Annotated in this window: 58 protein-coding genes and 2 pseudogenes (1 of these 60 cut by a window edge); 25 read left to right on the top strand and 35 right to left on the bottom strand. The window is 62.5% G+C overall.

Annotation, left to right across the window (positions count from 1 at the left end; translation table 11 throughout):
• The 12 genes from fliH to AC07RZ_RS21560 all read left to right on the top strand — a co-directional run.
• Window positions 1-464, top strand: partial view of a flagellar assembly protein FliH gene (gene fliH, locus AC07RZ_RS21615; protein WP_494669527.1) — the 3' portion only. The gene continues 271 nt to the left of window position 1, outside the view; 464 of the gene's 735 nt are visible here — the last part of the coding sequence; its start codon lies beyond the left edge, outside the window; it ends in the stop codon at window positions 462-464.
• Window positions 461-1909 carry a flagellar protein export ATPase FliI gene (gene fliI / locus AC07RZ_RS21610; RefSeq protein ID WP_494669526.1) on the top strand — a complete coding sequence of 483 codons (1449 nt, stop codon included), beginning with the start codon at window positions 461-463 and terminating at the stop codon, window positions 1907-1909. The genes fliH and fliI overlap by 4 nt, the downstream gene beginning before the upstream one ends.
• Before the next feature lie 125 nt (window positions 1910-2034).
• The gene (gene fliJ / locus AC07RZ_RS21605; RefSeq protein WP_144742263.1) at window positions 2035-2490 is read left to right on the top strand and encodes a flagellar export protein FliJ; all 456 of its coding nucleotides are present in this window, start codon (window positions 2035-2037) and stop codon (window positions 2488-2490) included.
• A 17-nt stretch (window positions 2491-2507) separates the two neighbouring features.
• Window positions 2508-3869: a flagellar hook-length control protein FliK gene (locus AC07RZ_RS21600; protein ID WP_494669525.1), complete on the top strand. Its 1362-nt coding sequence runs from the start codon at window positions 2508-2510 to the stop codon at window positions 3867-3869.
• Window positions 3870-3997: 128 nt separating this feature from the next.
• Entirely contained in the window at window positions 3998-4471 is a 474-nt protein-coding gene (gene fliL, locus AC07RZ_RS21595; RefSeq protein ID WP_144742265.1) for a flagellar basal body-associated protein FliL, read from the top strand.
• A gap of 15 nt (window positions 4472-4486) precedes the next feature.
• Window positions 4487-5488 (top strand): flagellar motor switch protein FliM, encoded by a 1002-nt coding sequence (gene fliM, locus AC07RZ_RS21590; protein WP_494669524.1) that lies wholly within the window; start codon window positions 4487-4489, stop codon window positions 5486-5488.
• Complete coding sequence (gene fliN, locus AC07RZ_RS21585; protein WP_092398864.1) at window positions 5481-5900, top strand: flagellar motor switch protein FliN; 420 nt, start codon at window positions 5481-5483, stop codon at window positions 5898-5900. Before fliM ends, fliN begins: the two co-directional genes overlap by 8 nt.
• On the top strand, window positions 5897-6367 hold the full coding sequence (fliO, locus tag AC07RZ_RS21580; RefSeq protein ID WP_494669523.1) for a flagellar biosynthetic protein FliO: 471 nt from the start codon (window positions 5897-5899) through the stop codon (window positions 6365-6367). Before fliN ends, fliO begins: the two co-directional genes overlap by 4 nt.
• A gap of 54 nt (window positions 6368-6421) precedes the next feature.
• Window positions 6422-7183, top strand: a complete 762-nt coding sequence (fliP, locus tag AC07RZ_RS21575) for a flagellar type III secretion system pore protein FliP (RefSeq protein ID WP_494669522.1) — start codon at window positions 6422-6424, stop codon at window positions 7181-7183.
• 13 nt (window positions 7184-7196) lie between these two features.
• Complete coding sequence (gene fliQ, locus AC07RZ_RS21570; protein WP_041743011.1) at window positions 7197-7466, top strand: flagellar biosynthesis protein FliQ; 270 nt, start codon at window positions 7197-7199, stop codon at window positions 7464-7466.
• Window positions 7466-8260 (top strand): flagellar biosynthetic protein FliR, encoded by a 795-nt coding sequence (fliR, locus tag AC07RZ_RS21565; RefSeq protein WP_494669521.1) that lies wholly within the window; start codon window positions 7466-7468, stop codon window positions 8258-8260. Before fliQ ends, fliR begins: the two co-directional genes overlap by 1 nt.
• A 104-nt stretch (window positions 8261-8364) precedes the next feature.
• Window positions 8365-8874 carry a hypothetical protein gene (locus AC07RZ_RS21560; RefSeq protein WP_494669520.1) on the top strand — a complete coding sequence of 170 codons (510 nt, stop codon included), beginning with the start codon at window positions 8365-8367 and terminating at the stop codon, window positions 8872-8874.
• A 31-nt stretch (window positions 8875-8905) separates the two neighbouring features.
• Here the strand turns inward: AC07RZ_RS21560 and flgL are convergent, their stop codons facing one another.
• The 13 genes from flgL to AC07RZ_RS21495 all read right to left on the bottom strand — a co-directional run bounded on the left by flgL (window position 8906) and on the right by AC07RZ_RS21495 (window position 20120).
• A complete protein-coding gene (flgL, locus tag AC07RZ_RS21555) occupies window positions 8906-10117 on the bottom strand; it encodes a flagellar hook-associated protein FlgL (protein ID WP_342831082.1) in 1212 nt (403 codons plus the stop codon).
• 42 nt (window positions 10118-10159) lie between these two features.
• A complete protein-coding gene (gene flgK / locus AC07RZ_RS21550; RefSeq protein WP_494669519.1) occupies window positions 10160-12133 on the bottom strand; it encodes a flagellar hook-associated protein FlgK in 1974 nt (657 codons plus the stop codon).
• Between the two features lie 111 nt (window positions 12134-12244).
• A complete protein-coding gene (flgJ, locus tag AC07RZ_RS21545; protein ID WP_494669548.1) occupies window positions 12245-13186 on the bottom strand; it encodes a flagellar assembly peptidoglycan hydrolase FlgJ in 942 nt (313 codons plus the stop codon).
• A 7-nt stretch (window positions 13187-13193) separates the two neighbouring features.
• Window positions 13194-14333 (bottom strand): flagellar basal body P-ring protein FlgI, encoded by a 1140-nt coding sequence (locus AC07RZ_RS21540; protein ID WP_494669518.1) that lies wholly within the window; start codon window positions 14331-14333, stop codon window positions 13194-13196.
• Between the two features lie 2 nt (window positions 14334-14335).
• Window positions 14336-15004, bottom strand: a complete 669-nt coding sequence (locus AC07RZ_RS21535) for a flagellar basal body L-ring protein FlgH (protein ID WP_494669517.1) — start codon at window positions 15002-15004, stop codon at window positions 14336-14338.
• Window positions 15005-15015: 11 nt separating this feature from the next.
• On the bottom strand, window positions 15016-15798 hold the full coding sequence (gene flgG, locus AC07RZ_RS21530) for a flagellar basal-body rod protein FlgG (protein WP_014004932.1): 783 nt from the start codon (window positions 15796-15798) through the stop codon (window positions 15016-15018).
• 34 nt (window positions 15799-15832) lie between these two features.
• Complete coding sequence (locus tag AC07RZ_RS21525) at window positions 15833-16579, bottom strand: flagellar basal body rod protein FlgF (RefSeq protein ID WP_092398880.1); 747 nt, start codon at window positions 16577-16579, stop codon at window positions 15833-15835.
• 52 nt (window positions 16580-16631) lie between these two features.
• Window positions 16632-17834 (bottom strand): flagellar hook protein FlgE, encoded by a 1203-nt coding sequence (flgE, locus tag AC07RZ_RS21520; RefSeq protein WP_092398882.1) that lies wholly within the window; start codon window positions 17832-17834, stop codon window positions 16632-16634.
• Between the two features lie 78 nt (window positions 17835-17912).
• Window positions 17913-18572 carry a flagellar hook assembly protein FlgD gene (locus AC07RZ_RS21515; protein ID WP_092398884.1) on the bottom strand — a complete coding sequence of 220 codons (660 nt, stop codon included), beginning with the start codon at window positions 18570-18572 and terminating at the stop codon, window positions 17913-17915.
• A gap of 78 nt (window positions 18573-18650) precedes the next feature.
• The gene (gene flgC / locus AC07RZ_RS21510) at window positions 18651-19076 is read right to left on the bottom strand and encodes a flagellar basal body rod protein FlgC (protein WP_494669516.1); all 426 of its coding nucleotides are present in this window, start codon (window positions 19074-19076) and stop codon (window positions 18651-18653) included.
• Window positions 19077-19107: 31 nt separating this feature from the next.
• Window positions 19108-19515, bottom strand: coding sequence for a flagellar basal body rod protein FlgB (gene flgB, locus AC07RZ_RS21505; protein ID WP_092398888.1), 408 nt, complete (start codon window positions 19513-19515; stop codon window positions 19108-19110).
• A 117-nt stretch (window positions 19516-19632) separates the two neighbouring features.
• Window positions 19633-19899, bottom strand: a complete 267-nt coding sequence (locus AC07RZ_RS21500) for a helix-turn-helix domain-containing protein (RefSeq protein ID WP_061539106.1) — start codon at window positions 19897-19899, stop codon at window positions 19633-19635.
• A complete protein-coding gene (locus tag AC07RZ_RS21495; RefSeq protein WP_494669515.1) occupies window positions 19887-20120 on the bottom strand; it encodes a hypothetical protein in 234 nt (77 codons plus the stop codon). The genes AC07RZ_RS21500 and AC07RZ_RS21495 overlap by 13 nt, the downstream gene beginning before the upstream one ends.
• Between AC07RZ_RS21495 and flgA the strand changes: the two genes are divergently transcribed.
• From flgA to AC07RZ_RS21480, 3 genes are all read left to right on the top strand, one after another.
• Entirely contained in the window at window positions 20115-20849 is a 735-nt protein-coding gene (gene flgA, locus AC07RZ_RS21490; RefSeq protein ID WP_144742277.1) for a flagellar basal body P-ring formation chaperone FlgA, read from the top strand. The genes AC07RZ_RS21495 and flgA overlap by 6 nt on opposite strands.
• A gap of 97 nt (window positions 20850-20946) precedes the next feature.
• Window positions 20947-21291: a flagellar biosynthesis anti-sigma factor FlgM gene (gene flgM, locus AC07RZ_RS21485; protein WP_254785117.1), complete on the top strand. Its 345-nt coding sequence runs from the start codon at window positions 20947-20949 to the stop codon at window positions 21289-21291.
• Window positions 21288-21746, top strand: a complete 459-nt coding sequence (locus AC07RZ_RS21480; protein WP_494669514.1) for a flagella synthesis protein FlgN — start codon at window positions 21288-21290, stop codon at window positions 21744-21746. The genes flgM and AC07RZ_RS21480 overlap by 4 nt, the downstream gene beginning before the upstream one ends.
• 24 nt (window positions 21747-21770) lie before the next feature.
• Here AC07RZ_RS21480 and AC07RZ_RS21475 read toward each other — a convergent pair whose 3' ends face one another.
• The 12 genes from AC07RZ_RS21475 to AC07RZ_RS21420 form a co-directional block, all read right to left on the bottom strand.
• Window positions 21771-22331 carry a flagellar protein FlhE gene (locus tag AC07RZ_RS21475; RefSeq protein WP_494669513.1) on the bottom strand — a complete coding sequence of 187 codons (561 nt, stop codon included), beginning with the start codon at window positions 22329-22331 and terminating at the stop codon, window positions 21771-21773.
• Between the two features lies 1 nt (window position 22332).
• Window positions 22333-23076 carry an RNA polymerase sigma factor FliA gene (locus AC07RZ_RS21470; RefSeq protein WP_494669512.1) on the bottom strand — a complete coding sequence of 248 codons (744 nt, stop codon included), beginning with the start codon at window positions 23074-23076 and terminating at the stop codon, window positions 22333-22335.
• Between the two features lie 24 nt (window positions 23077-23100).
• Window positions 23101-23904, bottom strand: coding sequence for a MinD/ParA family ATP-binding protein (locus AC07RZ_RS21465; RefSeq protein ID WP_494669511.1), 804 nt, complete (start codon window positions 23902-23904; stop codon window positions 23101-23103).
• A 10-nt stretch (window positions 23905-23914) separates the two neighbouring features.
• Window positions 23915-26335: a flagellar biosynthesis GTPase FlhF gene (gene flhF / locus AC07RZ_RS21460; RefSeq protein WP_494669547.1), complete on the bottom strand. Its 2421-nt coding sequence runs from the start codon at window positions 26333-26335 to the stop codon at window positions 23915-23917.
• Between the two features lie 2 nt (window positions 26336-26337).
• The gene (flhA, locus tag AC07RZ_RS21455; protein WP_494669510.1) at window positions 26338-28443 is read right to left on the bottom strand and encodes a flagellar biosynthesis protein FlhA; all 2106 of its coding nucleotides are present in this window, start codon (window positions 28441-28443) and stop codon (window positions 26338-26340) included.
• Complete coding sequence (flhB, locus tag AC07RZ_RS21450; RefSeq protein ID WP_494669509.1) at window positions 28440-29582, bottom strand: flagellar biosynthesis protein FlhB; 1143 nt, start codon at window positions 29580-29582, stop codon at window positions 28440-28442. The genes flhA and flhB overlap by 4 nt, the downstream gene beginning before the upstream one ends.
• A gap of 190 nt (window positions 29583-29772) precedes the next feature.
• A complete protein-coding gene (gene cheZ / locus AC07RZ_RS21445; protein WP_144742283.1) occupies window positions 29773-30414 on the bottom strand; it encodes a protein phosphatase CheZ in 642 nt (213 codons plus the stop codon).
• Between the two features lies 1 nt (window position 30415).
• The gene (cheY, locus tag AC07RZ_RS21440; protein WP_092398906.1) at window positions 30416-30814 is read right to left on the bottom strand and encodes a chemotaxis response regulator CheY; all 399 of its coding nucleotides are present in this window, start codon (window positions 30812-30814) and stop codon (window positions 30416-30418) included.
• Window positions 30815-30928: 114 nt separating this feature from the next.
• On the bottom strand, window positions 30929-32008 hold the full coding sequence (locus AC07RZ_RS21435; protein ID WP_494669508.1) for a protein-glutamate methylesterase/protein-glutamine glutaminase: 1080 nt from the start codon (window positions 32006-32008) through the stop codon (window positions 30929-30931).
• On the bottom strand, window positions 32005-32661 hold the full coding sequence (gene cheD / locus AC07RZ_RS21430) for a chemoreceptor glutamine deamidase CheD (protein ID WP_494669507.1): 657 nt from the start codon (window positions 32659-32661) through the stop codon (window positions 32005-32007). Before cheD ends, AC07RZ_RS21435 begins: the two co-directional genes overlap by 4 nt.
• Window positions 32658-33527 (bottom strand): CheR family methyltransferase, encoded by an 870-nt coding sequence (locus tag AC07RZ_RS21425; RefSeq protein WP_092398912.1) that lies wholly within the window; start codon window positions 33525-33527, stop codon window positions 32658-32660. Before AC07RZ_RS21425 ends, cheD begins: the two co-directional genes overlap by 4 nt.
• 142 nt (window positions 33528-33669) lie before the next feature.
• Window positions 33670-35292, bottom strand: coding sequence for a methyl-accepting chemotaxis protein (locus AC07RZ_RS21420; protein WP_494669506.1), 1623 nt, complete (start codon window positions 35290-35292; stop codon window positions 33670-33672).
• Window positions 35293-35536: 244 nt separating this feature from the next.
• On the opposite strand from AC07RZ_RS21420, the gene AC07RZ_RS21415 reads away from it, so the two are divergent.
• Window positions 35537-37495, top strand: a complete 1959-nt coding sequence (locus tag AC07RZ_RS21415; protein ID WP_494669505.1) for a methyl-accepting chemotaxis protein — start codon at window positions 35537-35539, stop codon at window positions 37493-37495.
• 58 nt (window positions 37496-37553) lie between these two features.
• Here AC07RZ_RS21415 and AC07RZ_RS21410 read toward each other — a convergent pair whose 3' ends face one another.
• Window positions 37554-37979 (bottom strand): organic hydroperoxide resistance protein, encoded by a 426-nt coding sequence (locus AC07RZ_RS21410; protein WP_144742289.1) that lies wholly within the window; start codon window positions 37977-37979, stop codon window positions 37554-37556.
• 184 nt (window positions 37980-38163) lie between these two features.
• Window positions 38164-38649: a MarR family winged helix-turn-helix transcriptional regulator gene (locus AC07RZ_RS21405; RefSeq protein ID WP_494669504.1), complete on the bottom strand. Its 486-nt coding sequence runs from the start codon at window positions 38647-38649 to the stop codon at window positions 38164-38166.
• 295 nt (window positions 38650-38944) lie between these two features.
• Between AC07RZ_RS21405 and AC07RZ_RS21400 the strand changes: the two genes are divergently transcribed.
• Window positions 38945-41305, top strand: a complete 2361-nt coding sequence (locus AC07RZ_RS21400; RefSeq protein WP_494669503.1) for a DNA polymerase II — start codon at window positions 38945-38947, stop codon at window positions 41303-41305.
• 57 nt (window positions 41306-41362) lie between these two features.
• Here AC07RZ_RS21400 and AC07RZ_RS21395 read toward each other — a convergent pair whose 3' ends face one another.
• The 3 genes from AC07RZ_RS21395 to AC07RZ_RS21385 form a co-directional block, all read right to left on the bottom strand.
• On the bottom strand, window positions 41363-41764 hold the full coding sequence (locus AC07RZ_RS21395; RefSeq protein WP_494669502.1) for a cupin domain-containing protein: 402 nt from the start codon (window positions 41762-41764) through the stop codon (window positions 41363-41365).
• Between the two features lie 378 nt (window positions 41765-42142).
• Window positions 42143-43354: an L-dopachrome tautomerase-related protein gene (locus AC07RZ_RS21390; protein ID WP_494669501.1), complete on the bottom strand. Its 1212-nt coding sequence runs from the start codon at window positions 43352-43354 to the stop codon at window positions 42143-42145.
• Between the two features lie 84 nt (window positions 43355-43438).
• On the bottom strand, window positions 43439-44143 hold the full coding sequence (locus tag AC07RZ_RS21385; RefSeq protein ID WP_494669500.1) for a type 1 glutamine amidotransferase domain-containing protein: 705 nt from the start codon (window positions 44141-44143) through the stop codon (window positions 43439-43441).
• Between the two features lie 134 nt (window positions 44144-44277).
• Here AC07RZ_RS21385 and AC07RZ_RS21380 point away from each other — a divergent pair, with 134 nt between their 5' ends.
• From AC07RZ_RS21380 to AC07RZ_RS21360, 5 genes are all read left to right on the top strand, one after another.
• On the top strand, window positions 44278-45186 hold the full coding sequence (locus tag AC07RZ_RS21380) for a LysR family transcriptional regulator (RefSeq protein ID WP_494669499.1): 909 nt from the start codon (window positions 44278-44280) through the stop codon (window positions 45184-45186).
• 201 nt (window positions 45187-45387) lie between these two features.
• A complete protein-coding gene (locus AC07RZ_RS21375; RefSeq protein WP_494669498.1) occupies window positions 45388-45801 on the top strand; it encodes a GFA family protein in 414 nt (137 codons plus the stop codon).
• Window positions 45802-46258: 457 nt separating this feature from the next.
• Window positions 46259-46861, top strand: a complete 603-nt coding sequence (locus AC07RZ_RS21370) for a DUF1326 domain-containing protein (protein ID WP_144742294.1) — start codon at window positions 46259-46261, stop codon at window positions 46859-46861.
• Complete coding sequence (locus tag AC07RZ_RS21365; protein WP_494669497.1) at window positions 46858-47673, top strand: DUF2182 domain-containing protein; 816 nt, start codon at window positions 46858-46860, stop codon at window positions 47671-47673. The genes AC07RZ_RS21370 and AC07RZ_RS21365 overlap by 4 nt, the downstream gene beginning before the upstream one ends.
• Window positions 47666-48541 (top strand): DMT family transporter, encoded by an 876-nt coding sequence (locus AC07RZ_RS21360; RefSeq protein WP_494669496.1) that lies wholly within the window; start codon window positions 47666-47668, stop codon window positions 48539-48541. Before AC07RZ_RS21365 ends, AC07RZ_RS21360 begins: the two co-directional genes overlap by 8 nt.
• A gap of 28 nt (window positions 48542-48569) precedes the next feature.
• Here the strand turns inward: AC07RZ_RS21360 and AC07RZ_RS21355 are convergent, their stop codons facing one another.
• Window positions 48570-49466 (bottom strand): AraC family transcriptional regulator, encoded by an 897-nt coding sequence (locus tag AC07RZ_RS21355; RefSeq protein WP_494669495.1) that lies wholly within the window; start codon window positions 49464-49466, stop codon window positions 48570-48572.
• Between the two features lie 100 nt (window positions 49467-49566).
• On the opposite strand from AC07RZ_RS21355, the gene AC07RZ_RS21350 reads away from it, so the two are divergent.
• Window positions 49567-50310 carry an SDR family oxidoreductase gene (locus AC07RZ_RS21350; protein ID WP_494669494.1) on the top strand — a complete coding sequence of 248 codons (744 nt, stop codon included), beginning with the start codon at window positions 49567-49569 and terminating at the stop codon, window positions 50308-50310.
• Between the two features lie 24 nt (window positions 50311-50334).
• Window positions 50335-50700 (top strand): annotated as a pseudogene (locus tag AC07RZ_RS21345) (Rossmann-fold NAD(P)-binding domain-containing protein); the annotation flags it as partial.
• Window positions 50701-50779: 79 nt separating this feature from the next.
• Here AC07RZ_RS21345 and AC07RZ_RS21340 read toward each other — a convergent pair.
• From AC07RZ_RS21340 to AC07RZ_RS21325, 4 genes and pseudogenes are all read right to left on the bottom strand, one after another.
• Complete coding sequence (locus AC07RZ_RS21340) at window positions 50780-51226, bottom strand: SRPBCC family protein (protein WP_144742299.1); 447 nt, start codon at window positions 51224-51226, stop codon at window positions 50780-50782.
• 437 nt (window positions 51227-51663) lie between these two features.
• Window positions 51664-52296, bottom strand: a complete 633-nt coding sequence (locus AC07RZ_RS21335) for a class I SAM-dependent methyltransferase (RefSeq protein ID WP_494669493.1) — start codon at window positions 52294-52296, stop codon at window positions 51664-51666.
• Window positions 52297-52356: 60 nt separating this feature from the next.
• A pseudogene (locus AC07RZ_RS21330) lies at window positions 52357-52491 on the bottom strand (NADP oxidoreductase coenzyme); the annotation flags it as partial.
• Window positions 52492-52507: 16 nt separating this feature from the next.
• Window positions 52508-53260, bottom strand: a complete 753-nt coding sequence (locus AC07RZ_RS21325) for an SDR family NAD(P)-dependent oxidoreductase (protein ID WP_494669492.1) — start codon at window positions 53258-53260, stop codon at window positions 52508-52510.
• Between the two features lie 157 nt (window positions 53261-53417).
• Here AC07RZ_RS21325 and AC07RZ_RS21320 point away from each other — a divergent pair, with 157 nt between their 5' ends.
• The gene (locus AC07RZ_RS21320; protein ID WP_494669491.1) at window positions 53418-53996 is read left to right on the top strand and encodes a TetR/AcrR family transcriptional regulator; all 579 of its coding nucleotides are present in this window, start codon (window positions 53418-53420) and stop codon (window positions 53994-53996) included.
• Window positions 53997-54076: the final 80 nt, after the last annotated feature.

Here is a 54076-nt window from a genome sequence, read left to right as displayed (position 1 = left end):
CAGAAGGCTGGCAGGAAGGTTATCAAGCCGGCCTGGAGATCGCGCAAAACGAAGCCGGCAGCCTGCGCGCGCTAAGCCTGGCCTTGCCTGACGCCCTGCGCCTGGCGGAAAAAGAACTGGCCGACGATCTGCTGACGCTGGCGCTGGACATTGCGCGCCAGGTGGTGCGCCAGGCCCTAGCCGCGGAACCGCAGCTGATCCTCGCCGCGGTGCGCGAACTGCTGCAGACCGAGCCGGCGCTGAGCGGCACGCCGCGCCTGCTGCTGCATGCCGACGACATGGCGCTGGTGCAGCAGTACCTGGCGGAAGACCTGCAAGCTGCCGGCTGGCTGCTGCGCAGCGATCCCGCCATCACTCGCGGCGGCTGCCGGGTGCAAGCCAGCAGCGGCGAACTGGACGCCACCATGGAAACCCGCTGGCAGCGCGTCGCGGCGGCGCTTGGCCGCAGCCGGGCTATGCCATGAGCGACAGCCTCAGCCAGGCCGGCGCCGAGCCAGCCGCAGACAACCGCCACCTGCAAGCCTGGCGCAACACGCTCGGCAACGCCAGCACCAGCGTCGGCCGCAGCATCCCGATCCGCACCTACGGCCGCCTGACCCGGGCCGTGGGCCTGGTGCTGGAAGCGGTCGGCTTGCGCTTGCCGGTAGGCAGCGACTGCCTGATAGAACTGCCGCCCGGCTATGCGCAACGCACCACCGAGGCTGAAGTAGTCGGCTTCGCCGGCGACCGCCTGTTCCTGATGCCGCAAACCGAAGTCGCAGGATTGCTGCCGGGGGCGCGGGTCTATCCGCTGGAAGCCGTTGCAGCCGCGAATAACAACGGCAATCCGCCGGCCGAACCCGGCAGCAAGCGGCTGCCGGCCGGAGCGGGCATGCTGGGACGGGTAGTGGACGCCGCCGGCCGGCCGCTGGACGGACTCGGCCCCCTGGATTTCAGCCGCGAAGTGCCGCTCTCGGCCGCGCCCATCAATCCGCTGGCGCGCGCGCCTATCGACAGCGTGCTGGACGTCGGCGTGCGCGCCATCAACGCCCTGCTCACGGTGGGCCGCGGCCAGCGCATGGGCCTGTTTGCCGGGTCCGGCGTCGGCAAAAGCGTGCTGCTCGGCATGATGGCGCGCTATACCAGCGCAGAAGTGATCATCGTCGGCCTGATCGGCGAACGCGGCCGCGAAGTCAAGGATTTCATCGAAAACACCCTGGGCGAGGAAGGCCTGGCGCGCGCGATCGTGGTCGCCGCCCCGGCCGATACCTCGCCGCTGCTGCGCCTCCAGGGCGCGGCCTACGCCACTTCGCTGGCCGAATATTTCCGCGACCAGGGCAAGGATGTCTTGCTGATCATGGATTCGCTCACGCGCTACGCCATGGCGCAGCGTGAAATTGCGCTGGCGGTGGGCGAACCGCCCGCCACCAAAGGTTATCCGCCATCGGTGTTCGCCAAGCTGCCGGCGCTGGTGGAGCGCGCCGGCAACGGCGCCCGCGACGCCAGCGGCAAGGGCGGCGCGATTACCGCCTTCTATACCGTGCTGACCGAGGGCGACGACCAGCAGGACCCGATTGCCGACGCCGCGCGCGCGATCCTCGACGGCCATGTGGTGCTGTCGCGCAGCCTGGCCGAATCCGGCCATTACCCGGCGATCGACATCGAAGCGTCGATCAGCCGCGCCATGACTTCGCTGATCGAACCGGCCCAGTTCGATGCGGTGCGGCGCTTCAAGCAGATGCTGTCGCGCTACCAGCGCAACCGCGACCTGATCAGCGTCGGCGCTTATGCCGCGGGGCATGACTTGCAGCTGGACAAGGCGATTGCGCTGTACCCGGAAATCGAAGCTTTCCTGCAGCAGGGAATGGCGGAACGCGCCGGTTATAGGGAGGCGGTGACGCAGCTGGAGCAATTGTTCCAGGCCGATTAGGCAAGGCCGCAGGTTTCAACTCTAATTTTTTCTTGAATGCCGCCGTTAACACAACGATAAAGCGACAAAGATAAAGCGACAAAGATAAGCCCACAAAGATAAGCCGCAAATCCTGAGAGAACATCATGTCAAACACATTGCCGCTCGCCATGTTGATTGAACTGGCCCAGAACAAGACCGACGAAGCCAGCCGCCGCCTGGGACAATTGCAGCGCGCCCAGGTCGGCGCCGCGGAAAAGCTGGAGATGCTGATCCGCTATCGGCAGGAATACTGCGACCAGCTGCAGAGCCAGATGCAGGACGGCGTGCCGTCTTCCCGCTGGCGCAATTTCCAGCATTTCATCGGCACGCTGGACGGCGCCATCGAGCAGCAGCGCGCAGTCGCCAGCCAGGCCGATTCGCGGCTGGCGCGCGGACGCAGCGACTGGCAGCAGAACAAGCGCCGCCTGAGTTCCTTCGACACCTTGGCTGAACGCGCCAGGCAACAGCAGGTGCAACTGCTCAACAAACGCGAACAGCGCGGCAGCGACGAACATGCCGCCCGCCAGTTCCAGCTGCGCATGCGCGCCGCCGCAGAATAATCAATCAAGGAACCGCCATGTCTTTACCTGTTTCATCCAGCACAGCAGCCCTGCAGGCCGCGCCGCCAAACGGCAGCGCCGCCAGCAATGCCAATCCGCAGCAGGACGGCGCCGATAATTTTGGCAAGGTCCTGGATCGCTCCCTGGCCAGCGCCGGCCAGCCCGTTAAAAAGATAGCCGACAAGGCAAGCGCCGGCGCCAGGCCAGCCGAGCACACAGCGCCCCGGCGCCAGGCCGGCACAGATAAGGAACAAGATCCAGGCGCAGTGCCGGCCTTGGCGTTCCTGGCGTTGCCGCCAGCCGGGGCGAAAGCGATCGAGGCCCATCCCGAATCCGGCAGCGGCAGCCAGCCAAAGTCAGCGGCGGAGGACCAGCTCAACGCGGCGATTGCCGCTGCCGGCGGAAAACCAGCCACATCCGCAGCCGTCGCTGCCCCAGTCGCAGAAAGCCCTGGCAAGAACACTATTCCGACGGCAGCGGCTCCGCCCGCCGTGGCACAGCTGGCAACGCCAACCAGCCCGGTTGAGGCCGCGCCAACCAAGCCAAGCGCCTCGGCGCGCAAGGAAACCGCCAGCGGCGAATACGCGCCATTGGCGCATAATCCGCAGCCGCCGGCCGCTCAGGCCAGTGCAGCCGATGCCGCCGGACAGCAGGCAACGCAAGACGACGCTCATCCGGACCAGCACGGCAAACTGGAAAAACCAGAGCGGAAGGACAGCTTGGACGCGGCCAAGATCGCCTCGGGACCGGCGCCGGCCAACGCCAATACAAGCAGCGCCGAGATCGCCGCTGCCAAGGCCGCCGCCGGCAGCAGCGGCCAACCCGGGCTCGCCGTCACGGCGCAGGCGAATCCGGCGCTAGCGCATGCCCCTTCTGCGGTAACTGCAGCCGACACCGCACCGCCGCCTGCCGTCAAGCTGGCGCTGTCGCCGACAGTCGGCAGCGACGGCTGGGGCGCGGCGCTTGGCAAGCAAGTCGTCTGGATGGGCAACACCCGCAACCAAAGCGCCGAACTGCATCTCAACCCGCCCGACCTGGGGCCCCTGAAAGTCACCTTGACCATCAATGACAACCAGGCGCAAGCCACGTTTGTCTCTGCCCATCAGTCGGTGCGCACGGCGCTGGAAGCGGCCTTGCCGCAGTTGCGCAGCAGCCTGGCGGAAAGCGGCATCAGCCTGGGAAACACCTCGGTCAGTTCCGACGCCCAGCAGCCGCAGCAACAGCAGCAAGGAACGTTTGCCCAGCACCAGGGCAGCCAGCGCGGATCGGGCAGCCCGTTCCAGGCTGGCGCAGCGGCGGGCGAACTGGCCGCCAAGGTTGAACGCAGCACTGCCGCCGCCGGCAGGAACGGCAACGGCAAGGTAGATATTTTTGCTTAACAGAAAAAAAACAGACTTTCCCGGCGCGACAAACGCAGGATCTGAAGCGCTTTCTCCCTTTATATCAGCAGATGGTTCGAAGCCTTTTTGGCAAAGAATGGACGCTGGAATCTGATGCAGGAAAAACCATGGCAACCATCACCAACGAAGCAGTGGCAACACCCAAAAAAAGCAAGCTTGGACTGATATTGATCGTGCTCACCGCCGCCCTGGCCGCGGCAGGCGCTGCTTATTACTTCACCAGCATGCAGGCCGGCAGCAAAAGCGTCGCCGCGCCGGTCCCGGAAACGCCGATCTTTGTCGCGCTCGATCCGTTTACCGTCAACCTGCAAGCGGACGACCGCGACCGTTTCCTGCATATCGGCCTGACCCTGAAAGTGGCGGACGCCAAATCCCAGGCGCAGATTGTCGAATACCTGCCGGAAACGCGCAGCCGGATCCTCAGCCTGCTGTCGAACCGCGATCCGAATTCCCTGGTCACCGCCGACGACAAGAACAAGCTTGCCGCTGAAATCCTCAAGGCATTGAACAAACCCCTGGCCAGCAGCCAGCCGCCGCAGCACATCATCAATGTGCTGTTCACCGCCTTCGTGGTGCAGTAAAACCGAGACCCAGCTATGGCTTATGAACAGCTACTGTCTCAGGACGAAGTAGATGCACTGCTGCAAGGCGTCACCGGCGAGACCGATGCCGCCGCGGCGCCGGCGCCGAATCCGGAAGGCGTGCAAGCCTACAACCTCGGCACCCAGGAACGTATCGTGCGCGGCCGCATGCATACGCTGGAAATCATCAACGAGCGCTTCGCGCGCCAGTTGCGCAGCTCCCTGTTCAATTTCATGCGCCGCAGCGCCGACATTTCGGTAGGCGCGGTCCATGTCCAGAAGTACAGCGAATTCATCCGCCACCTGCCGGTGCCGGCCAATATCAACCTGCTGCACATGAAGCCCTTGCGCGGCACGGCGCTGTTCGTGTTCGATCCGAACCTGGTGTTCCTGGTGGTGGACAACCTGTTCGGCGGCGACGGCCGTTTCCATATGCGGGTCGAGGGCCGCGATTTCACCCAGACCGAACAGCGCATCATCACCCGCCTGCTGAACCTGGCGCTGGATAGCTACGGCAGCGCCTGGAATCCGATCTATCCGCTCGAATTCGAGTACGTGCGGGCGGAGATGCATACCAAGTTCGCCAATATCGCGACGCCGAACGAAGTGGTGGTGAACACCACTTTCCACATCGAGTTCGGCCCCATCGGCGGCGCCCTGCATATCTGCATCCCGTATTCGATGATAGAGCCGATACGCGACCTGCTGTCCAATCCGGTGCAGGACGAAGTCGAAGTCGACAAGCGCTGGGTCAAGCAGCTGTCGCAGCAGGTGCAAAGCGCCGACGTCCAGCTGAAAGTGGATTTCATGCATATCCCGTCGACCATCGGCCAGCTGCTGAAACTGAAAGCCGGCGATGTCCTGCCGATAGAAATGCCCGAAACCATCGTTGCCAAGGTGGACGGCGTGCCGGTGATGGAATGCGGTTACGGCACTTCCAACGGCCGCTACGCGCTGCGAGTTGAAAAAATGATCAATCACCGCGATGGTGATTTAAAAGGGAATGATAATGAGTGACGAAAACAAGCCGGATCCAAACGCCGAAGCCGCCGACGACTGGGCCAGCGCGCTCGCGGCGCAGACTGCGGCATCGCAGCCTGCGCCGGAACCGGCGCCTGCCGCCAAGGTGTTCCAGCCTCTCAGCGGCGACGCCGCCGAGGTCGCCAAGACCGATATCGACATGATCCTGGATATCCCGGTGCAGATGACCGCTGAACTGGGGCGCACCAGGATCACCATCAAGAACCTGCTGCAGCTGGCGCAAGGCTCGGTGGTCGAGCTGGACGGACTGGCCGGCGAGCCGATGGACGTGCTGATCAACGGCTACCTGATCGCCCAGGGCGAGGTGGTGGTCGTCAATGACAAGTTCGGCATCCGCCTGACCGACATCATCACGCCGTCGGAACGTATACACAAGCTGAACCGATGAAATTGCTGCCCTTGGCGCGGCGCGCGCTGCTGCTGTCGGCATGCCTGGCCTTGCCCGCTTCGGCCATGATCGCCGCGCCCGCCGCCACAGCAATGCCGGCGACGCCGTCATGGGGCGCGAGCGGTTTGCTGCAGGCGGCTTCCGGCCTGGCCGTGGTGCTTGCGCTGATTTTCTTTTGCGCCTGGGCGGCGCGCCGGCTGGGACTGCAAAAGCACAATAGCGGCCGCCTGGTAAAAGTCATCGCCAGCACCGCCATCGGCCAGCGCGAACGGGTGGTGGTGGTCGAAATCGGCGGCACCTGGCTGACGCTTGGCGTGACTCCCGGACAGATCCAGTCGCTGCACAGCATGCCGGCGCAGGAACTGCCGGAAGAACCCAAGCTGCCGATCAGGCAAAGCGCCATCGCTGCCGGCAATGCAGCCAATGCATTTGCGCAAAAGCTGCGAGAGTCGCTGGGCCGCAAATAGGCATACCGCACCCGGCTGTCCCCCTTATTGACTCCTCAAGAACCGATCGGCAGAATGCGTCCTCTCTCCTTCCTCGCGCAACACCGCAAACTGCTGACAGCGCTATTGCTGGCCGTGCTGCCTGCCGTCGCCGCCGCCCAGGCGCTGCCCGGCATCACCAGCACCACCGGCCCCGGCGGCAGCCAGACCTGGTCGCTCAGCGTCCAGACCATGCTGCTGCTGACTTCGCTGTCCTTCCTGCCGGCGCTGCTGCTGGCGATGACCAGCTTCACCCGCATCATCATCGTGCTGGGCCTGCTGCGCACCGCCATCGGCGCCCAGAGTTCGCCGCCCAACCAGATCCTGGTCGGGCTGGCGCTGTTCCTGACTTTTTTCGTGATGTCGCCGGTATTCGACAAAGCCTACAGCGATGCCTACAAACCTTTTTCCGACAACAAGATCAGCGCCGAACAGGCGCTTGAGCGCGGCATCCAGCCGTTCAAGCAGTTCATGCTGAAGCAGACCCGCGAGGGCGACCTGGCCCTGTTCGCCAGGCTGGCGCAGACGCCGCAGATGCAGGGACCGGAAGAAGTGCCGCTCAGGATACTGGTACCGGCGTTTGTCATCAGCGAACTGAAAACCGCGTTCCAGATCGGCTTCACCATCTTTATCCCGTTCCTGATCGTCGACCTGGTGGTGGCCAGCGTCCTGATGTCGATGGGGATGATGATGGTGCCGCCCGCCACCATCTCGCTGCCGTTCAAGCTGATGCTGTTCGTGCTGGTCGACGGCTGGCAGCTGCTGGTCGGCTCCCTGGCCCAAAGTTTCTATACTTGAGGTTGCGCAAAAAATGACTCCCGAATCGGTAATGGCGCTCGGCTACCAGGCCATGAAAATGACGCTCCTGCTAGGCGCACCGCTGCTGCTGGTGGCCCTGGTCAGCGGCTTGATCATCAGCCTGTTCCAGGCCGCCACCCAGATCAATGAAATGACCCTGTCGTTCATTCCCAAGCTGCTCGCGGTGTGCGCGACCATGGTCATCGCCGGGCCGTGGATGCTCAATTCCATCCTGGACTACATGCGCCAGCTGTTTTCCAGCATTCCGCAGCTGGTTGGCTGATGCCGCCGGTGCTGTCGGTCACGTCCGCGCAGCTGGGCGCCTGGATAGTGGCGTTTGTATGGCCATTCGTCAGGATGCTGGCGCTGATCAGCGCCAGCCCCATTTTCGGTGAAAAAAAAGTAGCGCGCCAGGTCAAGGTCGGCCTCGCTGCGCTGCTGGCGATCGCCATCGCCCCTACCCTGGGCGCCATGCCGGCCGTGCCGCTGGTCTCGGCCGGCGGCGTCTGGATCCTGATCCAGCAAGTGCTGATCGGCTCGGCCATGGGATTTTCCATCCGGCTGGTGTTCGCCGCGGTGCAAGCGGCCGGCGACTACGCCGGCCTGCAGATGGGCTTGTCCTTCGCCTCTTTTTTCGATCCCAACAGCGGCGGCAACACCATGGTGCTGGCCAGCCTGCTCAACATGCTGGCGATGCTGATCTTCCTGGCGGTCGACGGCCACCTGATGGTGATCAGCACCCTGGTCGAAAGTTTCCACGTCCTGCCGATTTCAGATGCGCCGCTGGCGGCGGAAGGCTGGCATTTCCTGGCGCTGGCCGGCGCCAACGTCTTTTCCGCCGGCCTGATGCTGGCGCTGCCGCTGGTCGCCGCCCTGCTGACCCTGAACCTGGCGATGGGCATCCTCAACCGGGCTTCGCCGCAGCTGAGCATCTTCGCCGTCGGCTTTCCGTTGACGCTGCTGGGCGGGATCCTGATGCTGCAGCAGCTGATGCCGCACCTGGCGCCATTCCTGGAACAGGAATTCGCGCTTGGCCTGGCAAACATGCTGCACCTGGCGCAAGCGTTGCGGCCATGAGACAAGTCGGGCCGGCTGCCAGTAAAAGAGGGGACGGTTATGCCAAAATAGCCCGGGATTTGATCCGCGCCGACCTACGTTGCATCTTCACACACAGGATACCTATGCTTAAACTGACCCGATGGCGAGCAACACTCATTCTTGCGGCCTGTTCGGTTTTGACCCCGGCCAGCGCCCATGCAGGACAAGGCGACCTGATTGGTTTGCTGGAGAACAAGCCGCTCAGTGAAACATGGCTCAATGCCGGCTTCTATTCCTATCATTTCAATCGCGACAAAGGACTGAACGGCAGTAACCTGGGGTTCGGCGCCGAATACCGGTTTTCGACCGTGGCGTCGGCCACTGCCGGCAGGTTCTACAACAGCGACCGCGAATACTCGAATTATGTCGGCGTGTATTACCAGCCCGTATATATCGGGCCGGTGCACCTGGGCCTGGTGGCCGGGGGATTCAACGGCTATCCGAAGATGCGGCGCGGCGACTGGTTCCTGGCCGCGATCCCGGTCGCCAGCGTCGAATACAAGAACGTCGGCTTGAACCTGGCGGTTATCCCGAGCTACAAGGACAGGCTGTATGGCGCCCTGTCGTTCCAGCTGAAAGTCAAGGTTTTCTGATCCCGGCCTGGAAGGCTTGCAAGCAATAAGCTTACAGGTAATTCAGCAGCGAAATCTTGCGGATCTGCACAAAAGTCTGCTGCGTCGCCTGCAACGCCATCTGCCGCTGGTACAGCTCGGTAATCGCGCTGCTGTAGTCCAGGTCCTGGATATCCGACAGATAGCTCTTGTCCGACAGGTTGCGGGCGTCGCCATTGGTGTTGAGGGTATCCAGTTCCTGCATGCGCGAGCCCACCGACGAGCGCACCGTCAGCACATTGTCGAGCGAGTTGGACAGCTTGACGTTTGCCGTGCTCAAGGAATTCTGCAACTGTGCCTTGGCTGCAGGTGTGCCGTTGTCGATCGGCGTCTTGAGGGCGCCGATCAGGTCGCTGAGCGCGCCGAACATGTCCGGATTGGCATTCTTTGCGGTGTTGACATTGAAGCTGTCGCCGCTGGCAGGGGCGCCGGTCAGCACGATTTGCAAGCCGCCGAACTGGATCGGCGTGCCGGAGGTATAAGTGCCTGCCGTCACCACCGGCGGCGTATCCGAATTGGTCACGGTAAACGTCGTGGCTGAAGTAAAGCTGATCGAAAAATTCTTGCCGAAATCGGGATTGGTGGCGTCGATCACAGAGGTAGCGCCATATACACCGTCGCCGCTGTTGGCGGCGGCAGAAGTCGTGACGTAGCCGGAGCTGGTCTGCGCGGTCTGGAAAATGCTGCGGCCGTCGTCGGTGCCCGCCATCTGCCGCGAGATGTCGACCTGCAGCAGCTGCTGGCCCTGGTCGCCGACATATTGCACGCCGCCGCCGGCCTGCTGCACGAACGGCGCGCTGCCGCTCTTGAAGCCGGCGAACAGGAACTGGCCGTTGCCGTCGTCGGTATTGGCCAGGCCCAGCAGCTGGTCGTAATTGCTTTGCAAGGTGGTGGCGACCGACGCGCGGTCGGCGTCGGTCATGGTGCCGTTGCCGGCCTGCACCACCAGCCCTTTGATATTTTGCAGCAGCGTGGTGACGTTTTGCAGCGCATTGTCTTCCAGGCCCAGCGTGCGCGACGCCTGGGCGCGGCTGGTGGAATATTGATCGTTGAGGGAAATCGACTGCGATGCGCTCAGCGCCCGGGTCGCGCCCAGCGGATCGTCGGACGGCGTGAGTATTTTTGACATGGCGCCTATCTGCTGTTGCACCCGCAACAGGCTGGTTTGCTGGGAGCCCATCGCGGACAGGCTCTGGTCATAAAACGACTGGGTACTGATACGCATCTTGTTTTCCTTGTTTATCGTCTTGCGAGGTCCGGCCGCCGGTTAAGCAACAATCCCCAGGATCGCGTCGAACATGGTCGAGGCCGTCTGGATCACCTTGGCGTTGGCCTGGTACATCTGCTGGTACATCAGCAGGTTGGCTGTTTCTTCATCCTGGTTGACGCCCGACACCGACTGCTGCGCCGCCTTGATCTGCGCCGCCAGGCTGGTTTGCGCGGTATTGGCGATGGTGACCTGGTTGGCTTTGTTGCCGATGCTGCTGACCAGCTGGCCATACGCATCGGTATAGCTGGCGGTGCCGCCGGCCAGGGTTTTCTTGTTTTGCAAGGCGCCCAGCAGCAAGGCGTTGCTGCCGTCGGAAACGCCGCCGGTATTCGGCCCGATGGTGAACGTGTCGCCGTTCACCGGCTTGCCGCTGATGGTGGCGCTGATGCCGCTGAAGCTGTAGGACGCGCCGTCGGTATACGTGACGGCGGCGCCGGCTGCATAGTTGACCACCGTGCCGTCCGGGTTGGTGACGGTCACCGCGGCGGCGGCCGGAAAGCCTGACAGGCTGGCAGGCGTGGTGGTGCTGTCGTATTTGAGCGTCAGCGGGCTGGCCAGCGGTGCCGGCAGGTACGAAGCGTCGACCTTGCCGGCGCTGATGCCGGCGCTGCCCTGGTTGGTGGCCGTCTTGCCGGTGACGATAGGCGAAGCCGCCGCTATCTTGGCCGGGTCAGTCACCGTCACCGTCAGGTCGCGCGCGCCGGTGCGGGTCGGCTGGACCAGGAAGGAATCGCCGATTTGCGACGTGCCGCTGGTTGCCTGCAGCGATACGCCGTCGAAAGTGACCGGCAAGCTGGGATAGCTGCCGAGCACCTTGTTGTCGGACAAACGGGTCACCGAATATTGCGGCGTGCCGGCGACGTTGACAAAATCGACCCGGTAATCGCTGGTGGTCAGCTGGCTGGTGTCGCTGAACGACGGCGTGACCAGCAGGTTGCCGGTGTTGCGGGAATTGGCGGTCGCCGCCGGACTGGCTTGCGAAAAGAAATCCTGGCCGGCGGCGCCGTTCAGGTCAATGCCCAGCTTGTGCTGCGCGTTGAACGTATCGGCCAGGCCGATCGCCATCCGCCCCAGTGCATTCTGGGCCTCGCCCAGGGTCTGGTTGCGGAACTGCATCAGGCCGCCGAGCGAACCGCCGCTGATCACGCTGTCCTGCATTTCAACCGCGACGCCGGCAGCGTTCACCAGGGCCACCGAGGTGCGGCTGGGATCGGCCGCCGAGGTGACGGCCTTCAGGGTCGATGCCTTGTCGCCCAGCACCAGGGTCTGGCCGGTGCCGATGAATACGTTGTACTGGCCGCCGTCCTGCACCACCACCTTGGTCGCCACCAGCTGGCCCAGGCTGTTCACCAGGCTGTCGCGCTGGTCCAGCAAATCGTTCGGAGCCTGGCCGCCGGCAGCGTTGCTGAGCAAGGCGATCTGCTTGTTGATACTGGCGATCTGGGTGGCGTAGGTATTGATCTGGTCGATCGAACCGGAAATCTGGTCGTTGACGTTGGCGTTGAGGCCGGTCAGCACCTGGCTCATGGTGCGGAACTGGTTGGCCAGGGCCTGGCCGGAACTGATCAGCTGCTGGCGCGCGGCGGAGTCGGCAGGCGTATTGGCGACTGCCTGCACGCCCTTGAACATGGTCTGCAGCATCGGCGCCAGGCCGGTGGTCTGGTTGGCCAGCAGGTTGTTGATCTGGTTGATCTGGGTCGAGTAAGCCGCCAGCGCCTGGTTGGTCGACTGCGCCTGATTCAGCTGCGAACTCAGGAACTGGTCGTAGCTGCGGGTGACGTCGACCACCTGCGCGCCGTTGCCGAAGAAGCCGACGCTGGGCGTGTATGTGCCGCCGGCGGACACCACCTGCGCCATCTGCCGGCTATAGCCGGACGTGTTCACGTTGGCCGTGTTGTGGCCGGTGGTCACCAATGCCGCTTGCGCCGCGTTGAGTCCGCTGAGCCCGGTGAAAAACAAGCTGTTCGCCATACAATCTTCCTTTTAGAAAGCAACTGCCCGGCGTCGCTGCCAGGCTCACTTGAGGTATAACGGCAGCAGCCCGGGAAATTTGAGGGATATGACCGGTTCCGCGCAAAAAAATCAGAGTATCTGCTTGAGGATGCGCACCAGCTTCTCGCCGTATTGGGGATCGGTGGCGTAACCGGCGCGCTGCAAGCCGTGCGCAGCCTCGGCCGGATCGCGCGTGGCCAGCACCTGCGCATAGCGCGGATTGCCGGCCAGGAAACGCGCATAGTCGGAAAACGCTTCCTCATACGATGCATAGGCGCGGAACGAGGCTTTGGTCTGCTGCGGCTGGCCGTCCACGTATTCGGTGGTGACGGCTTGCACCACCGCGCCTTTCCAGCCCTTGCCGGCCTTGATGCCGAACAGGTTGTGGCTGCTGCTGCCGTCCTCTCCCTTGATTTCGCGTTTGCCCCAGCCCGATTCCAGCGCGGCCTGCGCCAGGATCAGCTGCGACGGCACGCCGCTGCTGCGGCTGGCGGCTTGCGCCGGCGCGCTCATGCGCGACAGAAACTGATCGACATATGCCTGCGGATTGCCGCCGGCGCCGCGCCCGGAACCGGCAGCGGCGTCGTACAGAGACAGGTTCTGCACAACGCCGGGATTTGCCGGAGCCGCGGCTGCCGGCTGGCCGGGAAGCGGATCGGCGGCCGGCATCTTGCCCAGCGCCGCAGGCTGCTGCGGCGACTGGTCGACGGCGCGGCTAAGCTGGGCCTGCATCGCCTCGGCCAGGCCAAGGCCGCGGCCGGACAGGTTCTGCGCCAGCTGCTGGTCCAGCATCGAGGTGTACATTTTTTCCTGCTGGCTATCGAACATGCCGTCCGACGGCGTTGCCTCGCGCATGCTCTTCAACACCATCTGCATGAACATCGCTTCGAACTGGCGCGATACCTGTTTCAAGCCGTCTTGCGGCGAATTCCTGGTAGTGCGGCGCAAGGCGTCCACGCCTTGCACATCCAGCGCAAAACGCTGGTCCAGGTCGCCGCTGCGGCTGCTGTTGATGGGACCGGAGACGCTCATGCCGGCCTCAGATGATTTCAAGTTCGGCGCGCAAGGCGCCGGCGGCTTTCATCGCCTGCAAGATGGAAACCAGGTCCTGCGGATTGGCGCCCAGCGTATTCAAGCCTTTCACCACATCGGCCAGCGAAGCGCCGTTCTTGACTACCTGCAAGGCGCCCCCCGCCTGGTTCAGCTGGATTTGCGAGGTTTGCGCCACCACTGTGCTGCCGCCCGAGAACGGTCCAGGCTGGCTGATCACCGGCTGGGTATTGATCACTACCGACAAATTGCCATGGGCTACCGCGCAGTCCAGCACGCGCACGGTCTGGTTCATCACCACCGAGCCGGTACGGGCGTTGATCACTACCCGCGCTACCGCTTGCGCCGGCGTGATGTCGAGACTTTCCAAACGCGCCAGGAAACCGACCCGCGCTTCCGCCTGCGCCGGCGCGGCGACCTGGATCACGCGCGCATCGAGCGCGCTGGCGGTGCCGGCGCCAAAGCTGCGGTTGATGGCCTCGACGGCTTTCTGCGCCGTGCCGAAATCGGAGACATTCAGTTCCAGGGTCAAGCTATTCGCATCGCCCAGCGGCGCACTGACCGCGCGCTCGACGATGGCGCCGGCAGGAATCCGGCCCGAACTGAGCTGGTTGATCTGCACCTTGCTGCCGTTGGCCGAGGCGCCGGCGCCGCCGACCACCATGTTGCCCTGCGCGATCGCATACACCATGCCGTCGGCGCCCTTGAGCGGCGTCATCAGCAGGGTGCCGCCGCGCAGGCTCTTGGCGTTGCCCATCGACGATACGGTGACGTCGATGTTCTGGCCCGGACGGGCGAACGACGGCAAGGTAGCGGTCACCATCACCGCCGCCACGTTCTTGAGCTGCATGTTGGTGCCGGGCGCCATCGAGATGCCGAGCTGCGACAGCATGTTGTTGAGGGTCTGGGTGGTGAACGGCGTCTGCATGGTCTGGTCGCCGCTGCCGTCGAGGCCGACCATCAGGCCGTAGCCGATCAGCGGATTGTCGCGCACGCCCTGGATGCTGGCCAGTTCCTTGAGCCGCTCCGCCTGCACCGGCGACACGGCGCAGGCGAGGCAAAGCGACAGGAAGACGGCGCCGCGGCTGCGCCGCGCGCGCCGCAAAAGAAACTGGAATGATGATCGCATGGTCAGAACGGTAAGACGTTGAGGAAGAAACGCTGCAGCCAGCCCATGGTCTGCGCTTCGTCGATATAACCCTTGGCGCTGTATTCGATCCTGGCGTCGGCGACCTGGGTCGAGGCCACGCTATTGTTGCCGCTCACCGTGCGCGGATTGACCACGCCGGAGAAGCGGATGAATTCGGTACCCTGGTTGATCATCATCTGCTTCTCGCCGCTGACCATCAGGTTGCCGTTGCCCAGCACCTCGGTCACCGTCACCGTGATCACGCCGTTAAAGGTATTGGCCGCATTGGCGCCGCCCTTGGCGGTCAATGCGTTGCTGGCCTTGGCGTCGGCATCCAGGTTGCCGAACAGACCGCCGAAAATCTTCGGTATCGCCGCCAGCGCGCTGCTGGTGCTGCCGTTGCGGCTGGCGTTGGCCGCCGAATTCTTGCTGGCGTTGACGTTTTCGCTGACGATGATGGTCAGGATGTCGCCGACATTGCGCGGCCGCCGGTCTTCGAACAAGGCCTGGCTGCTGAAGCCGGACTGGTAGATGGCGCCATTCACCGGCGCCGCCGGCCGCACTTCCGCGCGCGCGGTCATCGGCTGCTGCACCAGCGGCTCGCGCGGCAATTGCGCGCAGCCGGCCAGCAGCAGCGCCGCCGGCAGCAGGCACCTGGTGCAATATTTCATCGGCGCCGCCATCACAACTGCGTAAGGCGCTGCAACATCTGGTCAGAAGTCGTGACCGCCTTGCTGTTGATTTCGTAAGAACGCTGGGTCTGGATCATGTTCACCAGTTCTTCCACCACATTCACGTTCGACGATTCGACATATCCCTGGCTCAGCGTGCCGGCGCCGTTCTGGCCCGGCGTGGTCTGATTGGCGGTGCCGGAAGCATTGGTTTCTGTGTACAGGTTCTCGCCATTGCTTTGCAAGCCGGTCGAGTTCAGGAACGTCGCCAGCTGGATCTGGCCGACCTGTACGCTGGCGGTGCTGCCGGCCTGGGTCACCGATACCGTGCCGTCCTTGGCGATGGTCATGCTGGTGGCGTTTTGCGGAATGGTGATGGCCGGCTGCACCGGGTAGCCGCTGGCGGTGACCAGCTGGCCGGTGGAGTCGGACTGGAACGAACCGTCGCGCGTATAGGCGGTGGTGCCGTCCGGCATTTGCACCTGGAAGAAACCGTCGCCGGTAATCGCCACATCCTTGGTATTGTCAGTCTTGGTCGGGTTGCCCTGGGTATGGATCCGCTCGGTCGCCACCAGCCGCACGCCGGTGCCGATCTGCAGGCCGGACGGCAGGTTGGTCTGGTCCGAAGTCTGGCCGCCTACCTGGCGCAGGTTCTGGTACATCAGGTCCTCGAACACTGCGCGGCTGCGCTTGAAGCCGGTGGTGCCGACGTTGGCCAGGTTGTTCGATATCACGTCGAGCTGCTGCTGTTGCGCATCGAGCCCGCTCTTGGCGATGGAAAGGGAACGTATCATGGTGAAATTCCTGTCGAAAAATGGATTGGCTGCTTTAGCTGCTCATGCTCAGCAGCTGGTTGGCGCGCTGGTCGTTTTCATCGGCGCTCTTGACCGCCTTCATCTGCATTTCAAAACTGCGCGCGTTGGCGATCATTTCCACCATCGCCGACACCGGGTTGACATTGCTGCCTTCCACTACGCCGGTCTGCAGCGTCACCGCCGGATCGGCGTCCGGCGCGGCGGCCCCGGCGCGCATGCGAAACAAGCCGTCGTCGCCGCGCAGCAAATCGCCGGCAGCCGGATTGACCAGTTTCAAACGGCCGACCTGGGCCACGTTGGTAGCCGGATCGCCGGCGCCGATGGCGCTCACCAGGCCGTCGGTCGATATCATCACCGCGGCGCCGGGCGGCACCGCCATCGGTCCGGCGTCGCCGATCACCGGCAGCTTGTCCATCGTCATCAGCTGGCCGTCGGCGCCTACCTGCAGGTTGCCGACCCGGGTATACGCTTCGCCGCCGTCAGCGGTCTGCACCGTCAGCCAGCCGTCGCCGCGCACCGCTACGTCCATCGGCCTTCCGGTTTCGGTCAACGGCCCGGTGCTCATGTCGGCGCCGGGCGTTGAAGTCACCACGAACGCGCGGGTCGCCGCTTCCTCGCCGACTACCGGCACGGCGCGGAAATTGTTCAGCTGCGCGCGGAAACCGGGTGTCGAGACATTGGCCATGTTGCTGGCCACCGACGCTTGCTGCTCCATGGCCTGCTTGGCGCCGCTCATGGCGATGTAGATCATGCGGTCCATGGGTTCTCCCGGCCGGTTCCCGCCGCCGCGCTAATGACGAAAAAATCCATCATCAGCGCATGCTCACCAGGGTCTGCATGACCTGGTCCTGGGTCTTTACGGTTTGCGCGTTGGCCTGGTAGGTACGCTGCGCAATGATCATGTTGACCAGTTCGGCGGTGAGGTCGACATTGGACGATTCCAGCGCGCCCGAAGTCAAGGAGCCAACCTTGGTGCCGGCGCCCGCCGTCCCGACCAGCGGCTGGCCTGACGCCGCGGTTTCAGCCCAGACATTGCCGCCCTTGGATTGCAGGCCGTCAGGATTGGCAAAGGAAGTGAGGACGATCTGGCCCAGGGTCTTGGTCTGTTCGTTCGAGTACTTGCCGGTTACGGTGCCGTCCGGATTGATGGCGAACGCAGTCAGGCTGCCGGAGGTATAACCGTCCTGGGTCTGCTTGGCGACCGCGTTGTCGTTGCCGAACTGCGTGGTGCCGGTCAGGTTGATCGTGAAGTTCATCGGCGCCGCGCCGTTTGCCAGCGGTACTGCGGCAGGAGCCAGGGTGCCGGCGGCAGGCGTCAGCATCTTGCCGGCCGTATCGAAGGTCAACGAGCCGATATTGCTGCTGGCGCCGCCGTCGACGGTCTGGTAGACATCCCAGGCATTCGCCGCGGTCTTCACGAAGAAATTCGTGATTTCATGCGGATTACCCAGAGAATCGTAGCCGGTCACCGCGTTCTGGTAGTTGAAACTGGTGGAATCTGTCGCGTTGAAAGGCGCGGTGACGGGCACCGTGCTGCGCGAATCGATGTTGTATTGCGCATTGATCTTGGTGGTGGCGTTCGGCGTCATCGCGGCGGCCGGCAACTGCAAGGCTGCCGGTGTGCCGCCGGCGATGCTGCCATTGGCGCCGACCTGGTAGCCGGTCACGCGCAGGCCGCCGGAATTGACGATGTAGTTATCCTTGTCGATAGTGAACTGGCCGTTGCGCGAATAGGACACTTCGCCGGATGGGCTGGCCAGGCGGAAAAAACCGTCGCCGTTGGTGATCGCCACGTCCAGCGCACGGGTGCTGGTCTGCACCGCGCCCTGGGTGAAGTTTTGCGAAACGCCGGCCACCTGGGTGCCGAGGCCGACCCGCGAACCCGCATACACATCGGCAAACAGGACACTGCCCGCCTTGAAGCCCACGGTGCCCGAGTTGGCGACATTATTGCCGATCACATCGAGATTGCTGGAACTTGCATTCAATCCGCTTACGCCTTGTTGAAACCCCATGGTCCACTCCTTTTGAAATCAATTTGCAGCATTTTTTTCAGCTTCCGGGTTGCGGAAAAATAATGAAAAAAGCCGGATTTATAGAAACTGCTTAACGTCGCTCAATGCCGCCGTGCCGGCCGCGCCCAGGTTCAACGTCACGCCGCTGGCCGTCTGCGCCACGCTGGCAACCTGCGAGTACGTCAGCGTGTTCGCAGCGACTGCGCTGCCGCCGACGGCAGCAGCCACGCTGATTTTGTAGGCACCGTCGCCCATCGCGGTACCGGTATCGTTCTTGCCGTCCCAAGACAAGGTCTTGGTGCCTTGCGGCAGCGCGCCGACGTCGATCGTGCGCACCGTATTGCCGGCGGCGTCGGTGATTGTGACCTTGACCGTATCGGCCGCACCTTGCATGTCCAGCCCGAAGGAAGTAGCGGCGCTATCCTTGAGCGCGACGCTGCTGCCTGGCGTCAGCACCGTATGGCCGATCAGCGAGGCGGCCTGCAAGGTCTGGCTGGAGCCGGTTTGCGCCACCAGCGAATTGAGCGTGCTGTTCAGGTTTTCGATGCCGCTGACGGTGCTCATCTGCGCCAGCTGCGAAGTCAGCTCCGCATTGTTCAGCGGATTCAGCGGGTCCTGGTTATTCAGCTGGGTGACCAGCAATTTAAGGAAGCGCTGCTCTTGGTCGGAACTGCTGGACACGGCTCCTGCCAGCGCTCCTGCTGCACTGTTGTCGGTTGAAACTCCCGATACTGCCATGATGGTTTTCTCCTGAAGCGGCGCCGCCGAGGCGGCCGCGGATTAATCGTTCAAATCGGAACTGCTATCGGTGCTTTGCTACTGGCCGATGGTCAGCGTCTTCAGCATCATGTTCTTGGCGGTATTGAGCACCTCGACATTGGCCTGGTAAGAGCGCGAAGCGGAAATCATGTTGACCATTTCTTCCACCACATTGACGTTCGGCATGGTGACGTAGCCGCTGGCGTTGGCCAGCGGATGCTTGGGGTCGTACACCATGCGCAGCGGCGACTGGTCTTCCACCACGCCCGCCACCTGCACGCCGCCGACGGCGCCGACCGGATCCTGCTGGTCTCCTGCCGCCACCGCAAACACCACCTGCTTGGCGCGATAGGGCTGGCCATCGGGCCCGGATACGCTGTCGGCATTGGCCAGGTTGCTGGCGGTGACGTTCATGCGTTGCGATTGCGCGCTCATGGCGGAACCGGCAACGTCGAAAATATTCATGGATACATTGGACGGCATGGCTTGATCCTCGCTGGCTAAAACTGGAAATTCATTGCTGCACCGCCGACAGCAGCGACTTGATCTGGGCGCCGATGACGGTCAGGCCGGATTCGTAGTGGACCGCGTTGTCGGTGAAATTGACGCGCTCGACATCCATCTCCACGGTATTGCCGTCGATGCTGGACTGGGTCGGCACTCGGTACAGCAAATCCGGCTCGCCGGCGGCCATGGCCTCGCCCTGGATGTGGCGCGCGGAAGTGGTCGCCATCGACACCGGCTGCGCCTGCCGGCCTTGCGCCATCGCTTGCGTCAGGCTGCTGCTGAAATCGAAATCGCGCGCCTTGTAATTGGGCGTATCGGCGTGCGCGATATTCGACGACAGCACCTCTTGCCGGCGCGCCCTCAGGTTCAGCGCTTCCTGCTGAAAGCGCAGTGCTGCATCCAGTTTGTCTACCATCTTGTACCTACCCTCAACAGACCTTTTGATGAAAGCGATTATAGGTAGCGGGCGCCGGCGGCAATCAGCGGAACAGGCGGCTGATTCGGCCTCAATTCAAGATACGCCATGCCGGTCTCATTTGGGGCCGGGAAAATATTTTGCGACATCCTCGAAGCTCAGCCGGTAACCGTCCAGCACGCGCTTGATGGTCGATCCGCTGGGATCGGTGACCCTGCCGGTTTCGAGCTTGCTCAGCACCGGCACCGACAAGCCGCAGCGCCGGTGCATCGCGGTCAGCGACAGCCTCTTGCCGTTCTCGCCGGTTTGCTTCAAACGCATCTGCCGCAGGAAATCCGCCAGGGTGGCCGGGACTTCTTCATCGAATTCGCTCACGTTCGCCATTGCATGTCCTTGATTTTCAGATCGCCTTCCAGCAGGATTTTTTGAACCGGCGCGACAGGTTTCCGCAAACCATTATAGGCAGGGCATAACAATCCAATACCCCAAACAACACGCCAAACCGCGCCCAGTTCGGCGCTTGGCGACGGCGCGCGGTTGTCTAGAATCTGATGGCGGACATTCCGTCGCCATGAATTCCGATTGAGGGAAGATTCGATATGCATGCACCATTATCCCGGCGCCGCCGGCTTGCGATTACCTGCCTGATCCTTGCCGCGGCAGGACCAGGCGCCGGCAGCCGGGCCGCATCCGCCAGGACAGCGGAACTGAGCGGCAGCGCCAGGCCGGTGATAGAGCAGTTCCTGCTGGCCCAGGCCGGCGGCTTGCCTGGCAAGGTCAGCATCCGCATCGAGACGCCGATGTCAGGCGCCCTGCCCGCCTGCGATGCGCTGGAAGCGTTCCTGCCCGCCGGCGCCCGGGTCTGGGGACGGATCTCGGTCGGCCTGCGCTGCAACGGCAACGGTTCCACGACGCCGGCGTGGACGCGCTATGTGCCCGCCTATGTGGCGGTGGTGGCGAACTACTATGTAGCCAGCCGTCCCATCGATGCCGGCGACACCGTCGGCCCCGCCGATATCCAGCTGCGCCAGGGCGACCTCAGCGCCCTGCCGCGCGGCGTGGTCACCAATCCGCAGCAAGCCGCCGGCATGGTAGCCTCGAACCGGATTGCCCTGGGCGCGCCGCTGCGGCTGGAACTGCTGCGCGGCGCCACCGTGATACAGCAGGGGCAAAGCGTCAAAGTCCAGTCGCAAGGCTCGGGCTTCGTCGTCAGCACCGAAGGACGGGCGATGACCAATGCCGCCGCCGGCGTGGCGATACAGGTGAAGACGCAGGCAGGGCAGATGCTGAGCGGCATCGCCCGTGCCGATGGTTCGGTAGAATTGCCGAATTGACGCTTGTTTTTACAGCAATCCAGGCATTTTTAGCCGGAACCCTAAACATTCCGCGCAAGCTGCCGTTATAACGAACAGATCCCTTAGAGGAAACATCTTGAAAATCGATCAACCTACAAAGCCGCTCAATAGCGTGTCAAGCCCAGCCAACGCGGCGTCCAGCAAGGATAACGCGGCGCGCGCCGCATCCGCCGACGCCGCTGCCGCCGGCACCGCCAACAGCGCCAGCCCGCCTATGCCAGCCGCCCTGAATTCACTGTCGGCGCAAGTGCGCCAGCTGCAAACCCAGTTGCTGCAACCCGGCGCCGGCGATTTCGACGCCGCCCGGGTCGCCGAGATACGCCAGGCCATCAGCGAAGGCCGCTATCAGATCAATCCCGAAAAAATCGCCGACGGCTTGCTCGATACGGTACGCGACCTGCTGGGCAAGAAACCGTCATGAGCAGCGCGCTCTTCAAGCACCTGCAGCAGGAGCGCGCCGTCATGGACGCCTTTCTCGACCTGCTGGACCAGGAAGCGGAGGCGCTGATCAAGAGCCGTTTCGACGTGCTGCCGCTGATCACCGAACGCAAGGCCCAGCTGGCGGAACGCATCACTGCGCTTGAGCAGGAACGGGAACAGCGGCAACGGGCGGCCGGTTTCGACGCGGGACGAACCGGCGGCGACGCCGCGGCGGCGGCCGGCGGCGACAACCTGCAGCAAGCCTGGCAAGAACTGCTGGTGCTTGCAGCCCAGGCCCGCGACTACAACCATCGCAACGGCATCATGATCCATACCCACCTGGATTTCGTGCGGCGCTCGATCAATTTCCTGCGCGCCCACGGCCAATCGCTGTATGGCGCCGACGGCAAGCACCAGATCGGGCTCGGCAACGGCCATAGCCTGGCGTCGAGCTGAACGCCGCCTACTCCATAGCCCGGTTTACTCGTAGCTGACCATCACCTGGCTGGCCGCGCCCTGCAATGCCGGGGTCAAGGCTCCGCGCCCGTCGATCACAAAAGCAAACACGAAATTCGACCAGCCGTTGTCGCCGTCAAAGGCGGCGGTGCTGCCGCTGGCGCCGCTAAGAGCGGCACACCTGGCGTAGTTGCACAGATAGGCATGGATGCCGGCCGGCGGCGCTGTCAGGAAACTGTAGCGCCAGCCGACCCGGCGGGTCCTGGAGCCCGAAGAGACGCCGCTGCCGACCGGAGCTACCTGAACCGACTGATAAGCCACCCCACGGTAGAAGAGTGCGGGCGTGGAAACAGTAGCGCTCCAGGAACCTGCCACCCTGCCCTGTCCGCCCGCGGCGGCGCCGCTGTCAAGCCGGACGGCGCCGGGCCCGGCCGGCGGATTCTCCGCGCGTCCCATATAAGTACCCAGGCTGATTGCCGCGGCTGGCCGTTCTTCGGCGCAGACACCCGCGGCCGCCAGCCAGCCGGCCGCGCCGCAAAACAACAGTCGCCTCAGCCTAGGCCCGAAGCCGGCCAGGTCGCTCATCTCAGGCTACCTCGCTCCGGCTGGTTTCATTCAAGCGCACCCGCAGGCGGCTGATGGCCTGGCTATGCAGCTGGCAGACGCGCGACTGGCTGACTTCCAGGATGGCGCCGATTTCACGCAGGTTCATCTCCTGCTCGTAGTACAGGCTGAGCAGCAGCCGTTCGCGCTCCGGCATCAGGGCGATCGCCTCCACCAGCATGTGGCGCATGCCGCTGTCCAGCAAACGCTGCAACGGATCTGCGGCGCCGCTGCGGTCGCTGCTGTCGTGCTGGCGGTCGAGAAAGGAATTTTCATTGCTGCCGCCTTCGCAGTCTTCGTAATACACCAGCTGCGAACCGTGGATTTCCTGCAGCAGGTGCTGGTAGTCTTCCAGCGACAGCTGCATCGACACCGCGATTTCACGCTCGCTGGGCGGACGCGCCAGCTTCTGCTCCAGCGCCTGCACCGCGGCGTCGACCTTGCGCGACGATTGCCGCAAGCCGCGCGACAGCCAGTCGTTGGCGCGCAGCTCGTCCAGCATCGCGCCGCGGATACGCTGGCTGGCGTAGGTCTCGAACTGCGCGCCCTGGTCGTCCTGGTAGCGGTTGGCGGCGTCCAGCAGACCCAGCATGCCGGCCTGGATCATGTCGTCCAGCTCCACGCTGGCCGGCAATTTCGCGATCAGCTGCAAAGCCAGGCGCCGCACCAGCGGCGCGTATTGCGCCAGCGTGTCGGATTTGTCGATTTTTCCCTGAGCCGTATACATGATGGATTCCTCTTCCTGCTTTACTCACACAGTGTCCAGATTTCGGTTAACAACAGGGCGCGGCCATTGCAGCAGCTGGCCAGCGATGCGGCGGAAATCGATTGCCGCGGCGCTGGTCTGGAATGCCTCCACCACGCTCAGCTTGAGTCCCAGCGCGCGCACCAGCTGCGGGTCTTCCGCGACGCAGCCGGCAGGCTCCAGCGCCAGCCCCAGGTAACGGCTGCCGGCGCCGGCCAGGTTGCCCAGCACGCGCTGCGCCTCCGGCATGCCGGCCGCCAGGTTGAGCATGATCCGCAGGCGCTGCAGGGCATGCGCATAATGCAGCTGCTTGATGCAGGCGTAGGCGGCCGTGATGGAAGCCGCCTGCGGCCGCAGCACCACCACCACATCGTCGGCCTGCGCCGCCAGCGGTGACAAGGCGCCGTCGCGGTCGAGGCCGGCATCGACCAGGATCACCTGCCCCTGGAACAGATTGCGCACCTCAGCCACGGCAGGAGCATCGCCCTGGCGCACCGCCAGCAGCAGCGCGCCGCAAGCCAGGCGCGACGCCGCGGCCGACAGCGGCAGGCCGCCGGCAACATCGGACCAGCTGCGCGCCGCAGCGCCGGCCCACATCGCCGTTGCCGACCGCGCGCCGCTCTGCTCGTCCAGCAGCAGCACTTCTTTTCCTTGCTGCACCAGGGCCGCGGCCAGGTTCAAGGCAACGCTGGTGACGCCTATCCTTGGACTGCTGCCGACCAGCGCGATGACGCGCGCCGCCTGCATGCCCGAATGCTGCGCCATCAGGTTGCGCAAACCATCTGCCTGGTCGCTGACTACTTTGCTCACAGACGTCCCTTCATCCGGGCAACGCCGCAGCGCCCGGCGCCGGCGCCAGGCCGGGGACGCTATCGGCATCCAGCGCCAGCGCATCCAGCAGGGCGATCAGCTTGCCGAAACCTTCAAACAGCGCTGCCGCGGAACTGGCGCTGGCCGCGCCGGCGCGGATCCGATGGCCGGCCAGCTGGGCCAGCAGCGCGCGAGCGGCGCCGGCCCAGCTGCCGCGGTTATGCGCCAGGCGCCAGACGGTGGTGCTGACTTGCGCGGCGACCAGCAGGCGTTTTTGCATCTGGCTGTCGCCCGGCTCGGTGCAGGCATCGAGCTGCTGGATCGCTTTCTTGAGCAGCTTGTAGTAAGGATCGGCGGCTTGTTTCCAGCAGGCCCACGCGGCAAGCTGCGACGCCGTCGCCGACGGCGCAAGATTGGTCAGCAGGTACCAGCCGGCCAGCAGTTTTCCGCTGTGCGGATCGACGATGCGCACAGCCACGCAGCGCAAATTGAATGCGCCCGCATCGTGCCTTTTGTCGCCGGGCAAGGCGACTGCCGTCTCCGCCAGCATCTGTTGCGCCGGCTTGCCCTTGTAGAACATCGCCTGAGGCGTATCGAACACCAGCCGTTCCGCCAGTTTTGACAGCGATGTCCGGGCCGCGCCGTCCAGCACGCAAGTGGTGCCGCGCGCACGGGCCAGCCATGACATGCCGCCGGCCTGCCAGGATTCGATCAAGCCTGGCGCCGGCATTTTGTCGAGCAGGTGCACCACCGGCTTGCCGAAATCCTGGCCATGCACCCAAGCCAGCTGGCGTAGCGCCGGCGTGGCTACGGCGCCGTCTGCAGCGGCGGCAAACGCGGTGGACAGCAATTGATGCGGCGCCGCCAGCGGCATGCCGTCGCGATCCGACAGCAGCACGCTGGATTGCAAGGCATAGGCGTCGCCGCTGCGGCTGGCGGCCAGCTCGGTCTTGCCGCTGATCGCCAGCACTTGGTCGTTGCAAGCAAGGCCGATTTCCGTTTTCGCATGCGCCAGCAGCTTGTGGACCACTGCCTGGCTGCCGGTGCTGTCGTCCGCCAGGTCGCGCCATAGCCGGCTGCTGGTCTCGAAGCCGATCTCGCCGCCGGCCAGCGCAGCGGCGTTGGCCGCCAGCTCTTCGGCGTCGTGCGCCAGCACCCGGATCAGTTGCCGGCATTGGCCGCGCAAGCGTTCGGTGGCGGCAGACGCGGCCGCCAGTTCGGCGTCGTTGTTCAATGCCGCCGGCAGCTCGCCCAGGTCGGCTTCGCCCGGAACAAACAAGGCGCTGCGGCTGGCGCTCTGGAACACGCTGTCGACCAGTTGCGAACGCTCGGCCAGCATCAGGTTCTCCGGCACTTTCTGGCCGCAAGAGACGTAGTGCACCGGCAGCCGGTGGCGGATCACGGTGTCCAGCAATGCGCCGGGATGGGTCGCTTCGTCGGTCTTGGTGAAAATGCAGCCCGCCAGCTGGTTGCCGCCGGCGCTGTCCTTGTAGGCATGCACCACCTCATTCAGGGTGTCGCCGTGGCTGGCGGCGTTCAGCAGCAGCAAGCGCTTGACCGGGCGGCCGGCGCCGCACAGCATGGCGACCTGCTCGGAGACGCTGCGGTCGCGCTGGCTCTTGCCGACCGTATCGATCAAGACCATGTGCTTGTCGCGCAAATCCTCCAGCACCAGCCGCAGGTCGGCTGCGTCTTTCACCGCATGCACCGATACGCCCAGGATCTTGCCGTAGATGCGCAGCTGCTCGAACGCGCCGATGCGGTAGCTGTCGGTAGTCAGCAGCGCCAGCTTGTCGGCGCCGAAGCGCATCACGCAGCGCGCCGCCAGCTTGGCGGTGGTGGTGGTCTTGCCGACCCCGGTCGGGCCCATCAAGGCATAGACGCCGCCGCCATCCATCAGCGCATCTTCGTTTTCCATCAAAGGCAGGTTGCGCGCCAGTTCGGCCTTGACCCACGCCATGCCGGAGCCGAAATTCTGGCCGGTCGGCAGGTGGTCCAGCATCGCTTTCGCCAGGCTGGCGCTGAAGCCTGCGCCCAGCAAGGTGCGCAGCAGGTGGCCGCGCACCGGGTCACGGCGCTGCTTGTCGTTCCACACCAGGCCGGCCAGCTGCTCTTCGATCATGCCGCGCATCGAATGGATTTCGCTGATAACGCTACCGTTGCTGTCCGTGCCGGATGGCGCGGCGGCGCTTGCGGTTGGCTGTATGGCCACTGGTGCTGCCACCGCCGCTGGTGCGGCAACCACAGGAGCCGGGGCTGGTACAGATGCCGGCCGTGCATCGCCCGCGGTTTCCAGCATGGCGACGATTTCCGCGCCGGCGGCGGTCGCCCGGCTGGAAACGATGATGGCGTCCGGTCCCAGCCGTTCGCGCACCAGGCGCAGCGCTTCGCGGCTGGACGGGGCGACGATGGTGACGCTGTCAGTGCGCATGTTCAAGCCTTGCCTCCGATAGTGGCGGTTACTTTGATGGTGCGGGTATCAGGAATTTCGGCGTGCGACAGCACCTTGAGCTGCGGCAGGCTGCGGCGCAGGAAGCGCGCCAGCAAGACCCGCAGCGGATGCTGCACCACAAGCACCGGCGACAGGCCGAACTGTTCCTGGCGCGCGATCGCGGCCTGGGTCTGCGCCAGCAGGCTGTCGGCCAGCCCCGGCTCCAGCCCGCTGCCGTTGCTCAATGCCTGCAGCAGGACGCGGTCGAGCGAGCCGTCGAGGCCGATCACCTGCAGTTCGCCGTTGCCCGGGAACAGCTGCTGGGTGATGGCCCGGCCCAGCGCCAGCCGCACCAGCGATGTCAGTTCGGTAGCGTCGCTGACCGTGCCTCCGTGCTCCAGCAGGACGTCGAGGATGGTGCGCATGTCGCGTATCGATACGCTTTCGTCCAGCAGGTTTTGCAACACTTTCTGCAGCGTCGTCAGCGACAGCAGCTTGGGCACCAGGTCTTCGATCAGCTTCGGCGCATCCTTGGCGACACGGTCCAGCAGCTGCTGCACTTCCTGCCGTCCCAGCAGTTCCGCCGAATGGGCATGGATCAGGTGGTTCAGGTGGGTGGCGATCACAGTGCTGGCGTCGACCACGGTGTAACCGTAGATCTGGGCCTGCTCCCGCATGTGGCTTTCGATCCAGACCGCCGGCAGGCCAAACGCCGGATCGGCCGTCTGCACGCCGGGCAAGGTGGCGCTGACCTGGCCCGGGTTGATCGCCATCCATTGGCCAGGCCAGGCTTCGCCGTTGGCGATCTCCACGCCTTTGAGCGTGATCACATAGGAATTCGGCTTGAGTTCCAGGTTGTCGCGGATGTGCACTACCGGCACCAGGAAGCCGATGTCCTGCGCGAATTTCTTGCGGATGCTCTTGATGCGGCCCAGCAGTTCGCCGTTCTGGCTGCGGTCCACCAGGGAAATCAGGCGGTAGCCGACTTCCAGCCCGAGCGGATCGACCAGCGCCACGTCGTCCCAGCTGGCGTCCGCCGGTTCGGCAGCCGCCGCGGACGGCGGCGGCGCCTTGGCCGCATATTCCGCCGCCGCGCTTTTCTGCAGCAAGCGCCGGCCGAGATAGACCAGGCCGCCGGCAATGATCAGAAACGCCACATGCGGCATGCCCGGCACCAGTCCCATCAGGCCTATGATGCCGGCGGTCAGGAACAGCACCTGCGGATTGGAGAACAGCTGCCCCATCAGCTGCTGGCCGACATCTTCATCGGTCGTCACGCGCGAGACGATGACGCCGGCGGCGGTAGAAATCACCAGCGCCGGGATCTGCGCCACCAGGCCGTCGCCGATGGTCAGCAAGGTGTAGTTCTTGGCCGCCACCGAAATATCCAGGCCGTGCTGGGCGACGCCGACGATCAGGCCGCCGACCACATTGATCACCATGATCAGCAAACCTGCCACCGCATCGCCGCGCACGAACTTGCTGGCGCCGTCCATGGAGCCGTAGAAATCCGCTTCCTGCGCGACTTCGGCGCGGCGCTTGCGCGCTACGTCTTCGCCGATCAGGCCGGCGTTGAGGTCGGCGTCGATCGCCATCTGCTTGCCTGGCATCGCATCCAGCGTGAAGCGCGCGCCGACTTCGGCAATCCGCCCCGCGCCCTTGGTGATGACCATGAAGTTGATCACCACCAGGATCACGAACACCACGATGCCGACGGCGAAATTGCCGCCCACCAGGAAATGGCCGAAGGCTTCGATCACCTTGCCGGCGGCGTCCGGCCCGGTATGGCCCTCCAGCAGCACCACACGGGTGGAAGCCACGTTGAGCGACAGGCGCAGCAAGGTAGAAAACAGCAAGACCGCCGGGAAGGCGGCGAAATCCAGCGCTTTCATGGTGTACATGCTGACCAGCAGCACCATCACCGACAGCGCGATATTGAAGGTGAACAGCAGGTCGAGCAGGAACGGCGGCAGAGGCAGGATCATCATGCCCAGGATCATGATGATCAGCACCGGGCCGGCCATGCCCTTGACGCCATTGCCAGCCAATATGGCGGCCCCCAGGCGGGGCAGGGAACTGAATGAAAAAGCTGGGCCTGCTGGCTTCATGCCGGGCTTCCTAAAGTGTCGAGTGAATCGGGAACCGGCAGGTCGGCCGGTGTGCGTGGCGCGATGCCGCCCTCGCTGCGCCAGCGCTGCAGCTGGTAAACCCAGGCCAGCACTTCAGCCACCGCGGTGTACAGCGCAGCCGGAATTTCTTCGCCCAGGTTGGTATGGCGATACAGCGCCCGGGTCAGGGGCGGCGCTTCCAGCATGGGAATCTTGTGTTCGGCGCCAATGGCGCGGATGCGCAGCGCTATCAGGTCGGTGCCCTTGGCAACCACCCTGGGCGCGCGCATTTCCTTGTCGCTGTATTTGAGTGCGACCGCAAAGTGGGTCGGGTTGGTGACCACCACGTCGGCGGTCGCCACCTCGGCCATCATGCGCCGCCGCGCCATCTGTTGCTGCTGGCGCCGGATCTGCCCTTTGACGTGCGGATCGCCTTCGCTTTCCTTGTGTTCCTGCTTCAGCTCTTCGCGCGTCATGCGCAGCTTGCGGTAATAGCTCCACAACTGGTATGGCACGTCGATGGCCGCCACCAGCAGCAGCGAAGCAATGATCAGGCCGCAGCAATTGGCCACCAGCCGTACCGTATGCGCCAATGCGCCGTGCACCGGTTCGCTCAGCAAGCCAAGCAGCGTATCGAGGTTGCGCGACATGACCCAGTAGGCGATGCCGCCCACCAGTACCGATTTCGTGCATGCCTTGAACAGTTCCGCCAGCGACTGGCTGGAAAAGATGCGGGCAATGCCGGCCGCCGGATTGAGCTTGGAAAATTTGGGCGCCAGCGCATCCGGCGCAAACAGCCAGCCGCCCAGCATCAGCGGCGCAGCCAGGGCAGCCAGCGCCAGCATGGCCAGCAACGGCAGCAAAGCCTGCAGCGCTTCCTGCCCGGCAGCGGCGGCCTGGGTCAGCATGTAGGAGGTATCGAAGGCGGCGGCGCGCTTGAATTGCATGCCCTGCCGCAGGGCATGGCCGATATGCTCCGCCATCGGCACGGCCGTCAGCCACAAGCCGCCTATGCCGGTGCTCAGCATGACAAACGTGCTCAGCTCGCGCGAACGGGCAACCTGGCCTTCTTCGCGCGCCTTTTCCAGGCGCCGGGGAGAACCGGGTTCCGTCTTTTCGAGATCGCTTTCTTCCGCCATGCATGCTCCGAACCAGAAGGGACGAACAGCGCCCTATCAATATCGATTATTGATGCAAGGACGCAGATGCAATCGGGCAAACAAGGCGGGGATAGCGGTGCTGCTCAGGCAATCGCTGCGGCCGGGGCGTGTCTACCGCCGCCCTGGCCGCTTTTGTTTCAGGCGTGATGCGGATCCGCCATGGTCCGGGTCAGAAGCCCAGGCTGGACAGCAGGTCGTCGACCTGTTCCTGGTCGGACACCGCATCGGGATTTTCATCCGCATTCATTTGCGGACCGTTCAACAGGCCGTTGCCGTCGCTGCGTTTTTCCAGCGGCGTATTGTCGATCAGCACCTGCAGCAGCTGCTTTTCCATTTCCTGCACGACTTCCATCATTTTCTTGATGACCTGGCCGGTCAGGTCCTGGAAGTCCTGCGCCATCATGATTTCCATCAGCTGCGCGTTGATGGCAGAAGCCTGCTGCGGCACGTCTTTCAGGTAATTGCGGGTATCCAGCACCAGCACCCGGGCATCGTCCAGTTCGACCGGGCTGACAAACCATTCGTCCCAGCGCTGGCTGAGCGTCTTGGCCTGCTTGCTGAGTTTTTCCTGGATCGGCTGGGCGACGTCGATCGCGTTCAAGGCCCGTTCGGCGGCGCGCTCTGTCATCGCCGCCACGTAGTTCAGGCGATCGCGGGCATCCGGGATCGCCTGCGCCGCCTTGGCGATTTCCTGGTCCAGGCCGAGTTCGCGCATGCTTTCGCGCAGCAGGCGCGTCAGGTGGCCGATGCGGTTGACCAGCTGCTCGGCGGAATCGCCGGCCGCCGGCATCTGTAAGGCGTGCAGGCTCATATCAAGCGCTCTCTTTCGCAATTTTCTCGAATATCTTGGTGATCTTTTCCTCCAGCGTGGCCGCGGTAAAAGGCTTGACCACATAGCCGTTGGCGCCGGCCTGGGCGGCGGCGATGATGTTTTCCTTCTTGGCTTCGGCCGTCACCATCAGCACCGGCAGCCTGGACAGGGCCGGATCGGCGCGTATCGATTGCAGCATGGTCAGGCCATCCATGTTGGGCATGTTCCAGTCGGACACGACAAACCCGAAATTGCCGTCCTTGAGCTTGGCCAGTCCTGCCGCGCCGTCCTCGGCTTCGTCGACATTGACGAAATCGAGTTCTTTCAACAGGTTCCTTACAATCCGCCGCATGGTAGGAAAATCGTCCACCACCAGAATTTTGATACTTTTATCAACCATGATTACTCCACACTAAAAATAGGACCTGGCACGCATGCCCGCATTCCTGACGCTATGCCTGTATAACGTCACAAATGTAAAAAAACACAGGGCGGATATTGTTCCCACCTTTTTTTACACCCGGTTCGAGCGTTCGCCGTACGACATCAGGCGCGCCATCAGGCGTGCGCTCATTTCCGCTATGCCGGCTACCTCGTTGGCCGCCCCCATGGCGATCGCTTCGCGCGGCATGCCGAACACCACGCAGCTGGCTTCGTCTTGCGCCAGGGTGTAAGCGCCAGCCTGGCGCAAGCGCAGCAAACCGGCCGCGCCGTCCCGTCCCATGCCGGTCAGGATCACGCCGATGGCGTTCTTGCCGGCATGCTGGGCGACCGAATCGAACAGCACGTCGATCGAAGGCCGGTGGCGGTTGACCGGATCTTCCTGGTCCAGGTGGGCGACATAGTTGGCGCCGCTGCGCGCCAGCGACAGATGGAAGCCGCCGGGCGCGATATAGGCATGGCCCGGCAATACCCGCTCGCCGTGTTCCGCTTCCTTGACGGTGATGCGGCACAAGCCGTCCAGGCGCTGCGCAAATGACCGGGTAAAGCCGGGCGGCATATGCTGCGCGATCATGATGCCCGGGCAATCCGGCGGCAGCGGCTGCAATACTTCCCGGATCGCTTCGGTGCCGCCGGTGGAAGCGCCGATGATGATCAGTTTTTCGGTACTCAGCAAAGGGCTGCGCAGCATCGGCGCCTGCCCCGCCGCCGCCGCATCGGCCCCGGGCCGGCGCGCCGATTGCAGGCGGGCGCGGGCGGCGGCGCGGATCTTGTCGGCGATCAGGTCGGTATATTCCAGCAAGCCTTCGCGTATGCCGAGCCGCGGCTTGGTGACAAAATCGACCGCCCCCAGCTCCAGCGCGCGCAGCGTGATTTCGGAACCGCGCTCTGTCAGCGAAGACACCATCAGCACCGGCATCGGCCGCAGGCGCATCAGCTTTTCCAGGAAATCCAGGCCGTCCATGCGCGGCATTTCGACATCTAGCGTCAACACATCGGGGTTGAGCTGCTTGATCAGGTCGCGCGCCACCAGCGGATCAGGGGCCGTCGCCACCACGGTCATGTCCGACTGGCTATTGATGATTTCGGTCATCAAGCTGCGTATCAGCGCCGAATCGTCCACACACAATACGTTGATTTTTTTATCGCTCACGCGCTGCCTCCACCTTGTTTTACGGCTTTCTTGCCGACTGCCGTATTGAATAATTCCACCTTGCTGCGCACCGGCTGCTGCGCCAGCGCCTGCACCAGTTTCTGTTCGTCGCGCTGGACCTGTTCGGCTTCGTTGATGCGGTGCAGCCTGCGCACCATGACCTTGCCGCTCCTCGGGAAATAGCTGATCCGGCGCGGCAGGTTGCCGCGCAAGTCTTGCGCCGCCACCCGCACCTGCTCCATCTGCAGGTAGCGCAATACAAAATCGGCGTTGCGGTCGCCGATGTTGAGCATCGTCATGTTCGCCAGCACCGCGCCGCCGCCAAACACCTTTGCCTCCAGCCGTTCGCGGCGCGCGCCCGCCTTGAGCAGCTCGTTGAGCAGCATCTCCATGGCGTAGGCGCCGTAGCGCATGGAGGCCGATGCGCTGTTGCCGGAGTTGCCGTCATCGGGCAGCATGAAGTGATTCATGCCGCCGACTCCTGCCGTGCTGTCGCGCACGCAGGCCGCCACGCAAGAACCGAGCACGGTGCTCAGCACCATGTCGTCTGGCGTGACGTAGTATTCGTTGGGCAGCAGCTTGACCGCCGCGCTGTCGAACTCGCGGTCAAAATAATGATGGGTCGCCACCGACTCTTCCGCCGCTGAAATCATGCGCCGCCCTTGGCTTGCCGGGAATCGAGTTCGTAGACGGTCTGGCCGCGCAGCCGGAACGGCTGGCTGGCGTAGGAAAAATTCTCCGAATGCCCGGCAAACAGCAAGCCTTGCGGTTTCATCAAGGGTGCGAAGCGCTGCAGGATCCTGTTCTGCGTCGGCTTGTCGAAATAGATCATCACGTTGCGGCAAAAGATGACGTCGAACGGTTCTTTCAAGCCCCATTGCGTATCCAGCAGGTTGAGCTGGCCGAACTTCACCATGGCCGCCACTTCCGGCCGTATCCGCACCTGCCCGGCACGGGCGCCGCTGCCTTTCAGGAAGAAGCGCTTGAGGCGTTCCAGCGGCAGCTTGCTGACCTGCTCCATGGTGTAGACCCCGGCCGCGGCCTTTTCCAGCACCTGGGTGTCGATGTCGGTAGCGATCACGCTGGCCGTGGCGGCGCGGCTGCCCAGCGCTTCGATCAGGGTCATTGCAATCGAATACGGCTCTTCGCCGGTGGAAGCCGCCGAACACCAGACAGTCACCGGCGCCGCGCATTTTTTTGCGTGCTCCGCCAGCAGCGGAAAATGATGCGCCTCGCGGAAAAATGCGGTCAGGTTGGTGGTCAATGCATTTGTGAAGGCTTGCCATTCGGCGCTGTCCTTCTCGCCTTCCAGCAAGGCCAGGTACGAAGTAAAGTCGTTCATGCCGAGTTCGCGCAGGCGGCGCGACAGGCGGCTGTACACCATCTCACGCTTTTGTTCGCCCAGCGCGATGCCGGCGCGCTGGTGGATCAGCGCGCGGACCCTGGAAAAATCGCCGTCGGTCAGCAAAAAATCCCGAGCTGAAGCCGTCGCCGCCCTGGTGCTCGGTTTGATAGTCATTCGGTGCGCCTTAACATGGTTGGCAGCGCCGCTTGCTGCGGCAACTGCCCGTATTGCAATATAAACACGGCGGCCGCACGCCGATGCCGCGAACAAGAGCCTAAAACGCCGCTTGCTCCGGGCATGGCGGCGCCGCGCCAGGCTAGGCAGCGGCGCCGCGCAGCATCTGCGCATGCGGCGTGATATCGATCATCCGGTTTGCCTGCGCCGCGCCATGTGCGCGCTCCAGCTTGAAAGCGCCGACCACATCCGCCAGCACGCCGGCCTGGTCCTGCAGGCTGGCCGCGGCCGCCGCGGCTTCTTCCACCAAAGCAGCGTTTTGCTGGGTCACCTGGTCCATCTGGCTGATGGCCTGGTTGATCTGCTCGATGCCGGCTGTCTGCTCCTGGCTGGCGGCAGTGATTTCGCCCATGATGTCGGTCACGCGGCGCACGCTGGCCACGATTTCTTCCATGGTGGTGCCGGCCTGGTCGACCAGCCGCGAGCCGAGCCCGACTTTTTCCACCGAGTCGTCGATCAGGCCCTTGATTTCCTTGGCCGCGGCAGCCGAACGCTGCGCCAGGCTGCGCACTTCCGCCGCCACCACCGCAAAGCCGCGTCCCTGCTCGCCGGCCCGGGCTGCTTCCACCGCGGCGTTCAGCGCCAGGATGTTGGTCTGGAAAGCGATGCCGTCGATCACGCCGATGATGTCGACAATCTTTTTCGACGAGGTATTGATCGCGCCCATGGTGCTCACCACCTGGGTCACCACCGTGCCGCCATGCAGCGCCACTTCCGAGGCGGACACCGCCAGCTGGTTGGCCTGGCTGGCGTTATCGGCATTCTGCTTGACGGTCGAGGTCAGCTGTTCCATCGACGCCGCGGTTTCTTCCAGCGAGCTGGCTTGCTCTTCCGTGCGCTGCGACAGGTTCTGGTTGCCGGCCGCAATCTGGCTGGAGGCGGTAGCAATGGTATCGGTGCCGCTGCGCACCTCGCCGACAATTTTCTGCAGGCTCTGGTTCATGTCTTTCAGCGCTTGCATCAGCTGCCCGGTCTCGTCCCTGGACCTGACTTCTATGTCCGCCGTCAAATCGCCGCCGGCAACGCGGCGCGCCACGTCTACCGCAAACCCCAGGGGCTGGGCCACTACCCGCGCAATCCACAGCGCCAGGGCGAAACCCAGCAACAGCATCGCGATCATCAGCCCTATCATCCAGACCCGGGCCTTGTTGTAGATGGCTTCGCCCTCTTTCGCCGAGGCGGCGCTGCCGTCGCTATTGATTTTCACCAGGCGTTCAACCTGCTTGTCCAGCTCGACGATGGCCGCCAGGGAATCGCCGCGTATTTCCTTTGCCGCATCGTCTTTCCTGAAGGCGCGCGAGATGTCGACGATTTTCTTGTCCATCTCCAGGTACTGCGGGATTTTATCCTTGAGCTGATCGTATACAGCGCGTTCCTGTTCCGACACCAAGGGCGCGTATTCGCTCATGCTCTTTTGCAGGCCGCCCCGGATCTCGCCGATGAATTGGGCGCTCTTGTCCATGTCCGCCGCATCGTTCGACATGACGTGCTGCATTTCGACATTGCGCAGCAGCGCCAGGTTGCTCTTCATGGTCAGCAGCAGCCGCACGCTCGGCAGCCAGTTAGTGTTGATTTCGTTGGTGGTGGCGTTGACCTGCCCCAGTTGCGTGATCGAGGCCACGCCCAGCACCAGTGTCAGCATCAGTATCAACGCAAACGACAGCAGCAGTTTGGTTGCAATTTTCAAGTTATAGAACCAGGTCATGATTTTCTTTTCGAATGGGTTTCAGTTGCACGCGAGCCTTTAACTCAGGAATGGCGGATGCCAGCTAGCCGCTTTCCTGATCCTGTTAACGGCAAGCCGCATCGTTTCTTGAGGGCCCAGGCAGCCGGCCACGCTTGCGCGCCCTTCAACTTTCGCGAAAGTTGTCGTTATTGACTTTGATTGCCAGGAATTCGGCAGGATGCCACTCGCCAGCTCAGTCCATCTAACAAGAAAAGGATAGTCAATGAACAATAAATTCTTCAACAGCCTCAACGTAGGCATCAAGCTCAGCTTGTTTACCTTTTTGCTGGCCGCCCTGATTTTCCTGGTCTACGGCTGGGCCAGCGCTAGCGCCACTTCACAATTGCTGGAGCAGCGCGGAGTACGCGACATTTCCGGCAGGACCGGCACCATGATCCAGATGCTCGATACATTCGACGCCAGCCATAAAAGCGAAGCCGACCGTTTTGCGCTGCTGCTGGCCAGCTATTTCCCCGGAAAATTTTCCATCGACAGCAGCAAGACCGTCGATGTCGCCGGCAAGCCGACGCCGCTGCTGAAAAACGGCAATGACGTCATCAACATGAATTTTTCGGTCGCCGACCGCTTCACTTCGGCCAGCCGGGCGGTAGCGACGATCTTCATCAAGAGCGGCGACGACTTCATCCGCATCTCGACCTCGCTCAAGAAAGAAAACGGCGAACGCGCGATAGGCACCGTGCTTGACCACGGCCATCCCGGCTATGCGCGCCTGCAGGGCGGCTTGCCGTATGTCGGCCGCGCCGCCCTGTTCGGCAAGGAATACATGACCGCCTATAACCCGGTCAAGGACGAGGCCGGCGCCATCGTCGGCGCGCTGTTTGTCGGGGTCGACATCGGCAGCGACATCGAAACGCTGAAGGCTCGCATCCGCTCGGCCAAGCTGGGTGAATCCGGTTATTTCCAGGTGCTCAATGCGGCCCAGGGCAAGGACCTGGGCAAGCTGCTGGTGGCGCCGGCCGACGAAGGCAAGAATGTACTGGCGCTCAAGGATGCCGACGGCCGCGGCTTCATCAGGGAAATCCTTGAGCACAAGGAGGGCAGCATGCGTTATGCCTTGCAGGAAGGCGCTGCCAAGGGACCGGAAAAAATCGCCGCCTTTGCGCTGTACAAGAACTGGAACTGGCAGATTGTCGGCAACGAGGACGCCGCTGAGCTGACGCAGGAAATCACCACGCTGCGCAACCGCAATGCCCTGTTCGGCCTGGCGGCGGTGCTGGTCATGGTGGCTGCGCTGTACTGGCTGATCCGCAACACCATCAGCCAGCCGCTGGAAAGAGTCAAGCAGGCGGCGCAGCAGCTGGCGGCGGGCGACCTGAGCGCTACCCTGGAAAGCGACCGGGGCGACGAAATCGGCCAGCTGGAACGCGCCATCAACGGCATCAGCCAGGGCCTGGCCGGCGTCATCGGCAATGTGCGGCAAGGCACCGGCGAAATGGCGCGCGCCTCGCAGGAAATCGCGGAAGGCAACGCCAACCTGTCGGCGCGCACCGAATCGCAAGCGGCCTCGCTGGAACAGACCAGCAGTTCGCTGGAACAGCTGACCGCGGCGGTGAAGCAAAACGCCGACAGCGCCCAGCATGCCAACCAGCTGGTGATCGGCGCATCGGGGCAAGCGGTCGCCGGCGGCCGGGCGGTCGGCCAGGTGGTCGATACGATGAATGCGATCAAGGACAGTTCGCGCAAGATCCACGACATCATCGGCGTGATCGACGGCATCGCTTTCCAGACCAACATCCTGGCGCTGAACGCCGCGGTGGAAGCAGCCCGGGCCGGCGAGCAGGGACGCGGCTTTGCGGTGGTGGCGGCGGAAGTGCGCAGCCTGGCGCAGCGTTCGGCTGCCGCCGCCAAGGAAATCAAAGGCTTGATCAGCGACTCGGTAGAACAGGTGGATGCCGGCGGCAAGCTGGTGGATGCGGCCGGCCAGACCATGCAGGGCATCGTCGCCGCGGTCAAGCGGGTGGCGGACATCATGCATGAGATTACGGCGGCGACCGGGGAGCAAAGCAGCGGCATCGAAGAGATCAACCGCGCCATGGGTCACATAGACGACATCACCCAGCAGAATGCCGCGCTGGTCGAACAGGCCGCGGCGGCTGCCCAAAGCCTGCAGGACCAGGCGGCGCAGCTGGCGCAGGCCGCTGCCGTTTTCAAGCTTGGCTGACGAAAAAAAAGCCTGGCAAGCCAGGCTGGGCGGATGCGGATGTCATCCGCCCGGTTGATTACACCAAAGTCAGGGTAACGTCGATGTTGCCGCGGGTTGCATTGGAATATGGGCAGACCTTGTGCGCCTTGTTGACCAGGTCTTCCGCAGCGCCGGCGTCCATGCCTGGCAGGGAAATGCGCAATTCGACTTCGATGCCGAAGCCGCCTGGGATCTGGCCGATGCCTACCAGGCCGGTGATCGACACGTCTGCAGGCAGGGTGATTTTTTCTTGCGAGGCGACGAATTTCATGGCGCCGATGAAGCAGGCGGAATAACCGGCTGCAAACAGTTGTTCAGGATTGGTGCCGACGCCGCCGGCGCCGCCCAATTCTTTCGGCGTGGTCAACTTGACGTCCAGCACGTTATCGGATGACACAGCGCGGCCGTCACGGCCTCCGGTTGCGGTGGCTTGAGCGCGGTACAGAACTTTTTCAACTGACATGATGGTTTCCTTTATTGGCCGGTTGGAAAATCCTTTGGATCAGTGCAGTCGGCCGTACTGACGATCCGGATCAAAGGTACAACATTAAGATGACGCAAGAATGAAACGAGGCATAAGGCAATTCTTAATTACACAATCATATTGCTCACAACTTATATTCCATGCAAAACCATACCCCCTGCCTTTAAGCGATGTTGCCGGCCATCGCAGCGCGCAAGCGCCGCAACTCCTGGGTCAGCGCTTGCAGCTCGTCCAGCGAACATTCGGCGCTGCAGCTCACCTGCGGCGGTATCGCCAGCGCCTGCTGGCGCAGGTCCTTGCCCGCCGCGGTCAGGCTGACGATCACCTGGCGTTCATCGTGAGACGAGCGCTGGCGGCGCAAAAAACCGCTGCTTTCCAGGCGCTTGAGCAAAGGCGTCAGGGTGCCGGAATCCAGGAACAGGCGCTCGCCCAGGGCCGACACAGTCAATTCGTCGCGCTCCCACAGCGTCAGCAGCACCAGGTATTGCGGATAAGTCAGGCCCATTTTCTGCAGCAGCGGCTTGTATATCTTGGTCATGGTCAGCGATGCCGAATACAGCGCGAAGCACAGCTGGTTGTCCAGCAGCAGGCTGTCCGGCCCGAATGATTCCGGGGCAAGGTTTGCAGTCGTTTGTTTGCTGGTGTCCATGGCTTGCATAATATATCGCTAAAAATTAAATTGCAAGCAATCTAAATTGCATTTAAAACTATCGCCAGGATTGCGAATAACTATGGCGCCAATCCCTGGCGATTTTCCGGCTGCCCGTTTGCCTTGCAAGCCCTTCTGCTCCGACAACGCGGCAACGGCCAGAGTTTCGGAAAAATTGCATTATTCCGGGCTGGCGTCCGCAGCAAAGCGCATGCATGAAATGTATCATTGCAAGACCTGATCCCCAGCATCGCGTCGATGCGCAACCATGAGCAGTTCTATATAAGGCAGTAGCGTGGCACAACAAGGTTTCATCCTGACCAGGCACTGGCGCGACACTCCCGATGGCACAGAAGTCGAGTTCTGGCTCGCGACCGACAGCGGCCCGCAGCATGTCCGCCTGTCTCCCCAGCAATCGGTGGCGTTCATCCCGGCCGCGCAGCAGCAACAGGCCGAAAGCGTATTGCGCAACGAACGCCGGTTCGAGCTGCGCCCGCTGCTCCTGAAAGATTTCCAGTCACGTCCGGTGCTGGGCCTGTATGTCCCGCAGCACCGCCAGTTGATCAAGCTGGACAAGCTGCTGAAGGAGCATGGCGTCGATGTCTACGAAGCCGATATCCGCCCGCCTGAACGCTATCTGATGGAGCGCTTCATCACCGCCCCGGTCTGGTTCGCCGGCGAGCCGAACGGCAGCGGGCCCATGCTCGACAGCACCATGAAACCGGCAGCCGGGTATCGTCCGCAGCTGAAGCTGGTATCGCTCGATATCGAAACCACGGCGCATGGCGACTTGTATTCCATTGCCCTCGAAGGTTGCGGCCAGCGCCAGGTGTACATGCTGGGACCGCCCAACGGAGACGCCGGCGAGATCGACTTCGACCTGGAGTATTGCGCCAGCCGCCCGCTCCTCCTGGAGCAGCTGAACCAATGGCTGGAGCGCCACGATCCCGACGCCATCATCGGCTGGAACCTGGTGCAGTTCGATTTGCGCGTCCTGCAAAAGCATGCCCAGGAATACGGCATGCCGCTGCGCATCGGCCGCGGCGGCAGCCAGATGGAGTGGCGCGAACACGGCTTCAAGCCGAACCATCATTTTGCGTCCGCCGCCGGCCGCCTGATCATCGACGGCATCGAAGCGCTGAAATCGGCGACCTGGAATTTTCCCTCCTTCAGCCTGGAGCATGTCGCCCAAACCCTGCTGGGCGAAGGCAAATCGATCACCAATCCCTACCAGCGCATGGCGGAAATCGACCGCCGCTTCGCCGAGGACAAGCCGGCGCTGGCGACCTACAACCTGAAAGACTGCGAGCTGGTGACGCGCATCTTCGCCAAGACCGAGCTGCTGACTTTCCTGCTGGAGCGCGCCGCCGTCACCGGCTTGCCGGCAGACCGCAGCGGCGGATCGGTAGCGGCCTTCAGCCACCTGTACCTGCCCCATATGCACCGCCAGGGCTACGTCGCACCGAACCTCGGCGATGTCTCGGGCGAACCCAGTCCCGGCGGCTTCGTGATGGATTCGCAATCCGGCCTGTACGATTCGGTCGTGGTCCTGGACTACAAAAGCCTTTACCCCTCGATCATCCGCACCTTCCTGATCGATCCGGTCGGGCTGATCGAAGGCATGCAGCATCCCGCCGACAGCGATTCCATCCCAGGCTTCCGCGGCGCCCGCTTTTCGCGCACCAAACACAGCCTGCCGGCTATCGTCAGCCAGATCTGGCAAGGACGCGAAACGGCAAAACGCCAGCACAACCAGCCGCTGTCGCAAGCCCTGAAGATCATCATGAACGCCTTCTACGGCGTGCTGGGATCAACCGGCTGCCGCTTCTTCGATCCGCGCCTGGCGTCGTCGATCACCATGCGCGGCCATGAAATCATGCACAAGACACGCGAACTGATCGAGGCCAAAGGCTACCAGGTCATCTATGGCGACACCGACTCCACTTTTGTCTGGCTCAAGCAGCCGCATACTGAGGAACAGGCGGCCCGGATCGGCAAGGCACTGGCGCAGGAGGTCAACGAATGGTGGCGGCGGCACCTGCGGCAAACCCTGGATATCGAATGCGCGCTGGAACTGGAGTTCGACACCCATTACCATCGCTTCCTGATGCCGACCATCCGCGGCGCCGAACTGGGCAGCAAGAAGCGCTACGCCGGATTGATCGTGAACGCAGACGGCACGGAAGAGATGGTGTACAAGGGACTGGAGTCGGTACGCTCCGACTGGACGCCGCTGGCCAAGCAATTCCAGCAGCAGCTGTACCAGCACATATTCAAGCGCGAACCCTACCAGTCTTATGTGCGCGACTATGTCAGCCGCACGCTTAGCGGTGAATTCGACGAATTGCTGGTCTACCGCAAGCGGCTAAGGCGGCCTCTGGATGCCTACCAGCGCAACGTGCCGCCGCACGTGCGCGCCGCGCGCGTGGCCGATGAATTCAACCGCGAGCAAGGCCGGCCGCTGCAGTACCAGAACGGCGGCTGGATCAGCTACGTCATGACCACGGCCGGCCCCGAGCCGCTGGAAACGCAGCGCTCGGCGATCGACTACGACCACTACCTGAGCCGGCAGCTGCAGCCGCTGGCGGATGCGATACTGCCGTTTCTGGATGATAATTTTGCGGCGCTGGTGGGAGGACAGAAGGAATTGTTTTAAAGTTGCGAGTTGCCTGCGGGAGTCTACAATCGGCCGCAAGCGGCCGCGGCCGCCTAATCATTTCGGCACAAATACGTTAAATTGCTTGCCTGGCACGGTCACCCACGACGCAACGGTTTTTGCGCCGGCCGGTCCTGCTTTGGTGACATGAACATCTTTCGCGGCAAGCTGGTAACTCTCGCCCGCATGGACAACTTTTGCAGGCATGCCATCTACCAGGACGGTTATTTCCCCTTCAAGCACATACACGACTTCAGGCCCAATTGCCTTGTGGCGGGGTTTTTCAGCGTTCGGAGGAAACGCGGCAATCCCCATGCCCATTTCGCGATCGGTTCCCTGCACGCGGATTCTTTGCAAGACTTGTGTCTCCTTTGCTGCCGGCGCCATGCCGGCGGCCATGGCAGGATGCACCGACAGGATGCCCGCCAGAAGGATGGCAATGGAAAAATATGCTTTCACTATGGGTTCTCCGGGCTATTCCATGCATTAATATTTATAGGGTGCCGTAACTTTTCAGCTGGGTGTCAGGCGTTCAGCACAACGTTCATTTCCAGTAAATCGGAACGTGTCCCGTCTCCTCCCAAGCAGAAAAGCGATGTTCTCGATGGCAGTGTTTGTAGACACAATTGAGGCAGTCGTGAATCATGCAAAGACCGAAATATCCTCTTTTGGAGGGACGCGCGCAAACGAGATTAGTTTTAGCGAGAGTAAAGAAAATCTTATGGCGCCAACCCTACTGTGCGCTTATCGGAAAGCAATAAAAGATTGAATGCCGAACCATTCTCTGCAAGAAGAATGGCGCCCCATGCGTTTGCATGTCGGCCGCCATTCAAAAAATCACTTCGGGACCCTCGCTGATTTTTTTAGCGAAAGGCGCCATAGCATATAGCGCTCATCGCCGGTTTTAATCGTACCGGCAAAGTGTTGGTTCAGGTTGCTGGATGTGAAGACCAGCGCACCGTCAGGTGCGATCGTTGGCGTGTCAGGCCACTGAATTTCCTCGTCGGAGGCGATCAGCCTGACGTTCTTTGTGGACGGGTCATATCGTGCAATGCCATTATGGGTGACATCGGTGATGTAAAGCCTGCCGTCGGCGCCGATGACGATGCCGTCCGTATTGCCGCCAACGTCGCCCAATTCACGCACTGCGGCGGCCACCGTTGCGGCGCTGGCGCCTGGATTCCGCAATACATCGGTGGCGATGGCATGGGCATGCCTGCCCGTCGTTACCGTCCAGTAAAGGGTGCGGGCGTCCGGCGAGAGCGCAATGCCGTTGATACCTAACAGCAGCGGCTTGCCGGGCCAGACTTCTGCGCCGTGCGAAACCACGTTCGCACCTGATTCCACGCCAAGACTGGGATGCTTGTCCAACAGGCGGCGCGCATTTCCCGAGACGTATTCCACGACGATCAGGCCGACCTGATTGGCAGGCGCACTGCGCAAACCGCTATCGGAGATGTAGGCGATCTTGCGCGCCTCATCGACCACGATGTCGTTGAGGAAGCTGCCTTTGCGATCGGCTACCGCATCCAGTCCGATACGCTTGACCAGTCTGCCGGTGGCAAGCTCATACACCATCACCTTTTGCGCGCCGGCAGGCGCCTCGCTTTCGCCCGCGACGAAACCTTGATCCAGCGCCCATAGCCAGCCGTTGCGCCGGTCTATGTAAAAACCCAGCACATTGCGCAGGCTGCGGTCCGGAGCATCTGTGACCGCATTGCCCTGGAGCGATGGAAACGCCGCCAGCCGCGCCGGTCCGGAGACTGCGCGCGTATCCAGAATGCTCAGTGTCGCCGGTGCGCCGGCGGAGATCAGACGCGGCGTGCTGACGAACGCCCGTCCTCGCGAATCGAAATGGATTCCTGCAATCGGGGCGTTGACCGAATCCATATAGGGAGTAATGCTTCCATCGCTGTCAGGCTGCGCCCAGGTGACGCCGGAATAGCTGCGCCAGCGCTCGAGAGATGCCAGCGGCTGCGCTGCCAGGGCCGTGGTCGCGGTTACGGCTGCCAACACGATCGCGGAGCCTGCGGAGAGATAACGGTTCATGGTGTACTCATAAGAAATTGAATAAAAATCGCCACTCCGACGCCATCTCGGACGCAGGAGGCGGTTGTACGGCATCGGTCGCCGTCATGCAAATGCGGCAAGCAGCAGGTCACGCATGGCCGAGCCGACGCCAGCCGCGGATTGCGGGTTCTGACCGGTGACCAGGCGCCCATCCACGATGACCTTGGCAGTCCAGTCCGGCGCAGGGTGATGCGTAGCTCCACGCTGGACCAGTGTGCTTGCGAGCAGGAACGGCACCACATCTGCGAGCTGGACGGCGCGCTCTTCGTCATCGGTGAAAGCGCTGAGGTTTTTGCCTGCGACAAGATAGCTGCCATCACTGAGGGTAGCGTTGACCAGCGCTGCGGGACCATGGCAGACCGCGCCGACGATGCCTTCCGCTTCGTAAACGGCGCGTGTGACGCGCACTACCTCGGTACTGACCGGAAAATCCCACATCGCGCCATGGCCGCCGGCGAAGAAGATCGCTGAATACTTCGGCGCATCGACATCCCCGAGTTTTTGCGTATGCCGCACGGCATCACGAAAGGCAGGGTTGTTCCAATAGCGCTGGTTGACCGGGTCGTCGAGTTCGACCCCATCGACGGGAGGCTCGCCACCCTGGATCGAAGCAAATGCCACCGGAATGCCGGCGGCCTCCAGTTCGGCCAGCGGGTGGGTGACTTCACCGAGATAGTAGCCGGTCGGCTGACCGGTTTTTCCTTTGGTTGCATGGCTGGTCAGAACGAACAGCACAGGCTTGATAGTGGATAACGACCGGGTGTTCATGGCTTTGAATCTCCTTGCAGACAGGTTTAAGCTCCTTGTGCGATTAATCTGTTTCATCGCTGCCGTACTTTATTATCGATTCAATAGGAGATAAACTAGCCACCAAGACATACATTTGTTCTTTAGGAGACAAAATGAGCCGTCGGTTTGACTATCTGGGCGACGTTGAAGTCTTGTTGGCGGTAACAGAACACGGGTCTCTCACCGCTGCAGCGATCGCGCTGTCGACGACGCCGTCGGTCCTGAGTCGGGCGGTCACCCGACTCGAAAAACGTCTCGGGAGCCAGCTTTTACGACGGACAACGCGTCAGATCGGGCTGACCGAGGCCGGCAAGCATTATCTTGAGCTGGCGCGCAGAGCATTCACTCTGCTTGATGACGCCGAGCGCGACATGCAAGGACAGGATGGAGAATTGAAGGGGCGCATACGTGTGAGCGTGCCCACCACCTATGGACACTATCGCCTGCCGCCATTGCTCGCACGTTTTGCACGGCAATATCCAGGCGTCCAGGTAGAACTGAACATCACGAATCGGAATGTCGACCTGGTTGCAGAAGGTTTTGATTTAGTAATCCGCCTGGGCCACTTTCCCGATAGCGGATTGGTGGCGCGCAAGCTGGAAGATGCCGCCTTATGTCTCGTCGCCTCCCGCGCCTACCTCCGGCGAGCCGGGACACCCAGAATATTAGAGGATCTTGAGCAACACAGCTGCCTGCCTTTCGTCATGCCCAGTACCGGACGCATCGCACCCTGGGTATTCAGGGACGGGCTGGATGACTTCGATTGGTTGCCGGTGCCTGCAATACAGATAACCGACGACGTACTGGGCGTCGTGTCGCTGGCCAAACAAGGAATGGGCATTTGCCAGAGCTACGATTTCATCGTGCGCGAACATATCGAGCAAGGTCGCCTGGTCGAGTTGTTGCTGCAACTGCGCGGCCGCACTCGCCCATTTTCAATCCTCTACGCCCCCCATCGGAATCAGTCGGCAGCAACACGCGCATTCATTGATCTGCTGTTGACAGCCACAAAGCATCCTTAGTCAGGCGAATAGTCGTTGACCGGTTCGGCTACGTTTCAATGGCGTTGACCAAGCCTGTCAAGTACTTGTCCATCATATACTGTCAGCCGCGACGGGCAGCGGTAGGCCAAAAGCAGACTCCCGAATTCCATTAATCAGGACTAAACGTGCACAACCCTTGCTGGAAGCCAGGCAAATCAATAAGCAAATATGGAGATACGTATGACCTCAAAATATTCAGGACGATGTCTTTGCGGAGAAATAAATTATTCCACTGACGCGGAGCCGCTATTTACTGGAAATTGCCATTGCAAGGATTGCCAAAGGTCATCGGGTAGCGCTTTTATTCCCGCAATGCTTTTTCCAGAAGAAAGCGTCTCCATTTGTGGCGAAGCAAAATATTTCGAGTCGGCATCTGATGGTGGAGGCATTCACCGAAGGGGGTTCTGTCAAAATTGCGGTTCGCAGCTGTTTGCAAAATTCAGCGCCATGCCCGGAATGCTCGGTATTAAAGCAGGCACCTTAGACAATCCTGCGAGCTATGTACCCACATTGGATTTTTATGTGGCTAGCGCTGCGCCTTGGGACCATATGAGCCCTCAGCTAGCAAAAAAACAAGGCGCGGCCCAAGGTTAAGTAGGTTCCTGACAAGGCGTTCAACGCGGACAGTTTGCAACGCGGTAAGGCGTAGGGCGTAATAGCGAAGCGTATTACGCCGTATGTTTGATCGATATCATGCGGCATTCTCTTATTGTCATTTACCCCAGTTCATTTGACATCGCTTGCCGTTGTGAGGCATCACATGCGGCGTAATACGCTTCGCTATTACGCCCTACGCCTTACCGTGTAATCCGCAAAAGGTCGAAATCAGCTTGTCGCGGCGAGCAAAAGCCAGTCACAAGACGTCTTTCGATGGCTTTGCCCAAGGGGAAATCGAAGCCTTCTCTCGACACCGGTCAGACGCCCCCCCGACAACCTGCATGGCCGCCGTCGAACTTGAATTGCCCCACCGCGCAGCCTAGAATAATTTATCTCTTGCCGTTGCTAGCTGCGGCGACAAGCCGGTGTTCGTATAGCTGCAACGGAGGTCTGTATGAGCTATCACCTGGAAGGTCGCCTGCTCGAGGTTTGCAATTGCAATGTCCTGTGCCCCTGCTGGATCGGCGAGGATCCTGACAACGGCACCTGCGACACCATCGTCGCCTGGCGCATAGACAAGGGAACGGTCGACGGCGTCGACGTGGGCGGCAACACCATCGCTGCCGTGGCGCATGTGCCCGGCAATATTCTGCTCGGCAACTGGACCGCCGCGATCTACGTCGACGACCAGGCTTCCAAGGCGCAGGAAGATGCACTGCTGAAAGTCTACACCGGCCAGGCCGGCGGACCGGTCGCCGAACTCGCCAAGCTGATCGGCGAGGTGGTGTCGGTGGAGCGGGCGCCGATACGTTTCACCGTGAATGCGGGTAAGGGCGAACTCCAGATCGGCAAGGATTATTATGCCGAACTCGAACCCTACCTAGGCGCCACCGGCGGCCAGACTACCCTGTCCGACACCGTGTTCTCGACGGTGCCGGGAGCGCCGGTGTTTGTCGGCAAGGCTCCGACTTATCGATCCAAGAACGCCGCCCTTGGCATCGATCTGGACATCGCGAACCACAACGCCTTGCAGAGCACCTTCGTCTTCGACGCATGAGCGCTTCGGCAGGTTCGCTGCCGCCCAGGAACTCGCGCCGCCAGCGCGTGTTCCTGCCGGTCCTGGCGGCATTGATTGCGCTCGCGTGGCTGTCGCTATGGGCATGGGGGCGCAGTCCGTACGGCCGCTATCTCGAACATGGCGACTGGACCGTATCCGGGCCGGCGGCGTTTCTGTGCCGTGTCGTTCCTGGCGGCGCAGTGGTGCTGCCCATGGCGCTGTACGCCGCAGCCTGGATACTCATGACGGCAGCCATGATGCTGCCGACCACCTTGCCATTGTTCAACACGTTTGACCGGCTGACGGCCCAGCGTCCGGACCATGGACGTCTCCTGACGCTGCTCGGCCTAGGCTACATGACGGCCTGGGGAGCATTCGGGCTCTTGGCGCACGCACTGCATGGCGCCATGCTGTCGCTGCTTGCCAGCGTGCCCTCCTTGGCTTGGCATGGCTGGATGATCGGCGCCGCAACAATTGCGTTGGCCGGCGCCTTCCAGTTCAGCGCGCTCAAGTACCGATGCCTGGAAAAATGCCGTACGCCCTTGAGTTTCGTTATCGAACATTGGCGCGGGCAGGCGCAAGCGCGGCACGCGTTTGCGCTTGGCGTGCAGCACGGCCTGTTCTGCGTCGGATGCTGCTGGGCGCTGATGCTGCTGATGTTCGCGTTCGGCACCGGCAGCCTCGGCTGGATGCTCGTGCTGGCGGCCGTGATGGCGATCGAAAAGAACGTGCGCTGGGGACCGCGGCTCAGCACGCCGCTCGGTGTCGCGCTGCTGTCCTGGGCTGCGGTCCTGGTGGTGATCCATGCCTAAGGAACGCAACGGCCTGCCCGGCTTGCCGGCGATCGTGCTCACGGCGGCGGCGATGTTCGCCTTCGCGGCCAATTCTCTGTTGTGCCGGCTGGCGCTGCAGCAAAGGGGCATCGATCCTGCCAGTTTCGCCAGCATCAGGCTGGTTTCGGGGGCGATCACGCTCGCCGTCATCGTGCGCTTCAGGTCGGCGCGGCTTGCGCCCGGCCATGCCGACTGGCTCGCCGCGGCCATGCTGTTTGCATATGTCGCATTCTTCTCGTTCGCGTACCTGACCTTGCCCGCAGGCACTGGCGCATTGATACTGTTCGGTGCGGTTCAACTGACCATGTTCATCGCAGGCTTGCGCTCGGGCGAGATGTTCGGAGCCATCGCATGGCTAGGCCTCGCATTGGCTGTCACGGGGCTGGTCTACCTTGTGTCGCCCGGTGTCGCTGCGCCGCCGCCCCTCGGCGCCGCGCTGATGGCGATCGCGGGCCTGGCGTGGGGCGTGTACTCGCTGCGCGGCCGAGGCGTACCCGACCCGCTGGCGGCCACGGCGGGCAACTTCGCGCGGGCGGCGCCGTTGGCCCTGGTGCTGAGCTTGCTGTCCATCACCAATGTTTACGCGGATGCGGCGGGGGTTGCCCTGGCCATTGCCTCTGGCGCACTCACGTCAGGCGTCGGCTACGTCATTTGGTATGCCGCGCTGAGCAAGCTTTCCGCCATGCGCGCCGCCACGGTACAGTTGTCGGTGCCGCTCATCGCCGCATTCGGCGGCGTGGCGTTCCTGTCGGAGGCGATCACACCGCGCCTGGCCACTGCCTCCGTGGCGATCCTGGGCGGCATTGCGCTGGTGCTGGCAAGCAGGCCGCAGGAACCGCGTCCGTAGCCTCCATTGCGAATCTGGCGCACTGTGTTCACGCTGCTTCCCGCGCATAACGCGTCGGCGGCAATCCGACATGGCGCGTGAATGCAACGCTGAACGCGCTGGCTGAGCCATAGCCGACACGTTCAGCAACTTCAGCCACACCCCCCTCTTTGCGCCGCAGCAGGTTCTTTGCCAAAGCCATGCGCCAGGCGAGCAGGTACGCCATCGGAGCGACGCCTACTGCGCGGCTGAAGCGCTCGAAGAACGCCGAGCGGGACAGCGCCGCCTCTTTCGCCAGCTGCGCAACCGTCCACGGCCTGGCCATGCTCTCGTGCATGCGCCGTATCGCGACCGCGAGGCGTTCGTCGGCGAGCCCGCGCAAGAGGCCCGGCGACGCTGCCGTCCCCGCGGCGGATCGCAAGGCTTCGATCAAGAGAACTTCCAGCAGGCGCGCCAGGATGACGTCGCGCGCGGGCCGCAGCGCGCGGGATTCTTCTCCTACCAGCTGCACGATGATAGCCAGTCTTTTTTCGCCGCGGACGTGCAGCAGTTGCGGCAGGAGCGAAACCAGCAAGGACGCGTCTGGCGAACCGAAGACGCAGTGGCCGACAAGCAGTTGAACCTCGGGCGGCCCGCTTTGCTCGCCGAGCCTGAACTCGCCATTGGGCAGCGCGACGGGCACGGCATCGAAGTCCTCCGGCGGCGGCTCGAAGCTCGACATGGTGAAGCCATGCGCCGCGGGGATCAGGATGAAATCGCCCTCCTCGAGTCCGATCGGTTCGCGGCCGTCAACCGCGAGCCGGCAGGAACCGTCGAGGATCACGCAATAGAAGGGTTGCCCTGCTTCCGAGCGGCGCACACGCCAGGCGCCGGCGCCGCTGACGACTTTCGAGAACCGGGCCTGCGGCTGGAGGAGTGTGACAACCTCCGTGAGTGGATCGACCATAACTGGACTCCTGCGAATAAAACCTGGACTCGCGATTGTAGTATGTCCGGGCGTGCCGAGCTACAGTCCAGGTACTGCAAACCACCTACAGAGATCCCCCATGAAAACCGTCCTCATCACCGGATGCTCATCCGGTTTCGGCTTCGAAACCGCCCAATACTTCCTCGCTCGCGATTGGCGGGTCATCGCCACCATGCGCACGCCGCGCGAGGATCTTCTGCCGCGTTTCGAACACCTGCGCGTGCTCGCCCTCGACGTTACCGATGCAGACAGCATCCGCCGCGCCGTGGACGCCGCGGGGACTATCGATGTCCTGGTCAACAACGCCGGGATCGGCATGCTGGGCGCCCTCGAAGGCACCTCGATGGAAACTGCCCGCGACGTCTTCGAGACCAACACCCTTGGCACGATGGCGATGATCCAGGCGGTGCTGCCGCAGTTCAGGCAACGCCAGGCCGGCGTCATCGTGAACGTCACCTCGAGCGTGACATTGAAGCCGCTTCCTCTGCTGTCCGTGTACACCGCCAGCAAGGCAGCAGTCAACGCATTCACCGAATCTCTCGCGCTGGAGCTCCAGCCATTCAATGTGCGGGTGAGCCTGGTGCTGCCGGGACGGGCGCCAGAGACCCGCTTCGGCGAAAACGCCCAGCCGCGGATGCAGGATGGCATCCCCGAGGCCTACGCCGGCCTGGCGCAGGATGTCTTCGCGGCATGGCGGCAGTCGTCCGAGGTCACGCGCGCGCTGGATGTAGCGGAAGCGGTATGGCGCGCCGCGAACGACCCGTCGTGCCCGGTTCGCCTTGCTGCCGGCGCTGATGCGGTAGCGCTGGCCGAGTCATGCTGACATCAGCATCCGCCCCTCAGGCGCCGGGAGACTGGCGCCGCGGCTTTTTTAGGCGAAGGACTGAACCTCTGGCCGGCGGTGCATGTCAGCGATACCACCCGCCTCTACAGGCTGGCGCTCGAGAAGCAGGAAGCCGGCAGCAGGTACCACGCGGTTGCTGAGGAGGGAATACCGCTTCGTCACATCGCTGAAGTCATTGGCAAAGGATTGAAGGTGCCGGCGGTCAGCCTCTCACAAGAAGAGGCGCCCGCGCATTTCGGATGGCTCAGCGATTTTGTCGGCTTCGACCTTCCGGCCTCAAGTGCGAAAACGCAGGAATTGCTTGGATGGCGCCCGACCGGTCCGGGACTGATCGCTGATCTCGAACAAATGCAATACGTTGCAGATTAAACAGAATGCGCGCCGGCAGCACCTTTGCGTTGCCGGCGTGAAATCGCCCAAGTATCAGGTTTTACATCGTAAATGCACATTACCCAGTAATCTCAGCCTCAACCAATTGTGCGAGAAGAGTGAGCGATTCCTGCCATCCGAGATAACAAGCCTCAGGCGGAATGACTTCCGGTATGCCTTCTTGCACAATGTTTACTTCCGTGCCGCAGGAGACCTTCAGCAAGGAAATGGTCGTCTGCATTTCCCCCGGCAAATTAGGGTCGTCGAATTTGTCCGTATGCCGAATGCGTTCGTTAGGTATCAGCTCGAGATACTCGCCGCCAAAGGAATGGCTGTTTTTCGTGGTGAAGTTCGTAAACGACATTTTATAAGTGCCGCCGACTTTGGCATCGATATGGTGGACCTTGCCAGTGAAGCCATTGGGCGGAAGCCATTTAGCCATCGCGTCGGCATCAAGAAACGCCCGGTAGATTTTCTCCGGGGTAGTCCGGAGCACGCGATGAAGCCGGATTGTGTTCGTAGCCATGATTTCTTTCCCTTCGATGTGATCTTTCGATGTAATGACTTACTTATACTGACTTTCACCGAAACAGAGTTGCCGCGCCACTGTGGAAATGGCTAGACGTCGTGGCTTCAGCACGTCAATCCCAAGCGGTGTCGCTGGCTTCCCTTCCATGCCGCGAAGTGTAAAACCAGCATCATCACTCACACTAAAAACCTTAGCTGGTGAATTATTGCACCGTTGCGACAAATCTGGAGTGTCAGCCGCCTCAATTTTTCCAGGCTACGATGGTGTGGGCAAAGCGGTTCTAGAATTGACGCTGGCAGGCGACTACAAGAATAGGGGTGGTGCTGCGTAGGGCGACCATTCCATTAGCGCGCCCTCACGGAGACGGTCACGGGTGTCCGCTTTCGGGAAGCGGAATCCGCAACCGGGCCAGGCAGGGTCGCCGCCGGGACATGTCAGGGCTTCACGAACCGATAGGCGAAGCGATCGGTCTCGCCCTTGATCGACGGATCGAACACCTTGATCGAGTGCAGATCGCCATTGTTCGCGAGCATGGTGCTCTCCGCGTCCAGTACGAAACCGGCCGCCTCCACCTCCTCGCGAACGGATGCAGGCGCAATCCGATGCAGCGACTGGGCGTCGCTCGTGCCCGCCCCGACGGCGGCGGCGTGGTCTACGATGACGTAGGACCCACCGGGCTTCAGCCGCTCGTAGACGGCTCGATTGAAGTGGGCCGCCGTTGCGCCCCTGGCCTGCATCAGCTCGGTGTGGAGATCGTGGTAGAACAGGTGCAACCACAGGACGTCCGCTGGCTGCGTGGCCTTCGGCATCGCCACGAGGTCCGCGGAGACGGCTTCGACGTTCTCTCGGCCCGGCTCCTTCGCGAGCGTCCGCATGCGGCCTAGCGGATCGCTCTTGAAGTTGGCGACTTCGGCCGGCACGAAGCTGTAGACCCGTCCTCCGGGTCCCACGATGTCGGAAAAGAGACGGGTCCAGCCGCCGTCGCCTGGGTAAACATCGATGACGATAGAGCCCGCAACAACTCGTGCGAACTGGATCAACTCGGATAGTTTGGATTGTTCGTACATCGGGAATCTCCGTTACGGTTGGGTATAGGTAATTGCGGCGACATCTGCGATCGCGATCCATCAGTCGAACTTGACCAGGTCCTTAAAGATCAATCGACCCCGGCTATTTCCGCGCGCCTGCACAAGCAGTCCACCTTCCGAAAGCCCGCCAAGCTTGATCGGCGAGAAACCGAGATTTTCCGCAAGCGCAGCCACGGGAGCGCGCCGGGGGTCAGACCTGTGCCATGCCGCCATCGACGGCGAGATCCACACCGGTGATGTAAGAACTTTCATCGGAGGCGAGGAACGCGACTGCTGCCGCGATTTCCTCGGGCATGCCTCTGCGGCCCATTGGGATCTGCGTGGTGAACTGTGCGACTGCTTGCTCGGCCTGTTCAGCGGTAAGGCCCGTCGTCGTCGCCAAGGCCGGGGTGTCGATTGCTCCGGGACTCATGCTATTTACGCGGATCTTGCGGTCTTTCAATTCCAAAGCCCAGCCGCGCGCGAAGTTGCGCACAGCCGCCTTACTCGCGGCATAAGCAGTAAATCCTGGAAGCCCGAGGACGTTCGAGACCGAAGAGTTCAGGATAATCGAACCGCCGTCTTTGAAGAGAGGAAGGGCCTTCTGTACCGTAAAGAACATTCCCTTCACGTTCACGTCGAAGGTCTGGTCAAAATGGGCCTCGGTAGCTACCGCAAGCGGTGCGATTGTCCCTGCGCCCGCGTTCGCGAAGAGAACATCGATGTGACCATGTTTCTCTTTCACGACGGCATAGAGCCGGTCCAGATCTTCCAAGCGCGACACGTCGCCCACGACCGTCGTAACGTTTCTCTTGATGGAGGCGGCGGCCTCTTTCAGCTCTTTCTCTCGTCGCCCAGTGATCACGACGTGCGCACCTTCTTCCACGAAGCGCTTGGCTGCGGCCAAGCCGATCCCGCTGCTTCCGCCCGTGATAACTGCAACCTTGCCTTCTAATTTTTTCACAATCTTCCACCTTTCGTTTGTGCTGTAAGGCAGCGCCGCTGTTCCCATTGGTACAAAGGCGCTGTATCATTTGGATCACAGATCCAGATCCTGATTCGTAGTATCCGAACCAGTGATCCAATTATATGGAGCAGTGATCCGTTTGTCAAGGAACCCCATGCGAGCCGACGCCAAAAAAAATTACAGCCATCTACTTGCAGTCGCGCACGACGTTGTCGCCAAGCACGGTGTCGACGCGTCCATGCGCGATATCGCCCGCCGGGCTGACGTCGGGCTGGCTACACTGCTGCGTCATTTCCCGACGCGAGAAGCCTTGTTTGAAGCGTTGTTGTGTACGAATCTGGACGAACTGACGCAGAAGGCAGACGAACTCGAAACGTCGAATTCACCTGACGAAGCGCTCGTGTCTTGGTTTAGCGAATGGATGGCGTTCGCCCAAAGCTATAAGGGCGTCGTCGCCCTGATGGCGGCTGCCCACGCGAACCCGGACTCCGCTCTTTATGCTTCATGCGCAGCGGTGCACTCAGCGAGCGCGCGACTGCTGCTCCGTGCTCAGGCCGAAGGAACGGCGCGCACCGATATGAATGGGGACGACCTGTTCGGCCTGATGGCGGCGCTCGGCTGGCTCGTCGACCTGCCGTCATTCGCGCCACGGGCCGATCATCTCGTTCACATTGTCACTAGCGCCATCCTGCCAAATCGGTCGAGCAGCAATGTCAAAAAGGCAACGCGGTAAGGCGTAGGGCGTAATAGATTCTATGGTTTTGGTCAAGCTTTTATGGAAACGAAGTGCGGGTCGAAGCTTGATCCGTTCTT

The organism is Collimonas sp. GW821-FHT07E08 (assembly GCF_059418905.1).
This window is presented reverse-complemented; position numbering and strand designations above follow the sequence as displayed.

What these genes read in the sequence shown, in the direction of transcription:
- flgK (WP_494669519.1), bottom strand. Translation starts at nt 12,133, where the DNA reads ATGGCGAACAGCTTGTTTTTCACCGGGCTCAGCGGACTCAACGCGGCG.
- AC07RZ_RS21425 (WP_092398912.1), bottom strand. Translation starts at nt 33,527, where the DNA reads ATGACTATCAAACCGAGCACCAGGGCGGCGACGGCTTCAGCTCGGGAT.
- fliI (WP_494669526.1), top strand. Translation starts at nt 461, where the DNA reads ATGAGCGACAGCCTCAGCCAGGCCGGCGCCGAGCCAGCCGCAGACAAC.
- AC07RZ_RS21540 (WP_494669518.1), bottom strand. Translation starts at nt 14,333, where the DNA reads ATGCGATCATCATTCCAGTTTCTTTTGCGGCGCGCGCGGCGCAGCCGC.
- AC07RZ_RS21475 (WP_494669513.1), bottom strand. Translation starts at nt 22,331, where the DNA reads ATGAGCGACCTGGCCGGCTTCGGGCCTAGGCTGAGGCGACTGTTGTTT.
- fliR (WP_494669521.1), top strand. Translation starts at nt 7,466, where the DNA reads ATGCCGCCGGTGCTGTCGGTCACGTCCGCGCAGCTGGGCGCCTGGATA.
- AC07RZ_RS21320 (WP_494669491.1), top strand. Translation starts at nt 53,418, where the DNA reads ATGCGAGCCGACGCCAAAAAAAATTACAGCCATCTACTTGCAGTCGCG.
- AC07RZ_RS21385 (WP_494669500.1), bottom strand. Translation starts at nt 44,143, where the DNA reads ATGAACACCCGGTCGTTATCCACTATCAAGCCTGTGCTGTTCGTTCTG.
- cheD (WP_494669507.1), bottom strand. Translation starts at nt 32,661, where the DNA reads ATGATTTCAGCGGCGGAAGAGTCGGTGGCGACCCATCATTATTTTGAC.
- flgC (WP_494669516.1), bottom strand. Translation starts at nt 19,076, where the DNA reads ATGCCGTCCAATGTATCCATGAATATTTTCGACGTTGCCGGTTCCGCC.
- AC07RZ_RS21375 (WP_494669498.1), top strand. Translation starts at nt 45,388, where the DNA reads ATGACCTCAAAATATTCAGGACGATGTCTTTGCGGAGAAATAAATTAT.
- fliQ (WP_041743011.1), top strand. Translation starts at nt 7,197, where the DNA reads ATGACTCCCGAATCGGTAATGGCGCTCGGCTACCAGGCCATGAAAATG.
- AC07RZ_RS21420 (WP_494669506.1), bottom strand. Translation starts at nt 35,292, where the DNA reads ATGACCTGGTTCTATAACTTGAAAATTGCAACCAAACTGCTGCTGTCG.
- AC07RZ_RS21500 (WP_061539106.1), bottom strand. Translation starts at nt 19,899, where the DNA reads ATGGCGAACGTGAGCGAATTCGATGAAGAAGTCCCGGCCACCCTGGCG.
- AC07RZ_RS21340 (WP_144742299.1), bottom strand. Translation starts at nt 51,226, where the DNA reads ATGGCTACGAACACAATCCGGCTTCATCGCGTGCTCCGGACTACCCCG.
- AC07RZ_RS21335 (WP_494669493.1), bottom strand. Translation starts at nt 52,296, where the DNA reads ATGTACGAACAATCCAAACTATCCGAGTTGATCCAGTTCGCACGAGTT.
- AC07RZ_RS21600 (WP_494669525.1), top strand. Translation starts at nt 2,508, where the DNA reads ATGTCTTTACCTGTTTCATCCAGCACAGCAGCCCTGCAGGCCGCGCCG.
- AC07RZ_RS21480 (WP_494669514.1), top strand. Translation starts at nt 21,288, where the DNA reads ATGAGCAGCGCGCTCTTCAAGCACCTGCAGCAGGAGCGCGCCGTCATG.
- AC07RZ_RS21355 (WP_494669495.1), bottom strand. Translation starts at nt 49,466, where the DNA reads ATGGTCGATCCACTCACGGAGGTTGTCACACTCCTCCAGCCGCAGGCC.
- flgE (WP_092398882.1), bottom strand. Translation starts at nt 17,834, where the DNA reads ATGGGGTTTCAACAAGGCGTAAGCGGATTGAATGCAAGTTCCAGCAAT.
- flhA (WP_494669510.1), bottom strand. Translation starts at nt 28,443, where the DNA reads ATGAAGCCAGCAGGCCCAGCTTTTTCATTCAGTTCCCTGCCCCGCCTG.
- fliP (WP_494669522.1), top strand. Translation starts at nt 6,422, where the DNA reads ATGCGTCCTCTCTCCTTCCTCGCGCAACACCGCAAACTGCTGACAGCG.
- flgJ (WP_494669548.1), bottom strand. Translation starts at nt 13,186, where the DNA reads ATGAGCGTCTCCGGTCCCATCAACAGCAGCCGCAGCGGCGACCTGGAC.
- flgB (WP_092398888.1), bottom strand. Translation starts at nt 19,515, where the DNA reads ATGGTAGACAAACTGGATGCAGCACTGCGCTTTCAGCAGGAAGCGCTG.
- fliN (WP_092398864.1), top strand. Translation starts at nt 5,481, where the DNA reads ATGAGTGACGAAAACAAGCCGGATCCAAACGCCGAAGCCGCCGACGAC.
- AC07RZ_RS21410 (WP_144742289.1), bottom strand. Translation starts at nt 37,979, where the DNA reads ATGTCAGTTGAAAAAGTTCTGTACCGCGCTCAAGCCACCGCAACCGGA.
- AC07RZ_RS21365 (WP_494669497.1), top strand. Translation starts at nt 46,858, where the DNA reads ATGAGCGCTTCGGCAGGTTCGCTGCCGCCCAGGAACTCGCGCCGCCAG.
- flgL (WP_342831082.1), bottom strand. Translation starts at nt 10,117, where the DNA reads ATGCGTATCAGTACCCAGTCGTTTTATGACCAGAGCCTGTCCGCGATG.
- flgA (WP_144742277.1), top strand. Translation starts at nt 20,115, where the DNA reads ATGCATGCACCATTATCCCGGCGCCGCCGGCTTGCGATTACCTGCCTG.
- AC07RZ_RS21390 (WP_494669501.1), bottom strand. Translation starts at nt 43,354, where the DNA reads ATGAACCGTTATCTCTCCGCAGGCTCCGCGATCGTGTTGGCAGCCGTA.
- AC07RZ_RS21370 (WP_144742294.1), top strand. Translation starts at nt 46,259, where the DNA reads ATGAGCTATCACCTGGAAGGTCGCCTGCTCGAGGTTTGCAATTGCAAT.
- fliJ (WP_144742263.1), top strand. Translation starts at nt 2,035, where the DNA reads ATGTCAAACACATTGCCGCTCGCCATGTTGATTGAACTGGCCCAGAAC.
- AC07RZ_RS21515 (WP_092398884.1), bottom strand. Translation starts at nt 18,572, where the DNA reads ATGGCAGTATCGGGAGTTTCAACCGACAACAGTGCAGCAGGAGCGCTG.
- AC07RZ_RS21525 (WP_092398880.1), bottom strand. Translation starts at nt 16,579, where the DNA reads ATGGACCGCATGATCTACATCGCCATGAGCGGCGCCAAGCAGGCCATG.
- flgG (WP_014004932.1), bottom strand. Translation starts at nt 15,798, where the DNA reads ATGATACGTTCCCTTTCCATCGCCAAGAGCGGGCTCGATGCGCAACAG.
- AC07RZ_RS21535 (WP_494669517.1), bottom strand. Translation starts at nt 15,004, where the DNA reads ATGAAATATTGCACCAGGTGCCTGCTGCCGGCGGCGCTGCTGCTGGCC.
- flhB (WP_494669509.1), bottom strand. Translation starts at nt 29,582, where the DNA reads ATGGCGGAAGAAAGCGATCTCGAAAAGACGGAACCCGGTTCTCCCCGG.
- AC07RZ_RS21495 (WP_494669515.1), bottom strand. Translation starts at nt 20,120, where the DNA reads ATGCATATCGAATCTTCCCTCAATCGGAATTCATGGCGACGGAATGTC.
- AC07RZ_RS21405 (WP_494669504.1), bottom strand. Translation starts at nt 38,649, where the DNA reads ATGGACACCAGCAAACAAACGACTGCAAACCTTGCCCCGGAATCATTC.
- AC07RZ_RS21350 (WP_494669494.1), top strand. Translation starts at nt 49,567, where the DNA reads ATGAAAACCGTCCTCATCACCGGATGCTCATCCGGTTTCGGCTTCGAA.
- AC07RZ_RS21415 (WP_494669505.1), top strand. Translation starts at nt 35,537, where the DNA reads ATGAACAATAAATTCTTCAACAGCCTCAACGTAGGCATCAAGCTCAGC.
- AC07RZ_RS21380 (WP_494669499.1), top strand. Translation starts at nt 44,278, where the DNA reads ATGAGCCGTCGGTTTGACTATCTGGGCGACGTTGAAGTCTTGTTGGCG.
- fliO (WP_494669523.1), top strand. Translation starts at nt 5,897, where the DNA reads ATGAAATTGCTGCCCTTGGCGCGGCGCGCGCTGCTGCTGTCGGCATGC.
- AC07RZ_RS21560 (WP_494669520.1), top strand. Translation starts at nt 8,365, where the DNA reads ATGCTTAAACTGACCCGATGGCGAGCAACACTCATTCTTGCGGCCTGT.
- cheY (WP_092398906.1), bottom strand. Translation starts at nt 30,814, where the DNA reads ATGGTTGATAAAAGTATCAAAATTCTGGTGGTGGACGATTTTCCTACC.
- fliM (WP_494669524.1), top strand. Translation starts at nt 4,487, where the DNA reads ATGGCTTATGAACAGCTACTGTCTCAGGACGAAGTAGATGCACTGCTG.
- flhF (WP_494669547.1), bottom strand. Translation starts at nt 26,335, where the DNA reads ATGCGCACTGACAGCGTCACCATCGTCGCCCCGTCCAGCCGCGAAGCG.
- fliL (WP_144742265.1), top strand. Translation starts at nt 3,998, where the DNA reads ATGGCAACCATCACCAACGAAGCAGTGGCAACACCCAAAAAAAGCAAG.
- AC07RZ_RS21360 (WP_494669496.1), top strand. Translation starts at nt 47,666, where the DNA reads ATGCCTAAGGAACGCAACGGCCTGCCCGGCTTGCCGGCGATCGTGCTC.
- AC07RZ_RS21470 (WP_494669512.1), bottom strand. Translation starts at nt 23,076, where the DNA reads ATGTATACGGCTCAGGGAAAAATCGACAAATCCGACACGCTGGCGCAA.
- cheZ (WP_144742283.1), bottom strand. Translation starts at nt 30,414, where the DNA reads ATGAGCCTGCACGCCTTACAGATGCCGGCGGCCGGCGATTCCGCCGAG.